Genomic DNA, 57,671 nt, shown 5'->3' with positions numbered 1-57,671 from the left:
TCCTCCGGGATGCCTTTTTTTCATGAGATAAAATCGGAAAAATTCGAAAATTGGTAAAAGTTATGAAACCTTTTCTCAGATGAAAGCGTATATAATAAAAGTAACAATGAGCCATGTTCAGAAAGATGAAACATGTTGTCGTCTGATTCTGATGAAAAAGGGGTGAACGAAGTAATGTCTTTTAGCTTAGGGATGATTTTAGCGGTCTTCATGATCGGTGTCCTCATGTTGCTGGTCGAAATATTCGTGACAGGGTTCGGCATATTCGGTGTCCTTGGCATCGGTGCAGTCCTTGCCAGTTTGATCATGGCAGGTGCGACGGTCGGTCAAGTCGGTCTAGCGGTCGGTTTGGCAGTCTTTTTATCACTCGCTGCCGGATTTTGGGCATATCGCCGGATCAAATCAAATCAATCATTATTATGGCGAGGTTTGATTTTGACAGATTCCACATCGTCGGAAAAAGGATATCTTTCTCATCAAGATAAAGAACAACTGCGTGGCAAGGTCGGAATCAGTTTAACGCAGCTTCGCCCGGCAGGAACGATTGAAATTGATGGGAATCGCGTCGATGCGGTCACGGAAGGCAATTTCATTAATTCCGGCGAGCAAGTCGTCGTGCAAGACGTCACACACGGACGAGTCATCGTCCGAGTCCAAAAAACGAAGGAGGAGTCACTCACATGACACCCGAACTATTGACCGTTCTACTCATAACGGGAGGAATACTTATTTTCCTCGCTATCTTCTTTACACTTGTCCCGATCCCGCTCTGGATCAGTTCACTTGCAGCCGGAGTCCGTGTCTCTATCTTTACATTGGTCGGAATGCGGCTTCGTCGTGTTACACCGTCAAAAATTGTTAATCCGTTGATTAAAGCAGTCAAAGCCGGCATCAACCTCAATACAAACCAATTGGAAAGTCACTATCTTGCCGGTGGTAACGTCGACCGTGTCGTTAACGCCTTGATTGCGGCACACCGTGCCAACATCGAACTCAGTTTCGAACGTGCGGCAGCCATTGATTTAGCAGGTCGGAACGTGCTTGAAGCCGTCCAGATGTCCGTTAATCCGAAAGTCATCGAAACCCCATTCATTGCCGGTGTTGCCATGAACGGGATTGAAGTGAAAGCAAAAGCACGGATTACCGTACGTGCCAACATCGACCGTCTTGTCGGTGGTGCAGGGGAAGAAACCGTCATCGCCCGTGTTGGTGAGGGTGTCATCTCGACGATCGGTTCATGTCAAGATCAAAAAGAAGTCCTTGAAAATCCGGAAATGATTTCCCGGACGGTCCTCGCAAAAGGACTTGATTCAGGAACAGCATTCGAAATCCTCTCGATCGATATCGCGGACGTCGATATCGGCAAAAATATCGGTGCCGTGCTTCAGACGGATCAGGCGGAAGCTGACAAAAACATCGCCCAAGCGAAAGCGGAAGAACGTCGGGCGATGGCGATTGCAAGCGAACAAGAGATGAAATCACGTGTCGAAGAAATGCGTGCGAAAGTCGTTGCGGCAGAAGCGGAAGTTCCACTTGCGATTGCCGAGGCATTACGTGACGGCAACTTCAGCGTAATGGATTACGCCAACTATTTGAACGTGACGGCTGATACGAAGATGCGTCAAGCGATTGGTGGTCAATCTTCGCCGAACGACACACAATAAAAGGGTGATTTAGATGGGGAGCTTAATTTGGGTCGGACTGATGGTTGCCTTTGGTGTGATTTCGGTTATCTCGAAGGCGTCTGATCAGAAAAAGTCCAGCTCGACGACACGTGTCCCTTCAAAAGAATTTGGGGACTATGTCAAGAAAATGGTTGACCAAGTGGAAACACGACTTCCGGAAGATCGGGATGTGCCACCTCCGATTAAACGGAAGCAGTCAAAGCCGGAGCAACCGGTTAAGCATCAACGAACCGAATTGCAACAGCGTTTGGATGAACGGGATCGTGTGAAAGCACAAAAACAGTCTAAATCAAACATTGGTCAGATAACAGGCAGTATTGCGAGCGGTGAAATTGGCAAACGACGTAACCGGAAAAAAGGAATGCAGACGTCACAAGAAGAAATTCGCCAGGCGATGATCTGGAGTGAAGTCCTGGGTCCGCCGGTTTCGAAACGGTCTTCAAAATCTCCACATCGTTAAAGTAAAGGTTGGCTCTCGTTTACAATGAGAGCTGACCTTTTTTTTAGATACGCAGCAGGAAAAAATCCGAAGCATGTTCGGTCAGGTAAAAGAAGCAGTTAAAATGAGGAAAACACGCTTAAAGGATGGGTTTTTCTTTCCATCTATTCTGCTTAAATGATAAAGTGGACTAGAACAGATTTGTAGAGATGACGTACTGTTATCCATCATTAGGAGGCCAATCATAACGTGATATTCAATGAAAGAATCCCATTCGTATTTTCGAATTCAGAACAGATTCAAGCATTCGTAGGACCGAACGATGCCGTACTAAAAACGATGGAAGCGGAGCTTGAAGTCCAACTCACCCACCGCGGTGATGAATTGTTGGCGCAGGCAGAAGAAGAACGGTCTGTCGTGTTAGCGAAACAGGTCGTCGGTGTCTTAAAACAACTGGTTGATCGGGGAGCCGTCTTGACGGAACGTGACGCAACAAGCGCCATTCAACTGGCACGACAAGACCGGGTCGATGAATTGCTCGAATTATACGATACGGTCATTCATACGAACCATAAAGGGAAACCGCTCCGGGCCAAAACACTGGGACAAGCCCGTTATGTCCGGGGAATTGAAAAGTGCGATTTGACGTTCGGGATCGGACCGGCCGGAACCGGCAAGACCTATTTGGCGGTCGTCATGGCGGCAAAGGCCTTAAAAGAAGGTTACGTCAAACGTTTGGTTTTAACACGACCTGCTGTTGAAGCAGGGGAGAATCTTGGGTTTTTGCCGGGAGACTTAAAGGAAAAAGTTGATCCGTATTTACGTCCGCTCTATGATGCACTACATGACGTGCTCGGCGTGGAACACACAGCCCGTTTGTTGGAGCGGGGCGTGATTGAAATTGCGCCGCTCGCTTATATGCGCGGACGGACGCTTGAACACGCGTTTGTCATTTTGGATGAAGCTCAAAATACGACAAGAGAACAAATGAAAATGTTTTTGACGCGACTCGGTTTTCACTCGAAGATGATTGTCACGGGTGATTTGACGCAGGTTGATTTACCGCGCGGAAAAGCGTCCGGTTTACAAGAAGCGCTGAATCTTCTTGGACATGTCCGGGGAATTCATTTTGAACACTTTAGCTCGGCTGATGTCGTCCGGCATCCACTTGTTCGGAAAATCATTGATGCGTACAGTCATGAACTCGATTAAAGCGCAACAGGTGAGTCTTGAAGTGGAAAGGAGACGAGCGGATGCGCAGAGTAGGTATGTGGATCAGTCTGCTGACACTGGCATTTTACATCATCGTGTCGACGATGATGTATGTCAGTGTCCGGCCTGAAGCCTTGGCAGTAGCTCCATTTTCGATTGCAGAAGAAGATATTCGATCGCCGTTGACGATGGAGGATCGAGAAGCAACCCGGTTACTAAAGGAAAACACGGTAGCCGCGATTGACAGTCAGTATACGATTAAGCAGGAATACGCGGCACAACAAATTGATAAAGTCGAACAGCTTTTTGCAAGTCTCAAAGGAATCAAAAAAGCAGAAGACATCGGTCAGATCAAACAACGTCTTCGCGGAACGGAAGCTGCAGATTTACTGCAAGACGATGAATTACGATTGCTTGCGACATCCTCTTCGTCTGTACGGACGACGACACGCGATGTCGTAATCACAGCGATTGAGGAAGCGATGCGTCAACGGATTTCTTCCGATGGCGGTGAAGTGGCGGAAGCACGGGAAAATGCGCGGCTCGATATTGAACGGTCTGCCTTGTCGTTTTCAATGAAGGCTGTCGGAAAAACATTGACGGATCAATTAATCGTGACGAATTATGTTTACGATCCAGCGAAAACAGAACAGTTGCGGAAGCAAACAAGTGATAAGGTGGAGCCGGTCTTGATTTCCGAAGGAGAAGTCATCGTCAAACGGGGGGAAGTCATTTCCCAGGATGCCTACCGCCAATTGCAACTCGTTGGTCTGATTTCTGATCGTCAATCACTGAAGCCTCTGTTCGGAACGTTGATTGTCAGTGCGCTGATGACGTTGCTGTTATTTGGATTCATCAGTCGCTCCAACTTACGTTATGCAAAGATGGGTAAAGTGAAATTATTCAGTTTGGTTTATTTAGTTGTTATTTTGCAACTCGTCGTGACGTACGGAATGGCCTTCTTGGCGGATGATATCAATCCGGCGCTTTATTTGCTTACGCCGACAGCATTTTCGGCATTAGTGTTACGCAACTTATTAAATGAGCGGATTGCATTATCGAGTACCCTGTTCATGGCACTGGCAGGAACTTTTTTCTACAGCACGAATCAGAATTTCAGTTTTAACATTGCGATTTACTTATTGGTCGGTGGACTGGTGGCGACCTACTTCCTGCGTTCGAGCTTGTCACGCCGGCGGATTTTCGTCAGCAGTTTGACGATTGCTTTAGCGAACGTAGCTGTTTTCCTCGCTTTTGTACTCATGCGCAGTGGACAGTTGGAAGTAAAAGAGACGTCGGTTTTAATAGGATTTGCCGTTGCCAGCGGTGTTTTCAGTGCCATCTTGGCAATCGGATTATTGCCGTTCCTTGAGATGACGTTCGGTATTTTAGCCCCGACACGTTTGTTGGAATTATTAAATCCGACCCATCCTCTGCTGAAAAAATTATTGGTCGAGGCTCCAGGAACCTATCATCACAGCATGATGGTCGCGAATCTTGCCGAGACGGCATGTGAAGCAATCGGCGCTGACGGCTTGCTCGCACGGGTCGGTGCATATTATCATGATTTAGGAAAAACGCGGCGTCCGCTCTATTTCATTGAAAATCAGCATGGTCTCAATCCGCATGACCGTCTGACGCCGCCCGAATCCGCCCGAGTCATTCTTGCCCATACCGATGACGGCGTGGAATTGCTTGAAGAAGCAAAAATACCGAGTGTTATTGTCGATATTTGCCGGGAACATCACGGAACGTCCTTACTCCGTTATTTTTACGTCAAGGCAACAGAACAAGGGGAAGTCAATGAAGCGGACTTCCGGTACTCAGGCCCGAAACCGCAAACACGTGAAGCGGCCGTGATCATGATTGTCGATTCCATCGAGGCGGCGGTCCGGTCCATGAAGTCTCCAACGGAATCAGGGATTCAGGAACTGGTCAAAAAAATCATCCGTGAAAAACTGCTCGATGATCAATTTTCGGACTGTGAAATGACGACACGTGATATTTACCGGGTCGGTGAGAGTGCCTGCCATACGTTATCCGGGTTATTCCATGAACGGATTGAATATCCTGAATTAAAGAAAGAGGAACTCAAATGAATATTTACATGACTGATGAAGGCAAATTGTTGACGGAAGAACAACTGAAATTAGTGGAAGCGATTTTAGTCTATACGGCAACAGAAGAAAAGATTGAAGCAAACAGTGAGCTATCCGTCACGTTCGTGACGAATGATGAGATTCAGCAAATCAATCGGGAATGGCGCGGGAAAGATCAAGCGACGGATGTCATCTCGTTTGCGATGGATGAGCTCGGAGAAGACGAGATTGATTTTGAATTGCTTGAAGATGAGCCTGTTGTTCTCGGCGATCTGATCATTTCAGTGGAACGCTGCCGTGAGCAGGCTGCGGAATACGGGAATCATTTTGAACGGGAACTTGGATTTCTCGCTGTTCACGGCTTCCTGCATCTTCTCGGTTACGACCATATCGAAAAAGCAGATGAAGACATCATGACGAAGCGTCAGGAGGAAATCCTGCATCACTTTGAACTGTACCGAGGAAAATTGTGAAGACGTGGTGGTTACCTTTCACCCATGCGATGAACGGGATTCGTCAGGCGGTGAAGGAAGAACGGCATATGAAAGTCCATTTTACGATTGGACTGATTGTCTTGGCGGTTGCCCTGTATTTACCGCTGACATGGATGGAACGGGCGATTTTATGTTTAACGATCGGTGCGGTTCTCAGTGCGGAAATGTTCAATACCGCCTTTGAGCGGACTGTCGATCTCGTTACGGAAGAATGGCACCCGCTTGCAAAAGCGGCAAAGGATATCGCAAGCGGAGCAGTTCTTGTGTTGGCGCTTACATCAGTTGCGATTGCACTATGCATCTTCGTTCCATATTTGGTACAATAAGAATCCGGCCTTTTTAGGCCAATACCGTTCCTAAAAGGGGAAAAATGACATGAAAACAGAACAATTACTCGAACAAGCTAAAATCGCACGCGAAAAAGCGTATGTTCCATATTCAAAGTTCCAAGTCGGAGCAGCTCTGCTCACGAAAGACGGACAGGTTTTCCATGGCTGTAATATCGAAAATGCAGCATATGGTCTTTGCAACTGTGCTGAGCGGACAGCAATCTTCTCAGCGTGGGCACAAGATGCACGGGAGTACGCAGCGATGGCTGTCGTAGCCGATACAGAAGGACCTGTCGCACCGTGCGGCCAATGCCGTCAAGTATTGTTTGAAATGTGTGACGCGGATATGCCGGTTTACTTGACGAACCTGACGGGTGACGTCACGGAAACGACGGTTGGTGCGCTCTTACCGGGTGCATTTACGAAGGGAGATCTTCATGTTTAAAGAAGGATTTAAATCAGGATTCGTTTCGATTATCGGTCGTCCAAACGTTGGGAAATCGACGTTCTTAAACCGAGTCATCGGACAAAAAATCGCCATCATGTCGGATAAGCCACAAACGACACGGAATAAGATTCAGGGTGTCTATACGACAGATGACGTGCAAACGATTTTCATCGATACACCGGGAATTCATAAACCGAAACATAAACTCGGAGACTTCATGATGAAAGTCGCGACGAATGCGTTACGCGAAGTCGACGCGATTCTCTTTATGATCAATGTGACGGAGCCGAAAGGAAAAGGCGACGAATTCATCATTGAGAAGTTAAAGGATTTGGATACACCGATCATCCTTGTCATGAACAAGGTTGACTTGATTCATCCGAATGATATTCCGCCGATCATCGAATCGTATCAAAATGAATTGAACTTCGCAGCAGTCGTTCCGATTTCTGCTCTTCAAGGTAATAACGTCGAACCATTGCTACAAGAAATCTCGAAGATTTTACCGGAAGGTCCGATGTATTATCCGGCGGATCAGATCACTGATCACCCGGAACGTTTCATCATTTCAGAAATGATTCGGGAGAAAGTCCTGCAAAAGACACGTGACGAAGTACCGCACTCGATTGCTGTCGCGATTGATCAAATCAAGACACGTGAAGATGGCAATATGGTCGATATTCACGCAACCATTTTGATCGAACGGGATTCACAAAAAGGAATCATCATCGGAAAACGCGGTGCCCTGTTAAAAGAAATCGGTTCAGAAGCCCGGACGGATATCGAGATGTTACTCGGAACGAAAGTTTACTTGAACCTGTGGGTGAAAGTTCAAAAAGACTGGCGCAATAAAGCCGGTCAATTGCGTGAACTTGGATTCCGCGACGACGAGTATTAAGCGATGATTGATAAGGCGGAAGGGCTTGTTTTACGGACGGTCGTGTATGGTGAATCGAATAAAATCATTACACTGTTAACGCGTGAATATGGCAAGCTCGCCGTCATGGCCCGTGGTGCTAAAAAACCCGGCAGCCGTTTTAACGCAGCGAGCCAGCCGTTCGTCCGAGCGATTTATGTCTACCCGCGTTCGCGGGGTCTCGGTCAATTGAAATCAGCAGATGTCATCACAGGGTATTCAAAGATTCGTCAGGACGTCTTTTTGATGGCTTATGCGATGTACCTCCTTGAACTGGCGGACAAAGCACTTGATGAACGGGTGCCGCAACCGGCACTGTATGATTTGTTCGTCGATGGTCTTGAGGCAATGGATGAAGGGCTCGATCCGGATGTCGTGTCCTTTATAGTGGAACTCCGCTTACTGAGTCATCTGGGAATCGCACCGCACTTAAACGGCTGTACGGTTTGCGGCAGTGTGGAAGCACCGTTCGCCTTCTCATTGAACCACGGTGGTTTGCTTTGCAGACGACACCGTCAGGAAGATGAACATGCTGTTTCTTTGACGGAATCCGTGGCCAAGATGCTGTATGTTTTTTCTGTGTATGATTTTTCCCGGATCGGGACAGTCGATGTGAAGCCGGAGACGAAACGTTTGTTGCGTCAAATCATGGATGCCTACATGGAACGGTACAGCGGACTCCGCCTCCGTTCAAAACGGGTTCTCGATCAATTGCTGAATCTTGGAGACGATTGACAGATACGCCGTACGTTCGGTAGAATAAGTGCGGAAGAACTAACTAAACGAACACGATGAGAAAAAGGAGTAACACCTGATGTTCAGTCAAGCGATTTCGGGATAGTGCGAGCCGGAAATGAAGCAGGTGTGAACGGCATTTTTGAGTGTTCCTGGTCAAAGAGTGGCATGCGGACGCATGCAAGTAGGGTGGAACCGCGGGCTCGTCTCGTCCCTATGTACAACCTTGTTGTACATAGGGACGTTTTTGCGTTCCCGCATAAATTTGGAGGTGGAAGTCTTGAAGATGACAGTACAGGAAATGATCTTAACACTGCAAAAATTTTGGGCTGAGCAAGGGTGCTTGACGATGCAGGCCTATGACGTCGAGAAAGGTGCCGGAACAATGAATCCGATGACATTTTTACGGAGTCTTGGACCAGAACCATGGAACGTCTGTTATACAGAACCATCACGGCGTCCGGCGGATGGACGTTACGGGGAAAATCCGAACCGTTTGTATCAACATCACCAGTTCCAAGTCATCATGAAGCCGTCGCCGGACAACATTCAGGAGCTGTACTTACAAAGTCTTGAACTGCTCGGGATTAATCCGCTTGAACATGATATTCGTTTCGTTGAAGACAACTGGGAAAACCCGACGTTCGGTGCAGCCGGACTCGGATGGGAAGTCTGGTTAAACGGAATGGAAATTACACAGTTCACATACTTCCAACAAGTCGGTGGGATTGAATGTAATCCGATTGCCGTTGAAATCACATACGGAATCGAACGCCTCGCGTCGTATATCCAGGATGTCGAAAGTGTCTTTGATTTGGTTTGGACAGACGGCTTTAAATACGGCGATATTTTCTATCAACCGGAATTCGAACATTCGAAGTACACGTTTGAGACATCGGATGTCGATCTCTTGTTCACATTGTTCGATCAGTATGAAAAAGAAGCGAACCGGGCACTCGATGAGAACCTGGTCTTCCCAGCGTATGACTACATCTTAAAATGTTCTCATACGTTTAATCTGCTGGATGCCAAAGGAGCGATTTCCGTTACGGAACGGACTGGGTTCATTCACCGCGTCCGGAACATGTCGCGCCGTTGTGCGCAAAGCTTCATCGAAGAACGGGAACGTCTAGGCTTCCCATTGATTAAATCGAAAGCTGGTGAATCGCATGCATGAGTTATTACTTGAAATCGGTCTTGAAGAAATGCCGGCCCGTTTTGTCTTACAATCCGAGACACAATTAAAAGAACGTGTGACGACATTTTTAAATGAAGCACGCATTACGTTCGATACGATTGAGTCGTTTTCAACTCCACGTCGTTTAGCCGTTCTCGTAACCGGAATGTCTGAACGTCAGACGGACTTAGAAGAGACGCTCAAAGGACCGGCGAAGCGGATTGCTCAGGATGAAGACGGCAACTGGACAAAAGCCGCACAAGGATTTGCGCGCGGTAAAGGTTTGACAACGGATGATCTGTTCCTTCAAGAAGAGAAGGGTGTCGAGTATATCTTCGCGACCCGCAAAGAGTCGGGACAAGAAACGGCAACACTTCTGCCGGGATTGAAACAAATCGTCGAAGCGATGTCGTTCCCGAAAAACATGCGTTGGAGCACACAATCGTTACGCTACATGCGTCCGATTCGTTGGATGATCGCCTTACTGGACGATCAAGTAATTCCGTTTGAAGTGGCAGATGTGGCAACCGGGCGGACGTCACGCGGACACCGTTTCCTCGGACAGGATATTACGATTTTACGACCGAACGCCTACGTCGAAGCGCTGGCGGGAGAACATGTTATCGCCAGTTATGAACAGCGTCGTCAGCTGATTGAAGAGCAAATTCAACAGCTCAGTGAACAAGAAGGCTTTGAAGTCCCGATTGATCCGGCGTTGCTTGAAGAAGTCACGAATCTCGTCGAATACCCGACAGCATTATTCGGAGCATTTGACGAAGCTTATCTCGAACTTCCGGAAGAAGTCCTCATTACGACGATGAAGGAACACCAGCGTTACTTCCCGGTTAAAAAAGACGGGACGTTACTCCATTATTTCGTTACGGTCCGTAACGGGAATGCGACACATATCGAGAATGTGGCCCGCGGAAATGAGAAAGTCATCCGGGCACGTCTTGCCGATGCCCAGTTCTTCTATGAAGAAGATAAAAAAGCCGACATCGATGCCCAGGCAGCGCGACTTGATAAAATCGTCTTCCATGAAAAACTTGGAACGACAGGTGAAAAAGTTCGTCGTGTGCGTGAGATGGCTTTACAGTTGGCGGAACGATTTAATGCCAATTCGACGAAAGTCGAGCGGGCGGGAACGATTTATAAATTCGATCTTGTCAGCCAGATGGTATATGAATTTACAGAACTGCAAGGGATGATGGGCGAACGTTACGCCAACATGAAAGGCGAAGACGTTGAAGTCGCGGCAGCAATCCGGGAACATTACTTACCGCGCTTTGCCGGAGATGAAAGTCCAAGCACACCAACCGGTACGGTATTAGCCGTTCTTGACAAAATGGACAGTGTGGCCGGCTTCTTCGGTGTCGGTATGATTCCAAGCGGTTCTGCTGATCCGTATGCCTTACGCCGCCAGGCACAAGGAATCGTTCAGATTCTTTCGGACCGTCAGATTGAGATGACGTTGTCGGAGCTGATTGATTTCGTCGTATCTGCTCAATTAAAAGCAGGTCTTTATCAAGCAGATGCAGAAACAGTTAAAGCAGCAATGGAAGACTTCTTTAATCAGCGTTTGAAGTTCCGCCTGTCGGAAAAAGGATATCGTCATGATGTCATCGAAGCGGCTCTTGATCCGAAGCTTACGGTCGAAGCCAATGAAAAACGGGCATCGATGCTTGAACAGGCCACACAACAACCAACCTTTAAGAAGACCGTGGAGCAACTCAGCCGTGTCTTAAACATCTCGAAAAAAGCCGAAACGGTTGTTGCAGTAAACCCGGCGCTCTTTGAAAATGATGCCGAACGTGACTTGCATGAACAAATCGAGCAACTGATTCCGAAAGTCGAAGCCGCTGTACAAGCTTCTGACTATGACCAGGCGATTCAAGTCCTTGAATCGAGTGTTCCGGCCATCACGGCTTATTTTGACGGAACGATGATCATGGCGGATGACGAAGCAGTTCGCACGAATCGTCTCAGCGAGATGAAACGATTTGCGACGGCAATCGAACAAGTCGCACGATTCAATGCACTCACTTTAGTGTGAATAAAGGACGGATGAGCCGATGAAGTTAAATGAACGGCAGAAAAAAATACTCCAAATCGTCAAAGAAAACGGTCCGATCACAGGAGAGCAGATTGCATCTGAACTCTCCTTGACACGGGCGACCCTGCGTCCGGACTTATCCATTTTGACGATGACTGGAATGCTGGAAGCACGTCCACGCGTCGGTTATATGTATGTCGGTAAAAAAAATACCTCCATGTTACATGAAAAATTGGATACGTTGACCGTTGGCGAATTCATGTCTTCTGCGAAAGTCATTCATGAAGGGATGACGGTTTATGATGCGATCGTCCATTTGTTCCTCGAAGACGTCGGTTCGTTGTTCGTCGTCGGAAAAGATCATGCGTTAGTCGGTGTCCTGTCACGTAAAGATTTTTTACGGGCGGCAATCGGGAATCAGGAGTTGGACTCGTTACCGGTTAACATCATCATGACACGGATGCCGAATCTGACGGTTTGTGAGAAATCAGAGACGTTGATTGGAGCAGGGATGAAACTCATCGAAAAACAGATCGATTCCATGCCGGTCGTCGAACAGGTCGACGGGATCTTAAAAGTCGTCGGACGGATGACAAAGACGAACATGACGAAAGTATTGGTCGCGTTGGCACGAGATGAAGAACTTTAAGAGGAGGTTCGCAGATGAGACAACGTATTTATGTAGTGAGTGACTCGGTCGGTGAGACGTGTGAACTGGTCGTGCGGGCAGCAGCGATCCAGTTTCCGGAGCAAGCGATTGAAACGGTCCGGATTCCATTCGTGGACGACGATCAGGTCATTTACGATTTAGTGTTACATGCAAAAGAAGAGCGGGCGACAATCGTCTACACGATCGTTCATGCCACCCATCGCCGGCTTCTTGCGGAAACAGCACAAGCGCATCAAGTTAAGGCAATCGATTTACTCGGACCGTTACTGGATACGATGGAGGGGCGTCTCGGGATGCAACCGAAAGAAGAACCAGGACTGATTTATCGGTTGGATGAAGAGTATTTCCGGAAAATTGAAGCCGTTGAATTTGCCGTGAAATATGATGACGGTCGCGATCCGCGCGGCATCAAACGGGCGGATATCGTTCTGATTGGTGTATCACGCACCTCGAAGACCCCGCTCTCTCAGTACTTGGCGCTGAAACGGTATAAAGTGGCGAATGTACCGCTCGTTCCGGAATCGATTCCACCGGAAGAACTGTTTGATATTCCAAAAGAAAAATGTTTTGGATTATTGATTTCTCCAGAGAAGTTGATTGATATCCGGATGGAACGGCTGCGGTCGCTTGGACTGAAACCGGAAGCGGCGTACGCACAGATGGATCGAATCAACCGTGAACTCGATTATGCGAAAAAACTGTATGACCGGATCGGCTGTCAAGTCATCGATGTGACGAACAAAGCGGTTGAGGAAACGGCGAATCTCATTTTGACAGGAATTTCCGGCAAATCACATGACTAGTAAAGTATGGTTTCACGTAGTATACTAATCTAGCTGCTTAATGAGATGATGCAAATTTTCTAATGAAACGGAACGAGTATTCGTTCCGTTTCATTGCGGGTATATGTATATAAACGTTCGAAAGGAGAGGTGACCAATTGAAACGGCTTCCTGACGAATTGGTTGACCAAGTCCGACAAGCAACGGATATCGTTGAATTGATATCAGAACGTGTAGAATTAAAAAAACAAGGGAATCGTTATTCAGGGTTATGTCCATTTCACTCTGAAAAATCCCCTTCTTTTTCTGTTTCTCCGGATAAAGGCATGTATTATTGTTTCGGATGTGGAGCGGGTGGAAACGCCATTACTTTTGTCATGGAGACGGAAGGGATGAGTTTTCCGGAAGCGGTCGTCAAGCTGGCGGATCGAACAGACATCAAGTTACCGGAATTTGAACGGTCTGATCAAACGGAGTCAACACCCGATCAGGAAAAGAAATACCGAATGCGGGAAGCGCACCGGATTGTGGCGGATCTGTACCATGAAGTCATGTTGCAGACAGCCGCTGGTGACGCCGGAAGAGAATACCTTGAACAGCGGGGCATCCAAGAATCCGCGATGCGGGAGTTTAAACTCGGTTACGCACCAGATCAAGGCCGGTTTACGGTGGATTCATTGGCACGGCGTAACTTCGACTTGGATGAGATGGTCGAAGCAGGACTGATTTCTATAGGCAGAGATGGCGATTACCGCGATCGATTCAACGGACGGGTCGTATTTCCAATTTCAGATCGTGATGGCACGATTGTTGGATTCAGTGGTCGCTCCATTGACGGAAGAGACCCGAAATATGTCAATACAGCGGAAACCCCTCTTTTTAATAAAAGCGAATTGCTGTTTGGTTTCGCACAGGCGCGTGGTGCCATGCGAAAAAATAAGCAAGTTGTGTTGGTGGAAGGGAATTTAGATGTTGTACGTGTCGCTCAAGCGGGTATACCCTATACGGTAGCTTCTCTCGGGACGGCACTGACTCCTGTACATGCTCAAAATTTAGGGAGAATCGTCGATGAAGTCATAGTTTGTTATGATGGAGACAAAGCGGGACGTGCCGCGACACTAAAAGCATTACGCTTATTAGAGGATGTTGCGGTCGATTGTTCTGTGATTCGTCTTCCGGATGGAGAAGACCCCGATTCTTTTATCGGCGCACAATCGGAAGAGACCTTTCTTCGTGTCATCGAGCAGGAACGGATTTCAAGCCTTGAATTCAAATCTTTTTATTTTCGCCAAGGAAAAAACCTTCGATTAGAAGGAGAACGGGTCCGTTATATTGAAACTATGCTTGAGGAGATTGGTCGAACGTCCAATCCATTGTTACGCGATATCTATTTAGGGAAACTGGCGGAAGAGTTTCACTTGTCGAAAGAATCCCTGTTGTCGCAAGTTAAGCCGTTGCAACTGCAACAAGCTAAACCGAAACAAGAGCGGCGGCAAGAGACGCAAGTCGTGACCTCTTCTCCTCAAGACCGGACCTTCTCGAATTGGAAACGAGCTGAACGTTTTCTGCTTGCTTATATGATTCGTTCCGAGGAAGTGGGTCTTGAGGTACGTGATCAGCTTGGTGTGGCGTTTAATGATCCGGCTCATCAGTTGATTGCAGGGAAACTATATGAATTTTACGGAACAAACACCCCAGCGGATCCCGATCGTTTCCTGACGATGCTCCACGATGCATCGCTTCAGCGGATCGTGGCGGATCTAGAGTTTATGTTAATGCCGGAATACGATCCGGATTTATTGAGTCATTATATTCGTGCCGTTCAAAATGAACGACAACGACGGACGCTGGACGAAGAAAAGTCACAGTTAAGTCAACAAACAGATATCCGTGCTCAAGCGGAGCTAATGCAGGCGATCATCGAACGGAAACGGCGTTTGAAAGATCGATGACCTGTTGCATGATGTGGAAGGAGTGTATGGTTCGATGGCAGAAAAAGCAAGATCAGAAGCAGAAATACTCCGTCTCGCGAAGGATGAACTAATCGCGCTCGGACACAAGAATGGTGAACTATCGCATCAAAAAATCGAGGATAAACTCAGTTCGTTTGAATCGATGGATGCACAACAATTCGAAGAATTCCTTCAACTGCTCGAAACTGAAGGCATCAAGGTCAACAATGACGGAACGGGTGATGACAAGGAAGAAGCGGATTTAAACGATCTTTCGGTCCCACCGGGCGTCAAAATTAATGACCCGGTCCGGATGTACTTGAAAGAAATCGGCCGTGTCGATCTGTTGAATGCAGAAGATGAAGTCGAACTCGCAAAACGAATCGAACAGAATGATGAAGAAGCCAAGAAGCGTTTAGCGGAAGCGAACTTACGCCTTGTCGTTTCGATTGCGAAGCGTTATGTCGGTCGCGGCATGCTGTTCCTTGATTTGATCCAAGAAGGAAACATGGGACTGATCAAAGCAGTTGAAAAGTTTGACTATACAAAAGGCTATAAATTCTCGACGTATGCGACCTGGTGGATTCGTCAGGCAATCACACGTGCAATTGCCGACCAAGCACGGACGATCCGGATTCCGGTTCATATGGTTGAAACGATCAACAAACTGATCCGTGTCCAACGTCAGTTACTTCAGGATTTAGGACGTGAACCGACTCCGGAAGAGATTTCGAAAGAAATGGAAATCACACCGGAAAAAGTACGCGAGATTTTGAAGATTGCACAAGAACCGGTATCGCTCGAGACACCAATCGGGGAAGAGGACGATTCACATCTCGGAGACTTCATCGAAGACCAAGATGCGACAGCTCCTCAAGATGCGGCTGCGTATGAGTTGTTAAAAGAACAGCTTGAAGATGTCCTCGATACGTTGACGGACCGTGAAGAAAATGTCTTGCGCCTTCGTTTTGGTCTAGACGATGGTCGGACGCGGACACTTGAAGAAGTCGGGAAAGTATTTGGCGTTACACGTGAACGGATTCGTCAGATTGAGGCGAAAGCGTTACGGAAATTACGTCATCCAAGTCGTTCAAAACGTCTAAAAGATTTCCTTGATTAATTCAAAGTGTGAAGAAAATATGAAATTTTAGTGAGAAGGGAGAAAAAGTTTTGTTTTTTTCTTCCTTCTCTGTTTTTTTTACAGTAGAATAGTAACGGGGAATACCATTCAGTCACCAACTTGGTTGGGTAGAGAATATGGGGGGGAATCCAAATGCGTAATCCGTTAGTACCGTTCGCATCGATTGCGATCATCGCCATCATCGCCATGATTTCATTGTCATACTTTGGGGTCGATCAGGTAAAACAAGCTGAAAAAGGTCCATCAACAGCTGAAATGAAGCCGGAAGATCTGTTTGCATCTAAAGGATGTACCGGATGCCACGGTGGAAATCTTGAAGGTGGAGTCGGTCCGAACTTAACAAAGATCGGTTCGAAGCTGAAAGAAGAAGAAATTAAAGAAATCGCTATGAACGGTAAAGGGCAAATGCCTGGCGGTCTTGCGAACGACGAAGAAGCCGCTGCTTTAGCAAAATGGCTTGCTGCAAAGAAATAAGCGAATCAACATCCGTCTCTTCTCCGAGATGGATGTTTTTTTGTGGTGATTTTAATCAAGTCGACGGTTTCTTTTTTTCGCCAAGTCCGCTATTTTTAAATGAGAACATGAATCAGGAAGGATGAAAGACATGCAAACGAACGTCATACTCGATCAACGTTTACAAAAGGTTGTATCTTATATTCCACAAGGGGCGGTACTCGCGGACATCGGATCCGATCATGCTTTTGTGCCTTGCTACTGTCTCCAACAAAACTTGATTGAACGCGCGATTGCCGGTGAAGTCAACGTCGGACCGATGGAAGCGGCGCAAGGACAGGTTGCGCTTGTCCAATTGGAAGATAAAATCGATGTCCGCCTTGGGAGTGGTCTGACGGTCTTGACACCGGGAGAAGTGACGGCGGTAACGATTGCCGGAATGGGCGGTACGTTGATTGCTTCGATTTTGGAAGAAGGTAAAAATCACTTATCCGGAGAAGAACGGCTGATTCTCCAACCGAATGTTGATGCGGTCGATGTACGGAAATGGTTGCTCGCGAACGGCTATGCTCTGCTTTCGGAAGCAATTGTTAAAGAAAATGAGAAAATTTATGAAATTCTTGTCGCAGAAAAAGGAGAAGAATCTTTATATTCGGACGATAGCAAACAGCGGGACTGGGAATTGTATTTTGGTCCGCAATTGACACGGGAAAAAGCACCAGCATTTATTGAAAAGTGGCAGACGGAACAGCAAAAGCGGCAATACATCTTGGAACAGATGCAACGCGGAAATGATTCGGACGTCTTACAGGAGAAAATGGCGAACATCGAACGGCTGATTGAAAAAATGAAAGAGGTGACGAACTGATGGCAAACGGTCAACAAGTCATCGAACAATTTGAGACATTTGCGCCGAAAAAATTTGCCTTTGAAGGCGATCCGATTGGCTTACAAATTGGAACACTTAACAAAAAGGTCAAGCGGGTCCTTGTTACGTTAGATGTGCTTGAATCTGTCGTGGACGAAGCAATTGAAAAACAAATCGATTTGATCATTGCCCATCATCCGCCGATTTTTAGCAAATTACCAAAAGTGACAGATCAATCAGCAGCGGGTCGTATCGTCATGAAATGTATCAAACACGACATCGCTGTCTACGCCGCCCATACAAACCTGGATGTCACACAAGGCGGCGTGAATGATCTGATGGCAACGGCATTAGGACTCACGGATACAACGGTTCTCGTTCCGTCATTCGAAAACACCCTCTATAAACTCGTTGTCTTCGTTCCTGAATCTGCCGTGGAAGAGGTCTCGAAAGCGTTAGGGCGAGCAGGAGCAGGCCATATCGGAGCATACAGCGATTGTCAGTTCCATACGACGGGAACCGGACAATTTAAAGCAACGGCGGAAGCGAATCCGTATGTAGGACAACCGGGCCAACTGGAACATGTCAAAGAAGTGCGGATTGAAACGATTGTCACGGAATTAAACCAAAAGCAGGTCATTCGGGCAATGAAACAAGCTCATCCGTACGAGGAAGTTGCGTATGACGTGATACGTCAAGAGCTTACAGCTCCGTCTCTCGGACTCGGACGGATTGGTCGGTTAGAAGAAGCTGTTCCGTTGAAGACGTTTGCCGAGCAGGTACGATCAGCTTTTGGCGTCGAGAACTTACGGTTTGTCGGGGATGAGAATCGATTGGTTCAAAAAGTGGCAGTATTAGGAGGAGACGGCAATAAATATGTTTCGACGGCAGCCTTTGCCGGAGCAGATGTATTGGTGACGGGTGATTTATATTTCCATGTCGCACACGATGCAATGGCACTCGGGCTTGCCGTAGTTGATCCCGGCCACCATGTCGAGTCGGTCATGAAACAGGGTGTCGTTGACCTGCTGACAGAACGGTTTGAAAAACAGAACATCAAAGGTGTCGAATTGTTTGTGTCAGAGACGAATACAAATCCGTTTCAATTCCTATGAAAAAAGATTCCCGACCGTCAAATACGGTCGGGAATCTTTTTTTAAAGAATTTTAACTTTTGGTAAGATACGGCGCAGTTCGAGGAATGGCGTCTTATCATGTGTGCTGATATCGGCAGGATCATACTGTTGTAAGAAGTCGATGACTTTTTTAGTGATCGGCGTCGGCGTTGAAGCACCAGACGTTACACCGACCTGGTTGACTCCGTCGAGCCACGATAGATCGAGTTCCGTTAAATCACCGATCCGGTGAGCCGGCGTTGCGGCAATATCGAATGAAACTTGTGCCAAGCGATTCGAGTTGTTGGAACGCGGATCGCCGACGACGATGACGAGATCGCAATCACCGGCTTGTTCGGCAACAGCTTCCTGCCGGACTTGCGTCGCATTACAAATTTCATTGTGTACTTCGACGTGCGGATACTTTTTACGGACGTGTTCCATTAATGCCTGAACGTCCCATTGGCTCATCGTCGTTTGGTTCGTCACGATGATTTTTTTGTCGGCCAGGTGAGCCGGCAACGCTTCGATGTCTTCGACTTTTTCAATCAAGTGAACATGTTCCGGTGCGACACCAACGGCGCCTTCCGGTTCCGGGTGACCGTGTTTGCCGACATAAATGACTTCATAATCATCCGCGACGACAGTGCGGATCAAGTCATGTGTCCGGGTGACGTCCGGACACGTCGCATCGACGACAGTCAGTTTTTTCTCGGCAGCGCGGGCATAGACAGCCGGCGAAATCCCGTGTGCTGTAAAGATGACGGTTCCTTCTTTGATGGTTTCGAGTGCTTCCAAGCGGTCGGGACCGTCTACGGTCAACACACCCATCCGTTCGAATTCACGCGTGACGTGTGCATTATGGACAATCATGCCCAGGATATGAATTGGTCGTGGCAAGTTATCGTTTAGTGCAGCTTGTTGAGCAAGCTTCATTGCATCAACAACACCGTAACAATAACCACGGGGACTGATTTTTTTAACAAGCATAGTCTAAATTCTCCTTTTGTATGGAAAGAATGATTATTTAGAGTGTACCATTGATTCAAGTTGAATGAAAATAGAGGAGTCTGCCGAAAGAGAATATCATGATATACTAATTGAGTTGTCTAGAAATAAGGGAGGGGTGAAAAGATGGAGACGAAAAAGATGATGCGGTCCTATTTTTTCCAAATCACGGCTGTTTTATTTATTCTTATTTGTCTTGTCATCTCGGCACTTGCCTTTACAGCAGACCGTGTCACGATTTCGCGAGTCGAACAGCAGACAGAAAAACAGAGTGAAAAAAGTGTCGAAGTCTCAAGTAATGCATTACGAGACAGCGTCGGGAACTTACATGAAAAAATTATGAGCCTTCAATTAAATGTCACGAATATGGACAATCTTGATCGAGCCATCCGTGATACGAATTTGCTGGATATCGATACCGGATTTAAGAGTTTCTTTTATTATGACCGTAAAACGGATAAAATCACCTGGTTTTCGAGTGAAGACCGGCGTATTCCGGATGCGGATATTCGCCGGGATGATTCTTTTTTACAAGCTTTGACGAGCACGGATTTTCATATGAGTCCGCGGTATGACATAGCGAACGATTCTCTGACGTATATGTATGTTTCTGTTCGAAACGGCAATGAGCGGGTCGGGGTCTTCGGCGGCGGACTCAGTCTCATGAATTCCATCGTTTTTCGCAACTCACTGGAATCATTTGATGATGATACGATGGCTTATTTATTCAACAGTCAGGGAGAGCCGCTCGCAACCTCGAAAAATCTTGTGACCGATCAAGAGCGTCTGTTGAGTCAAAGTGTGGTTGACCGGGCTTTTAAAAGTACAAAGCCATACGAAATCTTTAGTACGAATAAAGATATGTACTATTTCGCACGTGATTTGAAAGTGACGGATTGGAAGATATTAGTACGGACACCTCGGAGTGTCTTTTATGAACCGGTGTATACGACGCGGCAACAATATTTGGTCATTGCGGCACTCACGCTGGTCCTGAGTCTGATTGTCGGGTATTTGATATCCCGTCAACTGACCGCACCTCTATTGGAACTTGTTCAAAAAATCGAAAAAAGTACTACGCCTCAACCGATCACTTTGGAGCGATCCGGTTCCAATGAAATCAAGACGTTGGTTTCCGCCTACAACGAGTATGCGCAACGGATGGAACATGCGCGGGTTGAACAGTTGAGTCAGCAACAGGTTATCTTACATCAGGAGAAACTGGCCTCACTCGGACAACTGGCCGCAGGAATTGCGCATGAAATCCGCAACCCGTTGACACCGGTCAAGATGGCGTTGCAACTGCTGTCGGAAGAAAAACAAAATAATCCGGATATGATGGATATCGCCTTGTCCGAACTGGACCGGGCCAATCAGTTGATCCAGACGATGCTCGATTTATCCAAAAATGATAAAACGACGCTGGCGATGGCACAGATTGATATGAAAAAAATGATGGAAAAGTTAACGTTTATCCTCGAATCGAAATCGCACCCTTACGAAGCGGACTGTAAGATTTATACACCGGCACATATGCCGCCGTTGTATGCTTCGGAAAACGGATTGTTGCAAGTGTTATCGAATTGTATCGGAAACGCACTGGATGCCGTCGAATCAAAAGGAACGGACGGAATTTGTCACGTTCACCTTCATGTCTATCCGGATCAGTTTGTGTTTATCGTCCAGGATAATGGTGTCGGAATGGACGAATATCAGATTCAGATGCTCGGTCAGGCGTTCAATACGTCGAAGATTAATGGCAATGGGTTAGGGTTGTTCATGTCCAATCAAATCGTCCGTCAGCATAACGGGCGAATCGAAGTCGACAGCAAGATGGGCGTCGGTACGACCGTACAACTCTTTTTCCCGAGACGGGAGGAGCAGGCATGAGGTTCAATAAGTCCTGGTTGTTGGTCTTAATCATTTGGATTGCATCCGTCCTCGTCATTTCCAATCTATTTGTCCAAAAGGAAACCAGTCCTAAACGGAATATCGTCGGATTTACGATTGTTAACGACAAACATGAATTTGCACAGCGGTTGATCAATGCCTTTAAAGCGGAAGCGAAAGCAAATAAATATGAAGCACTAGTAGCGACGTCACAAAATTCCCGAATCAGTGAACGGGAACAGATTTTAGAGTTCGTTCATTTGAAGGTCGATGCCATCTTCATCACGACACTCGATGATGTTTATATCGGAAGTGCGATTGAAGAAGCCAAGAAAGCAGGGATTCCTGTATTTGCGATCGATCGCATGATTCGCTCGGATGCGGTCGTCAGTTCGATTACCTCCAATAATCAAATGATCGGAGAACAACTGGCTTCCTATATTAAGAATGAGTTGATTAAGCAGACCGGTCGATCAACGGGGCGTATCGTTGAAATTACAGGTACGGCAAATGTCTATACGACAAACGAACGACACCGGGGATTCTTGAAAGGAATCGAAAATGAGCCGACACTTTCCATCGTCGATTCGGTCAGCGGAAACTACGATCCGGTCACATCCGAACGTGTCATGCGGCAAGTAATTGACTCCGGAATTCCGTTTGATGCAGTCTACTGTCACAATGACGATATTGCGATGGGTGTCCTCGAAGCATTGAAAAAAGCAAAGATTTCCGGAAAAATAGTTGTCGGAATCGATGGGAATCGTGCTATATTAGAAGCTGTTGACATGAAATCGATGGACGCAACAGTCGTCCAGTCCGCTGAAGAGATGATGAAAGTCGCCTTCAGCGCGTTGAAGCTTCATACGAAAAACAAAAAAATTCCCGATCGTTTCTATACGTATTCATATTTGTATGACGGTAGTAGACCAATACCCATGTTGAACTAAAGAAATAGATGGTGAAGGCGGACGATTCGCCTTTAATTGTTAAAGAGTAGAGAAAGGATGGTGACAAATATGAATGGATTCAGCCATTTCGATTTGCACCCGTTCGTCGTCGAAGCACTCGAAGACGCACGTATTAAAAAACCAACCGATATTCAATCCCGGATCATTCCGGCAGCGCTCAAAGGGCGGGATATCATTGGACAATCACAGACAGGGACAGGGAAAACATTATCGTTCCTCTTGCCGATCGTCCAAAATGTCAATCCGGAGCTTCAGGAAATGCAAGCCATCATCGTTGCGCCAACGCGCGAACTGGCTTGGCAAATTCACGAGGAATTGAAATCGATCCTCGTCAAACAACCGGATTACATCAAGACAAGCCTGATCACAGGCGGCATGGACCGTGAACGTCAAATCGGGCGTGTCAAAGTCTCACCGCAAATCGTCATCGGAACACCGGGACGAATTTTGGATCTCTTTAAAGAGCAAGCTTTGAAACCACACTTCGTCAAACACTACATCATCGATGAAGCGGATCAGATGCTTGATATGGGATTCTTGCCGGAAGTCGACCGGATTGCTCAAGCACTTCCTGAGAAGTTACAGATGATGGTCTTCTCTGCGACGATTCCGGAAAAACTGCAACCGTTCCTGAAAAAGTACATGAACAATCCGCGTTATGCACACGTCGATCCAAAACAACAGACGGCGAAAAAAATCGTTCATCATACGGTTCCGGTCAAACACCGCGATCGTTCTGATTTGACGTTGAAACTGGCGAAAGCTCTTAATCCGTATATCTGTCTCGTCTTTACGAACACAAAAACGGAAGCAATCGAACTCGAAGCTCTCTTCCTTGAAGCGGGACTCAACGTCGGTTCGCTTCATGGTGACTTACCGGCCCGCCGTCGGAAACAAGCCATCAAAGAAATCAACGAAGCGAAATATCAGTACGTCATCGTAACGGATCTCGCTGCTCGTGGTATCGATATCTCAGGCGTTTCCCACGTCATCAACCACGGGATTCCGAAAGATCTCGACTTCTACGTTCACCGTGTCGGTCGGACGGGTCGTGTCGATCAGGACGGATTGGCTTACACTTTATTTGAAGATCACGAAAATGGTTCGATCAACCGTCTCGAAGACCGCGGCATCGAGTTCATCAACGTTGATGTCAAGAGTGGTCAAGTCAGCGAAGTGAAAGAACGCCGTCGTGCTAAACCACACATGAAGACAGCCGTTTCGAAAACAGCCCACAGCCGTTTATCCGGTGAAGCGGCAAAAGCGAAAAAACGTGTCAAACCAGGCTACAAAAAGAAACACCAATATAAACTGAAAGAAACAGCAAAACGCGAACGGATCAAGGAACAACGTGGAATCGGACGCGCTGAACGTAAAGCAAACGCAAGTAAAAACAAATAATCCGTTTTCGGCGTTCAAGTTGAAGCTGAACGGTTTGAACAAAGTCTGCGATGTCATTCGTGGACTTTGTTTTTTAGTATCGCTAAAGGTTCTTGTTTTTTTCGACATTTGGTACACTAGAAGCAGAAGAAGGGTGGAATTTTTAATGAAAATCGGTTCACATGTATCGCTTTCAGGCAAAAAAATGTTACTCGGTGCGAGTGAAGAAGCAGCCTCTTACGGCGCAACAACTATGATGGTCTATACAGGAGCACCTCAAAATACACGACGGAAACCTATCTCGGATTTGCGGATTCCGGAAGCCTTACTGCACATGGAAGAAAACGGGATTGAAGAAATCGTCGTCCATGCACCATATATCATCAATTTAGGTAATACGACGAAGCCGGAAACGTTTGAATTGGCCGTTTCGTTTTTAGGAGAAGAAATCCGACGGGCGGAAGCACTCGAAAAAGCAAAACATATCGTGTTGCACCCCGGCGCACACGTAGGTGCCGGAGAAGAAGTCGGAATCAAACGAATCATTGAAGGCCTCAATGAAGTATTAACGGGAGACGAAAAAGTCAAAATCGCTCTTGAGACGATGGCCGGAAAAGGTTCAGAAATCGGGAAGACGTTCGAAGAAATTGCAGCAATCATTGCGGGTGTCACGCACAACGACCGTCTGTCCGTCTGTCTCGATACGTGTCACGTCCATGATGCCGGTTATGACCTGATCCATGACCTCGACGGAGTCTTGGAATCATTTGACCGGATTGTTGGCATCAATCGTCTCGGTGTGATTCATGTCAACGACTCGAAAAATATCCGCGGCGCTAAAAAAGACCGCCACGAAAATATCGGGTTTGGTGAAATCGGTTTTGATCCGTTGCATCGGATTGTCCATCACCGAGATTTAGCACACTTACCAAAAATTCTCGAAACACCTTATATCGGACTGGATCCGAAAAAGAAAGTCGCACCGTATCGTGAAGAGATTGCCATGTTACGTTCCGGAAACTTTGATGCCGAGTGGCGTTTGCCGCTGATCGGTACATCCATTTAAACGAGAGAGGTGTCTGCCGCGTGTGCCATCTATTAGTCATTGAAGAATCTGAATTTGCCTTACGTCAAGCGGTCGTCTTATATTACGAAACGAAAGAACCGTTTTATTTACCGGCGGAGCTAGCAGAAGGGGAAGAAGTCTTTTTGGCGACGAAAAATGGAATCGTTGCGTATGCCGAAGTTTTGTTCAGTGAATACACAACACGACCGGCAGATCCTCATTGGTTAACAGAAGCGGATGAACAAGAACGCACGTATGCGTGCCTGGATTTAATCAGCGTGGATTTACGACATCCACTGTTAGGATCGCCTTTAGCGGGATTACAGGTAAATCCCGGACAAACGGACCTTAAAGTCAGACAACGGTTGGTGGAAGCCTGGCAAGCCGGTCATTTTGAATCAGATGTGACAACGATTGATCAAGCAAAAAATCGCCGGATGGAACGTTTTCGCGAGCGAAATCATCTTGAGCCGCTAAAGGCGTGTTGTGAGATGTGTGGAAACACACAACGATCGATTCTCGAATGGCATGAGTATCACGGACACTTCAAGACACTTTGCCCGACGTGTCATCGGCTCGCGCATCAAGGAATTGAAAAAAGGGAAGACGTTGCCGCAACGTCAGATCATGCCTTACCTGAACAGTAAGTGCCTCAGTGGGTTTTCCTGAGGTGCTTACTGTTTTTTAGAGAGCGTCTCCATGATATAATCAAGACTGATAATTATTATCAGTGAAAATGGAGTAACTGGGGGAAAAGGCATGACTGATTTAGCAATGATTCCGATTGGTAAACCTGTAGTGATGACAGATTTAAATAAAATAGAAGACCGACTCCGGAGACGACTGCTTGCTCTCGGATTTTATGAAGGATGTCCCGTCGTCATCAGAAGACGAGCTAGCTTTCAGGGTCCTTTGACAATAGAACAACGGGACCATCACCAAATGATTGCGATTCGCAAAAGTGATGCGAAAAACATCGGGGTGTTCTTACCATGACACAAAAAATCGCATTACTCGGAAATCCGAATACCGGTAAAACCTCCTTGTTTAACCGTTTGACCGGGTCATATGCCCATGTCGGAAACTGGTCCGGTGTGACGGTCGATAAAAAAGTCGGGAAATTACATGGAAACCGTGGACAATTGATTGATTTGCCCGGTGTCTATGACTTAGATCCGTTATCTGCAGATGAAGCCGTCGTGGCACGTTTCTTGATGGAAGAGTCGTTTGACGGCATGATCAACATCATTGATGCGTCACAGTTGGAACGGAATTTGCAATTGACGGCTCAACTTTTGGAAATTGGAAAGCCGATTCAAATCGGGCTGAATATGATGGATGTCGCCCGTACTCGCGGTACGACGATTGATGCTGAAGCACTAGCGAAGGAACTCGGTGTCGATGTGTTTCCGATTGTCGCGCGGACGGGAGACGGCTGTGAAGTTTTGCTGTCATCGATTCCTGAAGCGGCAAAAAAATATACGCCGTTACGAATTGATTACGGACAGAAAACGGAACAGGCGATTACGGCGATCATCGAAATCGCCGATTTACAAGAACAGGAACGCTGGATGGCTGTTCAGTATTTAGCGGGAAATCGTGTCTTCGTAGAATATTTGGAGAAGAAATCCCCTCGAATCATCGAAGTGCGAAAAGAACTGGAACGTCAGCTTGGGCGATTCATCCATGCTCATATTACAGAGTGTCGGCGAAACTGGGCCGTTGCGATTCGTGCCGGTTCGGTCGTCGAAGAGAAATCAGACCGTAAGACATGGACGGACCGGATTGACGCCGTCGTCACCCATCCGATTCTCGGATTGCCGATTTTCTTTGCTGTTCTATACGTGCTGTTTCATGTGACATTTAACTGGATGGGGGCCCCGCTCTCTGATTTATTGGGAGCGTTTATCGAAGGACCGATTTCGACGGGAGTCGTCTTTGTTCTGACACAACTTGGTGCATCCGGATTCATTCAGGACTTGTTGATTGATGGTGTCATCGCAGGTGTCGGGGGTGTCCTGGTCTTCGTTCCGCAAATCTTTGTTCTGTTTTTCTTTATCTCGTTTTTGGAAGACTCGGGCTACATGGCGCGTGTCGCCATCGTCATGGACCGTTTCATGCAGATGGTCGGATTGAACGGGAAAAGTTTTATCCCGATGATCATTGGATTCGGGTGTAATGTTCCCGGTATCATGGCAGCACGGTCTGTAGAAGAAGAACGTGAACGACTCGTGACGATATTCATTTCACCGTTCATGTCATGTTCGGCTCGTTTGCCGATTTATGCCGTGTTCGCCGGAAGTTTTTTTGCAAGTAATCAAGCGATGATTGTTTTGTCACTTTATATTCTGGGAATCGTTTTAGCCTTGCTTGCAGCAAAAGTATTTTCGAAGGTTCTGGCAGCTGAAGAAGCGACCAGCTTGTTTTTAGTGGAACAACCGCCGTACCGTGTGCCGCAAGGATTGACACTATGGCGCAGCACGTGGCAAAAAGGAAAAGGATTTGTCCGTAAAGCAGGAACATTCATTTTTGGAGGATCAGTCGTCATCTGGTTGCTCGCTTATACCGGTCCGGGTGGTTTTAACGTTAATATGAATGACAGCTTTCTTGCGATGATCGGTGGTCTGATTGCTATGTTACTGATTCCGCTTGGATTCGGAACATGGCAGGCAGGAGCTGCTTTGATTACAGGGTTCCTGGCAAAAGAAGTAGTGGTTTCGACGATGGCGATTATTTATGCCGTCAACGAATCGGAACTCGGCCGGCAGTTGGCCGGTCAGTTCACACCGCTCAGTGCCTATAGTTTTATGGCATTCGTTTTGCTTTATGTACCGTGTCTTGCGACGGTAGCCGTCATCCGTCGGGAAGTCGGCAGCGCAAAATGGACGTGGATTGCCAGTCTGTATGGCTTATTTGTTGCTTACGGTATTTCATTTTTGATTTATCAAACGGGGCACGCACTCGGGTTTTCATAAAGGGAGGAAAGCAGGATGCATGGAATTGATATTTTAATTGGTCTGCTTGTCTTTGGATATGCCGGTTTCTCATTAATCCGTTTCACGAAAAAAGCGAAAAAAGGCAAATGTGCGACGTGTGAAGTGGAACCGACGTGTCAAACCGCATGCGATGATGTCAATTGGGACAAAGTCATTGCCGAAGCATTAAAGAAATAAAAAAAGCGTTTTTCTTCTCTTGCCGAGAAGGAAAACGCTCTTTTTATAGATATCAGATAAATCCATTCATTAAAACGGCCAACGATCCGCAAGGAATAAAAATACCTTCATTCCGAGAAAGACACCAAAAATCCCGACGATCGCCGGAAAAACAGGTGGAGCGGGGATTGGTAATTTAAGAGCGGTAAAGACAACACCACAGATGATACCAGCTAGCAATGATAATAAAATTTGTTGAAGCATGAGGTCCAGTCCTTTCTTCATATGAAAAAACGCTTACAAGATTATTATATGAAGATGTCTGACGTTAAACAACGATTATTTTTTACTAGTAGTCGGGTCAAAGGTGATCTTTTCTTCCGCACGTTCGACCGGTGTCCATTTTTGCTCAAGCGGATGTTCAAAGGACGGTTTTGCTTTTAGCTTCCCATTCGTATAAAGCTGAATGAGAATTTGTGATTCACATTCCTGTTTACCTTTTGTTACGTAATGATAGTTACCGGAGTCGTCTTGTTCCCGTGCTTTGACGTTGTCCGCCATCGTTAATGCCAAACAATCCTTGATATAGTTTTTCTGTTCTTCATCCGCGATAGGGAAAAGGATTTCAATCCGTTTCCGCATATTGCGTGTCATCCAGTCGGCACTGGAACAATAAATCAAATCATCGCCGTTATGATGGAAGTAAAAGATACGGGAATGTTCCAAATAACGATCGACAACGGACGTGACCCGGATATTTTCCGAGACGCCTTTGATTTGAGGACGAAGGCAACAGACGCCACGTACAATCAATTCAATTCTGACCCCGGCCCGAGATGCTTGATACAGTTTCACGATAATGTCTTTTTCCGTCAAACTGTTCATTTTAGCAACGATTCGACCGTTACCGTGTTTTTTATGATATTTGATTTCTTCATCAATCAAGGATAAAAATTTCTCGAGCATCGAGTTCGGTGACGTATGAAGGGCATTCCATTCAGGTTGCTCCCCATAACCGGATAACCAGTTAAAGAAATTTGTCGCATCTTCTGCAATTTGTTCCTTTGCCGTCAAAAGACCGATATCAGTGTACAGTTTAGCCGTAGAGTCATTGTAATTACCTGTTCCGAGATGGACGAACCGCTGAATCCGGCCTTCCTGTAATCGGACGATTAATGTGATTTTGGAATGGGTCTTTAAATCGCTATAACCGTAAATGACGTGAGCACCTGCTTTTTCCAACTGTTTCGCCCACTCGATATTTTTGGCTTCGTCAAACCGTGCTTTCAATTCGACGAGGACAGTGACCTGTTTCCCGTTTTCTGCAGCAGTCTTCAATGCTTTAATAATCGGAGAATCTCCTGATACGCGGTACAGCGTTTGTTTGATTGCCAAGACATTGGGATCATTGGCGGCTTGAACAATCAGGCGGACGATTGGATCAAACGTATGGTAAGGGTGGTGCAACAAATAATCCTGTTGCAGAATTTGATCAAATAGGTTTTTGGACTTCTCCAGTGCCGGCGGTTCGACAGGCATGATTGTCTGATAAATCAAATGGTCATACTCGACACCGATCTGGCTGTAAAAAGCGAAAGCGAATGTCAAATCGATCGGACCATCGACAGCATAGATGTCCCGGTCCTGTAGGTCGAGGACATCACGTAACATATTGAGCAAGTTCGTATTGATGGCATTCTTCTGGATCTCAAGCCGGATTCCGACTCCCCAGCGCCGTTTCTTCAATTCTTTTTCAATCAACTTCAATAAATCATGCGTTCCTTCTTCATGGAATGGTAAATCCGCGTTCCGTGTAATTCGAAACGGCATCGCAGACAGGACGTGATATCCTTTGAACAAAGAATCGATAAAGGAAATGATGACATCTTCGAGTAAGATCACAGCGGTTGTTTCTTCATCATCGACGGGTAAATCGACGAAACGCGGGAGGACGGCCGGAACCTGAACAAGCGCCAGATTCCGTTTGGAACCGTCTTCCGCTTCGAGAGCCGTTGCGATATTCAATGATTTGGAAGACAGCATCGGGAATGGTCGATACGCATCGACGGCGACCGGCGTCAGAACCGGAAAAACCTGTTCTCTGAAAAAGGCTTTGACATATTCTGACTGCATTTCATTTAACTCGTCATGCTTCAGAAAAGAGATACCTTCGGCCTTTAATGCTTGAGTGACATCTTTAAAGGCTTCGTATTGTTGATCGACAAGCTCTTTTGTTTTCGTCGCGATGGCACGTAACTGTTGTTTCGGTGTCAGCTGTTGTTTATTTTCCGGTTTATTGAATCCTGCCAGTACCTCATCCTTTAATCCACCGACACGAACCATATAAAATTCATCCAAATTGGAACTGAAGATACCTAAAAACTTAAATCGTTCCATCAAGGGATTTCGTGTATCGGTCACTTCGCCTAAGACACGTTCATTAAATTGTAACCAGCTGATTTCCCGGTTGTTAAAAAACTCAGGGGAGTCTATCTTCACGTAAGGCCGCCTCCTTTATTGTCAAACTGAATGGACCGGTCAATGATACGCTCCAGATGTTTTTTTTGTTTTTCTGCTTTTTCGACTTCGAAACCATAATCATGATCACCGGTATCGAGAATGATCCGAAGAACTTTTTTGTCTTTTTCAAGTGCGATTTCAAGACTGTCGACGGCGCGGCGTTCTGTCACATCAAGTGCTTCTGTCAGTTTGAGAATTGATCCGAGTAAGTCAAACCGTTCGATTGATTTATCCGTAAACCAGTCCTTAAACGGTTTTAAGAGTTGCTGCATCCGTTTCGAAGAAGAATAGGAACTGACGAGTGCCAGAGCTAACCGGTCTTTATGCGTCATTCCTTTTAAATCGGTATTGGTCAAAAGGTAAAATGTTTGGTTGGAACGGGTATCCGGATTGATGTACTGTCCGCAGTAAAGTAAGCGGCTGGCGGAATCGAGTAATCGTAAGTCAGCCGCCCGGTTCGGAATGATATCGAGTGTGACCAGTTGCCGGTAAATTGATTTAGCGATCGTTCCGAGATAGTTCATCCGGTCACGGTTGACTTTGTAATCACTTTCCAGCTGGTACAGACTTTCTTCGCGTACATTCTCGATCCGCCGCTGTTCCTGTTCGTGTAAATCATATTCGTAGACAAGGCCTTCCCGTAACCCGTAATTACTCATCACGAACTGTTCTGCCTCGATATGTAGTGCCAGTTCATGAATTGCGATTAATGCAGGTAAGAAGATGTCAACCCGGTCCTTAGATAATCCTTCGACTTTCATTAACTGTTTAGGGGCTTTGTCTTTGAGCTCATCAATCAATTTCCCCAACTCTTTCGATCGGACTTGGTATTGGTGGATACCATGCAGAGGATAGTCGAGTGTAGATTGATGAATGCGGACAAAGTTTCGAGCCGATCCGCCGACACCGATTAAAGGAAGTTTTTTGTTTTTCAACCATGGAATTTCATCGAATTGTTCCCGCAAGAATTTAATCAGCTTCTTTTGTTCACCAAATGTCATGGTCTCTCCGGAAAGGAATTGCCGCGTCAGTGTGACCGCACCAAAAGGAAAACTGTGATAGGCAATCATTTCCCGGTTCTCAATTAACGTGACTTCCATGGAGCCGCCACCGATGTCGACAGAATACCCGTCGGTTAGGAAAGTAGAGTTGATGATGGCGAAATAGCCGTAATAAGCTTCCTGCTCATCGGACAGCACCCGCATCGTAAAGGGTGTCTCCTGTTCGACAGCATGAACGATGTCCTGCCGGTTACTTGCATTCCGGATCGCGGCTGTCGCCACACAAATCGTTTCTTCGACATGATGCGTAATACCGATTTCGTGAAAACGCTGCAGTGTTTCACAGAGCAAGCGGATTCCGACAGAATCGAGAGCACCTTCCGCATCAATATGAGCGGAGAGTCGAGCGACGACCTTGACGTTGATTTTTTCAATATATCGACCGGAATCGATTGGATGGAAAATGACATACCGGATCGAGTTGGAACCGATATCGATGACTGCTAACTCATTTTTCAAAACAAAACCGCCCCCTTTGAGTACTCAATCCATCTTTTCCCGAATCGGGGATTCTGAAAACGACAGCTTGTATCCTTTTATTGTACCTTGTGCATCTCCGGAAAACCGTCTATTCACAAAAAAGTTACATCGGTTGCAACGCAGGGGGGCTGGCGCTATAATAAGACAGTTGATAAGACGTAATTATTCCGTTTTAACACGAGACGGAAGGAGAGAATAGACATGACCGAACCAATTACAGAACCAATTATTGAAATCAAACAACTGACATATGATTATCCGGACCGGCGCGTTTTAAACGAAGTGACGTTTAATGTGCAACAAGGACAATTTCTCGCCATCGTCGGTGAAAATGGCTCCGGGAAATCGACGTTGATCAAGTGTATGCTCGGCTTATTAAAACCGAAGGGAACGATCCGGTTGTTTGGGCAAGATCAAGCGGCCTTCAGTGACTGGTGGCGCATCAGTTATGTTTCACAAAAAGCGGCATCGTTTAATTCAGGGTTTCCGGTCACGGTCGCTGAAGTCGTCGAGATGGGGCTGTATGCGAAAAAAGGATTATTTCGGCGCGTGACAAAACAGGATCGCCAAAAAGTAAGGACGGCGCTTGAAACCGTCGGTATGTGGGATCGGCGTGATTCGAAAGTCGGTGACTTATCCGGCGGTCAGCAACAGCGGGTCTTTATCGCCCGTGCGCTCGTTAATGATCCAGATCTGATGATACTGGATGAACCGACGGTCGGAGTCGATCAGCGGTACGTCAAAGAGTTTTATGAAATCCTGGAAGAACTGCGGCGTGATAACAAACGGACGTTTGTTCTTGTGACACATGATATCCACTTTGTCAGCAAGCTGGTGACGGATGTGATTCATCTCGTCGACGGACGGCTCGGTTGTAATTGTGGTATTAAAGAATACTGGGAACTGGATGAACAGACGATTCGGTCCTTGTATCCGGTTCCGGGGCGTGTACTGATACACGAAGGGGAGGTCGTCCAGTGATTGAAGCATTCATGACATTGAAGTTTCTGCAATATGCACTTGTCGCGGCTGTCCTGATCGGTTTTACGGCTCCGTTGATCGGTTCATTTGTCGTCGTCCGGCGGATGAGTTTAATTGCGGATGCGTTATCACACGTCACCCTGGCCGGAATTGCCCTCAGCCTGCTAATATCCGGGATGGTGGCGAGTCTTGCTGATTTGAATCCGCTTTACCTCGGGATCGTGACATCGGTCATCGCGGCGTTGACGATTGATTGGCTTCGCGCGAAGTATAAACATTTTCAAGAGCTTGCCATTCCGATCATCATGGCGACGGGGATGGGACTCGGTGCGATTTTTATCAGCCTGGCAAACGGCTTTTCGATGGACCTTGTGTCCTTTTTATTCGGAACGGTCTCCGCTGTCACCTTGACGGATGTCTATACGATTTTGATTGTCACAGGTGTCGTCATTTTATTTGTAATTGCCTTTTATAAAGAGTTATTATTCTTATCATTTGACGAGGAACAGGCACGCGTTTCCGGAATTCGTCTTCGGTTGGTGCATATTCTGTTTATGATCGTTGTTGCTTTGGTAATTGCGATTAGTATGCGGGTCGTCGGGATTTTGCTGGTATCCAGTTTGATCACCTTACCGGTTGCGGCAGCACTTCGACTTGCCAAAAGTTTTAAAGCGACGATTTTTTATGCCATCGTGTTTGGAGAAGTGGCAACAGTTGCCGGCTTGATTCTGGCGTATCAATTTGATTTAGCGCCGGGCGGTATGATTGTCATGCTGGCGGTCGCAGAACTTATTCTCATTATGGTGATTGAACGGTTTTGGATCGGAGGGAAATTGCATGAAAAAAAACATCGAACAAGCGCGTGAACGGATGAAGGCATCCGGTTTCAAAATGACGCCCAAACGTCTCGATTTATTGGCCTACCTGTTTGAAGCCAACCGTTATGTCAGTGCGCGGGAAGTGGCGGAGGAGTTGCGTGTATCGCATCCTTCACTCAGCTACGATACGATTTACCGGAATTTAAATGATTTTGCGGCAATCGATATTTTGGAGACGACGGAACTCGACGGGGAAATGAAATTTCGAGCCGCCTGTCAGTCGGGTCATCATCACCATCACCTGATCTGCCGGACATGCGGCAAGACGGAGACACTAGATGTCTGTCCGATGGAATGGGTTTCGCCGATTAAGGACTCTGGTTTTGAGGTCGAGGATCATAAGTTTGAAATTTACGGACGCTGTGCCGCTTGTCAGAAATAAGCGAGATGCGTTTGAAGAGTGTAACGAAAGCGACAACTGATAAAGGAGAGGGGCGGATCGCATCCGGCCCTCTCTTTTTGCTGAAAATCTCTTGATTCGTCCCGGCTTGAAATGAAACAAAACGGGAATAGGACGAACAGAGGTGATGAAAATGATTTATGATGCACAAGAAGCTCGCCAAATTGATGAATGGGCAAAGACATCCGGTTTACCGCTGGAAGTATTAATGGAACGAGCGGGTAGTGAAATCGCAAAGCGAATCAAGAACAGGCATACGAGGGAAGAGCGGATTCTGGTGATGTGCGGGACAGGAAATAATGGGGGAGACGGTTACGTGATTGGCCGTGAACTCGTCCGGGACGGGTACGACGTGACGATGCATGCGCCGTTCGGCGAGGTGAAAACCGCGACGGCTCATCTGCATCAGCACTATGCAGAAAACTTCGGTCTCGCAACGGAGGCAGTCTGCGGACAATACGACGTAATCGTCGATGGTATCTTTGGAACCGGATTTGACGGATCCCGACTGACGAAATCGATCCATGATGTATTTGACTGGGTCCGTGAACAAAAACAACAAGGAGCAAAATTATACGCGATCGATATACCGAGCGGCATTCCGTCCGATCAAACGAACGGGTTTTCCGGACAAGCGATCCGGGCTGATGTGACTTTTTCACTTCATGCCTTTAAGCGATCCGCCTTCTTGTTGAAGACGGCTCCGTTCTTTGGGAAGCTGGAGAAGATCGATTTGGGATTGCCGGCTTTTGGGGGATGGCAACTGATGTCCGAATCGATTGCGCCGTTATTGACCCGTGATCCGTACGGTCATAAAGGGACATACGGAACGGCACTGTTGATTGGCGGAAGCGAGACGATGCCCGGTTCGATTCAACTGGCTGCCCGCGCAGCATTACGATCTGGAGTCGGGAAATTACAAGTTGCAACGGTTCCGACAGCACAAGTCGGACTCATCATGAACGCACCGGAAGCGATGGTTCTCAATCAGACAACGACAGCCATTCAAGAGATGCTCGATCAGGTGAATGTCGCGGGAATCGGCCCCGGATTGACTTCAGATTCGATTTCCGATTGGATCGAGCTCTTATTTGCACAAGACATTCCGGTAGTTCTTGATGCCGGGGCATTGATTCGCGACAGCTATCCGGAACGGAAGGCGGAGATTGTCGTCACGCCACATATCGGAGAATTTGCACGGATGACGAAACGGACTGTCCGGGAAATCCAGGATGACTTATTCGGACAGGCAAGCGAATATGCGGTCTTGCATCAAGTGATCGTCGTCTTGAAAGCCCATGTGATTCTCATTGCAACACCAGAGGGCAGTGGTTACGTGATCAACGGAGCATCCAGCGGGTTGGCGAAAGGAGGCAGTGGCGATACGCTGTTTGGTATCCTCACAAGTCTGCTTGGTCAAAAAGAATACTTTAAACACATCCCGGTTGAACAGTTGATTGCACTTGGTGCATCCTGGTACGCCCAAGCATCCAAGCAGGTCGAACAACAGCTTCATCCAAGCAGTATCGTGGCGACAGATGTGATTGATCAACTTGGACGAGTAAAGAACTGAGCAAAGAGGTCTATTTCTTCAATTATAAAGAAGTAGATCTCTTTTGTTAAAAGAATAATTGCTGGCAGAGGAAGAGCAGGAGTATGATGAAGTGATGCCGAATGGCTAAACAGTCTAATCTTAAGAAAGGAGGAGACAGATGCCCGTTAAAACAGTAGATGAGATTGTCCGTAATCAACAGCGTTGGATCGGAAATTTTGCGTTGTTCTTAATGAGCGTCGGCGCCCTGATTTTTTTAGGGACGACGGATCATACCATTCGAAATGCCTATTTAAATCAGTTGACGACTGTGGCTGTTTTGCTTTCTATTGGAATCATAACCTTTTTGATCAGCCGCAGTCGGTTGACAGCTCATCATAAATCACACTTTCTGTCCGTCATGTTACTGAGTATTCCGTTCGCTTCCATCAGTATGTTACCTTATGCCTCAGTCACCGTCTGGGCCAGTTGTTTTTTATTTTTAATGATCGCCTTGATTGCCTATGACCGGATCATGATTTGGTATGCCGTTGTCCTCATCGTCGCGACGAACGTATTCATCATGGTGCGCTCAGATACGATTCTTGTGGAGATTGATCCGACAGATCATTACGCGAGGCTTGGGATGATCGGGATTGCCATCTGTATCGCTTTGATCATCAATCATCTGCATCTTCGTAATCTCAGTCGCCTGCAACAACTGGCAGATCAATTGCATGAGTCGGCCCGCCACGATTTACAGACGCAACTGCTTAATGTCCGCGGACTGGAAGAACGATTTCTGCATGTGGATCAGAAGAATCTGTTACTGGTCGGTGTTCATCTGGAAAACTACCATGAACTCGCACGATATTTTGGAGAGGAAATTCAGCAACAGGTCTTAATTGATTGTATCGAACGTCTGAAAACATTATTACCTCCTTATTTGACGATCGTGCGAGTTGAAGGCGGAACGCTGATGGTCGTCATGGAGAAACCGCCCGGCGTATCGTGTGAGGAGGAAATGACACGTCTCAGTCAGCGTATGTCTGCTCCGTACCAGGTCGAAAACCATCAAATTTATGTTAATCTCTATATTGTCATCGATGACGGGGAAGTCGATCAACTCAGTATGACAAAACGGATTCACCAGATCACCTCTGCCTTTCCGGAAAGTATCCGGGATTCGGCAAAAGTGATGTGCCTGAATCAAGAATGGCGCAAAGAACAATCGCTTCGCGTTGAAGCCGCCAAAGCATTGTCGCGAGCGGATGTAAATCATGATTTTTACCTGGTCTACCAATTGCAGTATGATTCCAATCAGGACCGTTTCATTGGATTAGAGGCCTTGATTCGCTGGAATACGACCATTCCGGGAGCAGAACGTCCGACGGTTTTCATTCCAATCGCAGAAAAGAGTGACTTGATCATCCGGTTGGGCGAGTGGGTTTTCGAAGAAGGATGTAAAACAAGAAAACGGCTGATTGGTCTCGTTCCGGAAGAGTTTAGTCTGTCGGTCAACGTATCTCCGCGGCAATTGACGGATGAGTCGTTTATGCCGTTTATTGAGCGGATGCTGCTGAAATACAGTTTGAAGCCGAAGCAGATTAAAATTGAAATTACTGAAAGCCAGTCTTTGGATTTTGAAAGCCAACCGATTCTCCGGGCATTACGCCGGATTAAGACATTGGATTTCCCGGTCTCATTGGATGATTTCGGGACAGGACATGCTTCGTATCATGTTCTGGAACGGTTATTGCCGCTTCGTCAGCTTAAAGTACCAAAACAATTCATTGAACAAGTCGAAGAGTCTGAAAAAAGACAGTCGATTTTAGAGTCGATTTTTCAGTTGAGTCAATCGATGCATGTGGAATGTATCGTCGAAGGGGTTGAGACGGGAGAAGAGGTACAAATTGCAAAAGACATCGGAATTCATTTATTCCAAGGTTATTTTTTTGCAAAACCGGTTCTGCTCGAAGAAATCATCTGTTTACTGGAAACTAAAAAAGCGGAAACGACAGAATAATGTCGTTTCCGCTTTTATTGTTTCAGCGAATTGGGGCAAATTTATGAATTTGTTGAACGGCCTCATTCCAGGAAGAGACACGGACGATATTTTCAGGGACGGGACGACGATTATAAGGCGCATCAAACAAAATGACGGGAATCGATGTGTCTTCTGCAATTTGAATCGCATTTTCGAGACGGTCCTCCATGAAGAGATCAAGTGACAAATCACGGACGACTTGGACTTTGTCGTGTGAGCCGGTCATGATCAGCGAATCGAGCGGTAACTCATGCTGTTTAATCCATTCTTCCGTTACGGGACGAACGATTTCTGACCGGGCCGTCACGTAATGGAGATCATATTGTTTTCTTAAATCCCACAGGTGCTGTTTGACAAGTTCTTGCGGGATGGATTCACGGTAGATGCCGAGTTCATGACCCGATTTGACCATGAATTCCCAAAACTCGATTTGCTGCATATCCGTATAGGTATGAAGTTCGTATTCAGAGGCCATCTCAAAATCAATCGATGTTCCGAGATATTTGTTCATATAGTTAAAGCACGAAGAAGGATGAGTGATTGTTCCATCAATATCAATTCCGATTTTCACTTACATCACCAACATTCTATAAATTTTCTGCCACTAGTATAACATAATCGAAATGCGGAGACGAAAAAAAGAGCCGCTCCGGGAAGAGGGCTCTTTTGACTTAAGCTTGGCTTGCTTTTGCGGCTTCTTTTTCCGCTTCTTTTTCAAGAACGATCGCATCGATTTCTTTTTTCAATTCTTCGACCATCGTTGCTTCCGGAACTTTACGAATGATTTCCCCGTGACGGAATAACAATCCTTCGTTACGGGCACCGGCAATTCCGATATCGGCTTCACGGGCTTCCCCGGGACCGTTGACGGCACAACCGAGAACTGCAACTTTAATGTTAACTTGAATTTTATCGATATAATCTTCGATTTCTGCTGCAATCGCCATTAAATCGATTTCAATCCGTCCGCATGTCGGGCACGAAATCAATGTTGCTGCGTTAGCAGCAAGACCAAATGATTTCAAGACTTCTTTTGCAACTTTGACTTCTTCGACCGGATCGGCAGAAAGAGAGACACGGACTGTATTCCCGATACCGCGTGATAGAATCGCTCCGAGACCGGCAGCTGATTTTAAAGAACCTGTCCGTAAAGGACCAGATTCCGTGATTCCGACGTGCAACGGATAATCAAACGACTCGGAAGCGAGTTGATATGCTTCAAGCGCTAATTGAACGTCAGATGCTTTCAAGGAAACGATGATATCGTGGAAATCGAGATCCTCAAGAATCTTAATGTGGTGCAAAGCACTTTCGACCATCCCACGAGCTGTCGGATAACCATATTTCTCAAGAATGTGTTTTTCAAGTGAACCGGCGTTAACACCAATTCGAATTGGAATGTTTTTCGCCTTTGCTGCGGTAACGACCGCTTCGACTTTCTCGCGGCGTCCGATGTTACCCGGGTTGATTCGGATTTTATCAACACCCGCCTCAATTGCCATGAGCGCAAGTTTATAGTTGAAATGAATATCTACGACAAGCGGGATGTTGATCCGGCTCTTGATTTCTGCAAGTGCTAGCGCATCACGTTCTTCTGGACAAGCAACGCGGACGATTTGGCATCCTGCTTCTTCAAGGCGTAAAATTTCAGCGACAGTCGCTTCGACGTCGTGTGTTTTTGTTGTCGTCATACTTTGGATGATGACTTCATTATTTCCACCAATGACAAGGTCCCCAACACGAACGGGACGAGTCTTAGAGCGATGGACCATTTTCGGCATATCGAAAATCTCCTTTTGTGGCATAACGCCAGATTGTTTGTGACTACTTGTACTATCATATCGAACTATTCCCTAAAAATCGAGAAACAAGAACGAAAATTGAACATTTACAATTGTTTAACACGAATAGTGGAAAGTCAATCCGTCGCCGGATGGACGTTTTTTTCCTTCAACAGATTCATCCATCTAGTTTCAAGAAGACGGACGGGATGATTTTTTCTTTAGTCGGGCAAGCAGGAGCGGGGTTAACGAATAAATCAAGTGCCCGGCAATGATGAAGACAACTCCTAAAGTCGGATAGCCGAACTGATACAGGAAAACACCGATTGGAAAGGTCCAGATGTTTGCGGCGACCGTATAAGGAAATACTTGGCGAAACGCCCATGGTCTTGGCAAAATCCACTGAATGAACCAGCGATTCAGATAGGAAACGGATAACAGGTACAACAAAATCGCGATTGCGATAAAAATGAAGTGCAGGATAAACCAAATGATGAACGGAATCGACTGCTGGAGAAAGATGCTGTCAATGATTGTTGACCACAAGGAAATCCATGCTAATCCACAAAAATAAAGGGAGACATCAGCGAGACGAGTCTTTAAAAAACCGCGATTTGGAACTAAGGTAGTTTGTAAGTAATTAAGTAGTTGACTTAAAAAATGCAATTCAATCACTCTTTCTTCTGTTTTATAACAAAAAATAAATTAGTTATAAACCCTTTTTTTAAAGGGTTTATCTGTTTTGGTACAGATTAATAAAACCTTAACAATCGAATGTGTGAAAAACTATTTACAAGTTCATCAGACCTTTACATAATAGGGGGGTTGAAACAATGAATTCTTAACAACAAATCAATTCCACTTTTTATATGAGGAGATGACAAGATGAACTATGATTTACAGGAAATGATTTTCACCTTTATCGGTGGACTCGGTATTTTCCTATTCGGTATTAAGTATATGGGAGATGGTCTTCAAAAAACAGCGGGAGACCGGTTACGGTACATTTTAGATAAATATACCTCCAACCCGTTTCTCGGGATTTTAGCGGGTATCGTCGTTACGGTCTTGATCCAGTCATCATCCGGAACAACTGTCATCGTCGTCGGTCTGGTCAGCGCCGGATTAATGAACCTGCGTCAAGCCATCGGTGTCGTCATGGGGGCGAACATCGGAACGACCATCACTGCCTTTATCATCGGCTTTAACGTGAAGGAAGCGGCACTCCCGGCGATTGCGCTCGGAGCGTTCTTGATTTTCTTCTTCAATAAAGAACGGATTCAATACATCGGTCAAATCTTCTTTGGTTTCGGGGCGCTCTTTTATGGATTGACGCTCATGGGAGACGGAATGGCACCGCTTGAATCAAGCGAATGGTTCCGTGATTTGACGGTATCGATGTCGGATAGCCCTTTGCTCGGTGTTTTTGTCGGAACGGTCTTTACTATGTTGGTCCAATCATCCTCTGCGACGATCGGGATATTACAAGAATTGTATGACGGCGGAATGATCGATATCAAAGCGGCATTGCCGGTCTTGTTCGGTGATAATATCGGGACGACAATCACAGCAGTCCTTGCGGCACTCGGGGCTTCGATTGCGGCAAAACGGACAGCCGCCGCACACGTCATCTTTAACATCGTCGGGACAGTCATCTTCTTGCTGGCTTTACCGCTGTTCTCAAGTTTCATAACGTGGATCACAGGTGCACTTGATTTGGAACCGAAAATGCAGATTGCCTTTGCCCACGGAACGTTTAACGTCGTCAATACGCTGATTCAATGCTGGTTCATCGCGCAAATCGCATGGCTCGTCCAAAAAGTCGTCCCTGGAACGGATACGACCGTCGATTCAAAACCGCGCCACCTCGATCAAAATATCCTGAACCAGTCGTCGTCACTTGCGTTAAGCCAGGCGAAACTGGAAGTGTTGCGGATGGGAGAATTCTCGAAAGACGCACTTGAAAAAGCACATCGTTATACGCAATCACACGATAAAAAGGATGTTTCGGATGCCGGTCAGATTGAGTATGCGATCAACCATCTGAATACGGAAGTGACAAGCTACCTTGTTAAAGTCGCCGCGCATGACTTGTCCGAGCGGGAATCGAATGATCATTCCCTGCTCATGCATGCCGTCAACGATTTTGAACGGATCGGGGATCATGTCGAAAACGTCATCGAGTTGGTCGATTTCCAGATCGTTAACCGGATTACGTTTACTGAAAAAGCGAAAAAAGAATTGGATGAAATGTATATCCTGACGCAAAAAATCGTTGAGACCGCCATTAAAGCAGTCGAACTGGATGATGTTTCATTGGCACGCCGAGTGCTTGAACTGGAAGGGAAACTCGATTCACTGGAACGTTCCTTCCGCAAGCATCATGTCTTACGGGTGAATGCAGGCGAATGTACAGGTCAAGCCGGTATGATTTTTGTTGACTTGCTGTCGAACCTGGAACGGATCGGGGATCATGCCGTTAACATTACGGATTTGGTGCTTGAACAACGTTCCGGAACGGCATGAAAGAAAATATGAGAGAAGAGGAATTTCTGAAAAGAAATTCCTCTTTGTTTTTTTAAGATAATTTATTGACATTTCAGATCGATTTTAGTAATCTGATATTAGTTGTTTTTAACCATCATGGCGGTGTAGCTCAGCTGGCTAGAGCGTACGGTTCATACCCGTGAGGTCGTGGGTTCGACTCCCTCCACCGCTACTATTACTTAAGGACCCTTAGCTCAGCTGGTTAGAGCTGACGGCTCATAACCGTCCGGTCGCAGGTTCGAGTCCTGCAGGGTCCATTGTATAAACGTACACTCTTTTTTTAGGGTGTGCGTTTATTTTTGGTTGCTTGGGGAATATTAAAGATATTGTAATAATGTTAATACAATAATATTCATACTATGGCAATTTAAGGGAGAGCGAAGAGAGATGGAACGTAACCATACGATGATGCAGTTTTTTGAGTGGCATGTAGAGAATGATGGGAAGCATTGGCAACGCTTGAAAGAGAGAGCGCCGGAACTGCGTGCTGCAGGCATCACATCTGTTTGGATTCCACCAGCGTCAAAGGGACAATCAGATGAAGATACAGGGTATGGCATTTACGATGTCTATGATTTAGGAGAGTTCGACCAAAAAGGAACAGTCCGCACGAAGTACGGAACAAAAGACGAGTTGATCGAAGCCATTCAAGTCGCACATGAAAATGATATCGCCGTTTACGCCGATGTCGTCATGAACCATAAAGCGGCAGCCGATGAGCTCGAAACGATTAACGTCGTGGAAGTACATCCGGAAGACCGTTCGAAAGAAATTTCAGAAGAGTTTGAAATCGAGGCCTGGACGAAGTTTACGTTCCCGGGACGAAACGGTAAATACTCGGATTTCATCTGGACACATGAATTCTTTAATGGAACAGATTTTGATGCACGGGAAGAAAAAACGGGTGTCTTTAAGATTTCCGGTAAAAATAAAGATTGGAACGATCAAGTCGACAACGAATTTGGGAACTATGATTATCTGATGTTCGCTAACATCGATTACAATCATCCGGAAGTCCGACAAGAAATGATCAACTGGGGAAACTGGTTTAAAGAAACAATCAATTGCCAAGGTTTCCGTTTGGATGCCATCAAACACATCAACTATGAATTCGTCAACGAGTTCGCGAAGTCGATGATCGGAGACGATCCGGACGGTTTTTATATGGTCGGCGAATTTTGGAAGTCGGACTTAGATGACTGCCGCCAGTTCTTAGACAGTGTCGATTATACGATTGATTTGTTTGATGTGCCGCTTCACTATAAATTCCATGAAGCGTCGCAACAAGGACAGGATTTTGATTTGACGACGTTGTTTGCGGATACACTCGTCGAATCCCACCCGACGAATGCCGTGACATTTGTTGATAATCATGATTCCCAACCGGGCGAATCGCTTGAGTCGTGGATCGATGACTGGTTCAAACAGCATGCATATGCCTCTGTTTTATTACGCAAAGACGGTTATCCATGTGTCTTCTACGGAGATTACTATGGTGTGCAAGGACCGCATCCGGTCGAAGGTAAAAAAGAGATGATCGATGCGTTGTTGTATACGCGTTACCATAAAGCATACGGTGAACAGGAAGACTATCTGGATGATGCACATTGCGTCGGCTGGGTGCGTCGCGGTGTCGAAGAATTCCCGAACTCAGGATGTGCCGTCTTGCTCTCAAATGCGGATATGTGTGAAAAACGGATGTTTGTCGGCGAAACACGTGCCGGAGAAGAGTGGTTCGATTATACAAATCACCAAGAAGAGCCTGTTGTGATTGATGAAGAAGGTTTCGGTGTTTTCCCGGTTCCAGGTGGCGGTGTCTCGGTATTCGCCCCGCGTGACGAACAGTAATTTCTGAGGGTCATTGCTTGCGCCTGACCAACTATTTTTGCTAGTCTTAAAGAGTACTGAAATTCCGAAAATAGGATAAAGGGGGACATGAAAATGTCAAAATTTGAATTACCAGAACTCGGCTACGCTTATGATGCGCTGGAGCCACATATCGATGCTCGTACGATGGAGATTCACCACTCTAAACACCACAATACGTATGTCACTAACGTGAATGCAGTACTTGAAGGGTCAGAGCACGAAGGGAAATCACTTGAAGAATTACTTCAAAACCTGGATTCACTTCCTGCAAACATTCAAACAGCTGTCCGTAACAATGGTGGCGGTCACTGGAACCACTCGTTCTTCTGGAAACTCTTGAAAAAGAACGATGGAGCAACTCCAACTGGAGAGCTTGCTTCAGCAATCGACGAATCATTCGGTTCGTTTGATACGTTCAAAGATGAGTTTACAAAAGCAGCAACAACACGTTTCGGTTCAGGCTGGGCGTGGCTTATCGTTGACGGCGGCAAATTAGCAGTCGTTTCAACACCAAACCAAGACACACCAGTCATGGAAGGGAAAACGCCGATTCTTGGACTTGATGTTTGGGAACATGCGTATTACCTCAACTATCAAAACCGTCGTCCGGATTACATCAACGCATTCTTCAACGTCGTTGACTGGGATCACGTGGCAAAACTTTACGCTGACGCAAAATAATCGTGAGATTAAACATCGGTTCCTGTTCTGGGAATCGATGTTTTTTTTAATGCGGAAAATGATGGGATAGGTTGTTATGGAAAGTTTCCTTCTATATAATGAAACAAGATGACTTTTTGAACGATAGGGGAGTACGCCATGGCGAAACGAATCACGGTGAAGGGAAAACGGCGGAATCATCTGCCGCTTCGCCTTAACTTAATGTTTTTTGTAGTATTTTTATTGTTTGCGATTTTAATCTTTCGCTTAGGTGTCGTCCAGATTGTGAATGGTGAAAAGATTTCACGGGAAGTCCAGAAGACGGAAATGATCGCATCGAAATATGAAGTTCCGCGCGGAAAGATTTATGACCGGGACGGAAGGTTGTTGGTCGATACGATTTCGAAATATTCAATTGTCTACCGTCGTTCCCAAAATACGAAAGTCGACGAACGGATTGAAATCGCCTCTCGTCTTGCGGCGATTATCAATCTTCCGAAAGACGATTGGAAAGTAACGGAACGCGACATGAAAGATTACTGGGTAGCCGTCAACGGTGAAGAATCAGATCGACGCTATAAGCAGGCGGTAGAAAAACGTTATCCAGATGCGGAAAAGCAGAACAAGCTGTCGATTTCGGAACAGGATCAAATCCGTCTCGATACGATTACGAAAAAAGATATCGACTTTGATGATAAGACGATGGAAATCATCGCTATCAAACACAACATGGAAGTCGGTTATGCGCTTGACCCGCAGCTCGTTAAATTAGGAGCGAGCGCCAAGGAAATGGCGATTATCGATGAGAACCTTGAAGATTTAAAGGGTGTATCGGTAGAGCCGTTTTATGAACGTTCTTATCCGTATGAAGGAACGCTGCGGAACATCTTCGGGAAGTACTCAAAAATTCCCGCTGAACAGCAGGCGGAGTTTAAAGCAAAAGGATACAGTTTAAATGACCGGGTCGGAACGTCATTCCTTGAACAGCAGTATGAAGACCTGCTCCGCGGGAAACCGGCATACGATGTCTATGAAACGTTTAACGGTGAACCGGTCGGTGAGCCGAACCGGGAAGAAGGCGAGTCCGGAAAAGACCTCGTCTTAACGGTTGATGCAGAATACAACAAACAAGTTGATCAAATCCTGCAGCAGGCGATCAAGATGGGCCGCGGCATGGGAAGCGGTTATCTGAAAGAAGGATATGCCGTTGTCATGAATCCGAAAACCGGTGAGATTTTGGCCATGTCCGGTCAAAAGCTCGATACGGCAACCAATAAATTCAGTGATGTTGCGATCAATAACGTGTTGACTTCCCTGCAAATCGGTTCGACGATTAAAGGGGCAACGGTCGCGATGGGACTTGAAGAAGGCGTTATCCGTCAAAACGAAGTCATCAATGATGCACCGATCACGATTGGTGGTACGAAAAAAGGATCGTATGTGAATATGGGACCGATTACGGACTTAACGGCACTAGAGCGTTCGTCAAACGTCTACATGTTTAACATTGCGATGCGGATGGCAAAATATCCGAGTAACGGTGTCGCCGGTGCAAGCGTCGATGCGGCGGCAGCGATTATGCAGAATTATTACAGTCAGTTTGGTCTCGGTGTGACGACAGGCATCGATTTGCCATACGAAGCCAAAGGGGTACAAGGGACGCCGGACCGTGTCACACTCTTGATGGACCGAGTGATTGGTCAGTATGATGCTTTTACACCGCTTCAAGTGGCGCAGTATGTTTCGACACTCGCAAACGGCGGATACCGGGTGCAACCGCACTTCTTAAAAGAAGTCTTGGCTTCGAACTCGATTGAAGACGAAACGAAAAAAGTCGATTACAGCTTTAAAACGAACTATTTAAACCGGATTGAAGTCAGTCAAGCGAACATTGATCATGTCCGCGAAGGATTCCACCGCGTTGTCAAAGGGGAACGCGGGACAGCCAAAATCATCGCCCAAACCGGCATTGATGCGGCAGCGAAAACGGGAACGGCTCAGGTCAGTGTATACGGCGAAGACGGCATTGCGCTTCGGGACGGCAGCGGACAACCGGTTCGTTCATTAAACTCGAACTTGGTCGGCTGGGCACCGTACGACAATCCGGAGATGGCATGGGCCGTGTTCCTTCCATATATGGAGCAGGAAACCGTCAACTCGAAAATTGGTCATGATTTAGTGAAAGCGTACTTTAATGTGAAAGACGTTCCATGGCAGACTAAGCCAAATTAACTAGTGAAGCGAAGGTGAGGAAACTCATCTTCGCTTTTTTTGTATGGATTGACCTGTTTTTCTAATGGAGTTGAGTTTGTAAACGCGGAAATACACGACTTTACAATTCTTTTACGTTGGATTCATTTTGGTTTAATAGTTCATCGGTAGTATAAGTCTTGTAAGGAAAACGGATATAAAGTCGTAGCGTGACCAGCGACATACTTCGAGGAGGAAAATTAATCATGTCTTGGATGAAAAAAACAGCACTTATCACAACGGTAGCTTCAATCGCAGTAGTCGGTGCGGCATGCGGTAATGACAAAGGCGGCTCTTCAAGTTCTTCAGATCTTTCAGGAAAGATCGCTATTGATGGATCTTCAACAGTCTTCCCAATCATGGAAGCTGTTGGTGAAGAATATTCGATCGAACAACCAGACGTTGATGTCACGGTCGGAGTATCCGGTACTGGCGGCGGATTCAAACGTTTTGTCGTTGGTGAAACAGACCTTTCAAACGCCTCGCGTGAAATTAAAGAAGAAGAAGCAGCAGAAGCTGAAAAAAATAGCATTGAATACACAAAATTAGCTCTTGCTTACGACGGATTAACAGTCGCAATCAGTAAAGAGAACACATGGGTCAAAGAAATGACACTCGACCAGTTAGAGAAAATCTGGTTGGATCCGAATGTGAAGACATGGAAAGATGTCGATTCTTCTTATCCAGCAGAACCAATCAAATTCTTCAGCCCGGGTAAAGATTCCGGAACATTTGATTTTTTCTCAGAAAAAGTTCTTGAGAAAAAAGATATGCGTAAAGATGTTCAGCTTTCAGAAGATGACAACGTCCTTGTCAAAGGAGTCGAAGGAACAAAAGGTGCGATTGGTTACTTCGGATACGCTTATTACGCGGAAAACAAAGATAAGTTAAAAGAAGTACCGCTTTCGGCTGAAGGAAAAGACGCAGTCGATCCAACACCGGAAACGATCAAAGATCTTTCTTACCCGCTGTCACGTGAAATTTATACGTACGTCAACAACAAGTCGTTGAAAGACAAAAAACAAGTCGCGGACTTCGTTAAATTCACAAATGAAAATGCTGGAGACTTATCAGAAGAAGTCGGTTATATCAAAATGCCGCAAGATCGTTACGATGAAAACACAAAAGCCATCGAAGATGCAATGAAATAACCATCATTACACGAGGACGGCCCGAAAAAAGGGGGATTTCCCTTTTTTGGGGCCACGTTCTTATGTAGGTATGATGAAGTAGGGAGCGAAGAAGGGTGAATCCATCATCAAACAAATCGGTTCGCGAGCTGATCCAAAAGAACCGACAACAAAAATTTAGTATGAAAAACATCATGGAACGTATTATGCCGATCGTATTGTTTCTCTGTGCGTTCGTATCCGTCGTTACGACCATCGGCATCATTCTCACGTTAGTTATTGAAACAGAACACTTCTTTGAAGTTGTTTCGTTTAAAGAATTCTTCGGCAGCACAAGCTGGTACCCGCTGAACTCTCAACCGGAGTACGGAATTTGGCCGCTTGTCGTCGGAACACTTGAAATTACCGTGATTGCGATGCTAGTTGCCGTGCCGATCGGACTCACTTCTGCGATTTATTTGAGTGAGTATGCATCAGAACGCGCCCGTCGTGTTCTTAAACCGATTCTTGAAGTCTTAGCAGGCGTTCCGACAATCGTTTTCGGATTCTTCGCCTTGACGTTTGTCACACCGTTACTCGTAAAACTTATTCCGGGTCTTGCGATTTATAACGCATTAAGTCCGGGAATCGTTGTCGGAATCATGATCATCCCGATGATTGCGTCGATTTCAGAGGATGCAATGAGTTCTGTTCCGAAAAAAATTCGTGACGGTGCGCTTGCACTCGGTTCCACACGTCTCGAAGTTGCTTTAAAAGTCGTAGTTCCGGCAGCACTTTCCGGAATCATTGCCTCAATCGTTCTCGGTATGTCCCGTGCAATCGGTGAAACGATGATCGTGACGATTGCAGGTGGATCAAACCCAACGGCTGCAGTAAATCCGTTAGAGCCGGTACAGACGATGACGGCTTATATCGTTCAAGTTGCACTCGGTGACGCCGGTTATGGCACGATTGAATATTACAGTATCTACGCTGTCGGTACGTTGTTGTTCGTCTTTACTCTATTGATGAACTTACTCGCGAACTGGATCACGCGTCGTTTCAGAGAGGAGTACTAAGATGGCCTTACCAGAAAAACAACCTGTACAGAAAAAGTTTATTGATCCTGCTGCTGTGAAAAAATCAATCAGCCAGCGTCTTGTCGTAAACAATGTCACGAAAGTCGTATTCTTAATTGGACTGTTATTCGGTTTAGTCGTACTTGGTATTCTGCTCTTTGGTGTCATTCGTGACGGAGCGGCCTGGTTATCACTCGACTTCCTACAAAATGCACCATCCCGCCGGCCGGATCGTGCCGGAATCTATCCTGCGCTGATGGGATCGATTTTCCTAATGCTCCTGATCATTCCGATGATTTTCATCTTGGGTGTCGGAGCAGCGATTTATTTGGAAGAATATGCGAAAAAAGGCCGCATGACATCGTTCATCGAAGTCAATATCTCAAACTTGGCGGGTGTTCCGTCGATTGTTTTCGGATTACTCGGCTTAACCTTTTTTGTCCGGAACATGGGCTTCGGCTCGACGTTGATCGCCGGAGCATTAACGCTTGCGCTGATGAGCTTGCCGGTCGTCATCGTTTCATCGCAAGAAGCAATTCGTGCGGTGCCGCAAGCGATGCGTCATGCGTCACTCGCCCTCGGAGCCTCGAAATGGCAAACGACGTTTAAAGTCGTTTTACCGGCGTCGCTTCCGGGCGTCATCACGGGAATCATCCTTGCCGTCTCGCGTGCCATCGGAGAAACGGCACCACTCATCATGGTCGGAGCTGCCATCTTCATCGCCCGTGCACCGGAAGGGATTTTCTCAGAGTTTACAGCGTTACCGATTCAAATCTACAACTGGACAAGCCGTCCGCAAGCTGACTTCCAAGGTCTGGCTGCTGCCGGAATCATCATCCTGATGGTCATCCTCTTGACGATGAATTCACTGGCGATTTGGATCCGCAACCGTTTTTCAAAACGATACTAATCACACCTATATAACGAATTACGTTCTGAATCATGAAGGAGGAACACAGATGATGGATACGAAGCTGACGACAAAACCAGCCAAAGAAGGGGCAAAAACAATGAATCAACCAGTAGCTGCGCGACAAAGTGTATACCGTGTCAATGATTTGAACCTATGGTACGGTGATGATCATGCTTTGAAAGATGTTAATCTGGACATTAAACAAAATGAAGTGACGGCCATCATCGGACCGTCAGGATGCGGGAAATCGACGTTCATCAAAACGTTGAACCGAATGGTCGAACTCGTTCCGATCGTACGGACGAACGGTGTCATCGAATACCACGGCCGTAATATCTTTGATAAGGATTACGAAGTCGAAGAATTGCGGACATCGGTCGGAATGGTCTTCCAGCAACCAAACCCGTTCCCAAAATCGATTTATGACAACATCGCATACGGACCGCGTGTCCACGGTGTCAAAAATAAAAAAATCCTGGATGAGATTGTTGAACGCAGTTTACGCGGGGCAGCGATTTGGGATGAGGTCAAAGACCGCTTGAACGAAAACGCCTATGGACTGTCAGGCGGACAACAACAACGTCTCTGTATCGCCCGTTGCCTGGCAATCGAACCCGATGTCATCTTGATGGATGAGCCGACATCTGCACTTGATCCGATCTCAACGTTGAAAGTCGAAGAATTGGTACAGGAATTGAAAAAAGATTATTCGATCATCATTGTGACGCATAACATGCAACAAGCAGCACGTGTCTCGGATAAAACAGCATTCTTCTTGAACGGTGAAGTCGTTGAATTTGACCAAACGGATCGTATTTTCTCAAATCCGAGTGACAAACGGACAGAAGACTATATTTCAGGACGATTCGGATAACAAGGAGGAACTTTTCAATGGCAGCGAACCGGACGATTTTTGGAGAAAACCTGGCAGTACTTGATCAAAAAGTATTTTTATTGGCCCGAAAGACAATGCAACAGATCGCAACGACGGCAGAAGCCCTCGAAAAATATGATCGTGAGATTGCGCTTAAAGTCATCGAAAATGATAATGAACTTGATGCACTCGAACTGGAGATCAACGATGATGCAATTTTACTGATTGCGAAACAACAGCCGGTCGCCACCGATTTACGACGGTTGGTCACAGCAATGAAAATCGCGAGCGACTTGGAGCGGATCGCGGATTACGCGGGTAACATTTCTAAAGCCGTCTTGCGTGTCGAGACGTTCCCTTACGTCATTGACATCTCGTTATTAAAAGAAGCGTTTGAAACGTTACTCGACATGACGGAAACCGCGATTGTCGCCTACCGTGACGGTGACATCGAAAAAGCAAAAGCCCTGTCCGATCTCGATAACATCATTGATGACACGACGTACAAAGCATTGCGGCAATATATGCGGCATATGTCCCTGCAACCGGTTGTCGTTGATGAAATCATGCAATTTACGAATATTTGCCGGTACATCGAACGGATGGGTGACCATTTAACGAACGTCGGCGAGCATTTGATTTACATGGCAAAAGGAAAGCACTATGATTTAAATAGCTAAGTACAGTAGGCTGGAGGGAAATCCTCGGCCTACTTTTTTTGTAAAGGATTTTGAAACAAGTTTGTAGAATAAGAAAGAAGTGAATAAAGAGAAAGAGGTGATAGGTAATGCTTGAAAAAATCATAAAATTAAAAGAACAAGGACTAACAATCAAACAAATTGCGGAAAAGATCGAATCGACAGAAGGTAAGGTCAAATATGCCTGGAGTAAATACCGGAAGTCATTAACGGAAAATAAAGCAGTTTCAACAGAGTCGACTCCGGTCGCTAAACCTAAAAAGAAGAAGGCAGGCGTAACCGTGAGTGCTCCGAAACAAAATGAAATCGTACCTGCATTAACAGCTGTCCCTTCATTAGAGCGGGATGCGTTTGGAATGGCGACTCATTATGAAGATGACATCATCCATGCAATCGTCCAATCTCCGACAGCGGTCTATGTCTACTGGGAATTGTCTGAATTGTCCCGAAAGATGCTTGAGACACATTACCATGCATCGTTCGACTCGTTCCGGAAAGAAATGCGCATCATTGATGTGACGTTGCGGGATTATGAAAAAGGTGAAGTCAACCGTTCTTATCAATTTGAACTGCCGGAAATGACGAATACATGGTTTGTCCGTCCGTTGATGCCAAATACTACATACATCATCGAATGGGGCATTCAAACAATCGACGGTGATTTTCTTCCTGTTCTCCGGTCAAAACCGGTCGAGACACCACGTGACGAGCCTGTCGTAGACGGACGTTTTTCAGAAGTCGTCGCGCGCTGGCAGTATGGAGAAGTCGAGCAGCCGGAATGGGTGGAAGTATTACGTCCATACTCCTATTTTGATCGGATTCGCTGAAGAAAATAGATAGACAGCAGAAGGAGAGGAAGAACAGACATGCGCAAAGGTTATTTTTCACTTGTTTTACATGCCCATTTACCATACATCCGACATCAGGAAGCCCATCGTCTAGAAGAGAGATGGATGTACGAAGCCATTTCAGAAACATATATTCCATTACTATGGGAAATTGACCGCTTGGAGCGTCCGCTTGGCTGGACGATCAGTATCTCTCCACCGGTCATCGAGATGTTGGCAGACTCGCTCATTCAAGATCGTTATGTGGAGCATCTGGACGATACGTTACGATTGATTGAACAGGAGTTACAACGCGAGTTGGTGAACGAGGAACGTGATGCCTTACTCTTTTACAAAGAACGCTATCATGATTTAAAAGTGACGTTCGAGCACTGGGGGCGTAACTTAAACCATGCTTTCCGCCATTACAAGGAACAAGGTTATCTCGAATTGATGACTTGTACCGCGACACACGGATTCAGTCCGCACATGCTGTCGGAACAAGCGGCACGTTCTGAAATTCAGACAGGGTTAAACTGTTTTGAACGCCATTACGGTTATCGTCCGACCGGTCTATGGATGCCGGAATGTGCATATACGCCGGGTCTTGATAAAATCATGTACGAAGAAGGTATCCGTTACACGTTCGTTGACGAACATTCGATCCTGAATGCCGATCCTACGCCGAAACACGGTATCGGAGCACCGGTTTATTCGCCGCATGGTGTCGCTTTATTCCCGCGTGATCAAATCATCTCGGGCCGGATCTGGAGTTCAGTCATCGGTTATCCGGGACACCCGGATTACCGTGAGTTTTATCGTGATCTCGCCTATGACCGGGAATGGGATCAAATTGCTGAATTCATGCATCCGGAAGGACTCCGTTACGACACGGGCTTAAAACTTCACCGGGTAACGGGCGAGTCGGACCAAAAAGAATATTATGTCCGTGATTGGGCCTGGAAACGGACGGATGTCCATGCGAACGATTTTGCGGAAGCACTTGCGAACCATTTAGATGAGCAGAGCGGACAAGATTTCCCGCCGTTCCTCGTCACGGCACCATTCGATGCCGAGTTATTCGGACATTGGTGGTTCGAGGGGCCGGACTTCCTCGGAAAAACGATGGAACGATTCGAAGACTACGGCATCGAGTCGATTTCTCCGGCGATGTTCTTAGAACGTCACTTCCAGGATATTGAAACGGTTCACATTGCCATGGGAACATGGGGACGTAAAGGTTATGCCGACGTCTGGATCAATGAGCGGAATGATTGGATGATCCGTCACCTGCATCAACTTGAAAAACGGTTGGCAGGTGTCGTTGCCCGTAATCGTCATCAAGATCAGCTGACGGTGAAAGCCAAACGCCAATTGATTCGGGAGTATCTGCTTGCCGTTTCGAGTGACTGGCCGTTTATTCTTGACGGACAGACGACAGCACAGTATGCAGCGAACCGCTTCCGTGAACACATCAAACGTTTTGAAGAGACGGAACGCCGCCTTGATGCACAAGAGCTGACACTGGATTGGTTGGAAGAACGGTATGCAGAATACCCGTTCCTCGCCGATACAGACATTGAACCGGATGTCTTCTTGACGCCGCACGATTACTACGTGGCGGTTCAACGGGAAGCATCATGGAACAGTGAGGCCGTTTTACTTGTGACCACTCAATATGATGATCCGAATCGTCCGGTTGCAGAATACGCAAAACGATTAGCTGCATCCGGTGAAAATGTGTACGTCATCACATCAGGCGCGACGGGCTATCGACATGAGGATGGTATCCATGTCTATTCTGTCGAAGTTAATGGTCTACCGCTCGTTCAGACGTATAATCAATTGGCCGGCTTAAATTTGGCAGTCTTGCGTCAAGCGCAGGCGTTGAATAAAATCGTCGAGTTCCGTCTTGTCCATAACTTTAATATGGAGACGGCTTCAGCAGCCCAATCGTTTGCGGAAATGAACGGATTGCCACTTGTAAGCAACGTGTATGACTTGGAAAGCGAACGTTCTCCGTCAGGAACAGGCGGACTGGTCGTAGCAATCAAACGACTGGAAGGCGAAGCATTACGTCATTCGGACGTCATTTATCTCGAACGAGAAGAAGCGAGAAACGGGATCGAACAGGATTATCATGTCGCAAAAGAACTGCGTACATTCCAGGTGGACCTTGAAAATCCATACCAGCATATAATGAATCCAAAAAAGAACGGATGAACAGTTGCAATTCACTTCCTTTCTTGGTACGATACTTGAGTATGCTTAACCTTATGTAAAGCAAAAATACTTGATACATCGAGAGCTAGATAGGAGGGAATCCCATGCGCGTTAAAATTACTTTGGCTTGCACTGAAACTGGTGACCGTACTTATATCACTAAGAAGAACAAGCGTAACAACCCAGAGCGTCTTGAGTTGAAGAAATACAACCCACGTCTCCGTAAGCACACACTTCACCGTGAAGTAAAATAATTGAGATGGAAGCCGTCACCTTGTGTGATGGCTTTTTTGTTGAATAAGGGGGATTGGCAGAATGGAAAAGCAGGAAATCCGGCGATGGATCACCGATCAGTTAAACCGGTTGGAAAACCGGGAACAAAAGCAACAGCAGATTTATGATCAGTTATTTGAATTACCGGAGTGGAAAAATGCTCAATCGATTGCTGTCACACTGTCGTTTCGTAATGAATGTGCGACGGATCCGATTGTTTTAAAAGCCTGGCAACTCGGAAAACAGGTAGTCATTCCGAAAGTCATACAACAGGAAATGAAATTTTTTGAATACGTACCGAACAGTCCGTTAATTGAAACGAAGATGGGTATTCGTGAACCGGATGACCAGGCGAACGAGCAATCTTTGCGTTCAGTCGATCTTTGTCTTGTTCCTGGACGGGCTTTCACACGTGCAGGATACCGCATCGGATGGGGCGGCGGTTTTTATGACCGGGCATTAACTGACTACCCGGGGCATACGGTAGCGGTTACGTTTGACTGTCAGCTCGTTTCTGATTTTGAGGTGGAACCGTTTGATCAACCGGTCCAAAAAATCGTAACCGAGTCTAAGGTCATCGTATGTCGGTAATATACGGTGTCGTATTTTGTTTGCTGCTCGGATATATCGGTTACCGGTTTCGTCTATTGACCGTCAGCGGCAGTCTCTTTACGGTGGTCGTCGGTTCGCTTGTCCTTGCTGGTTTCGGATACCCCGGACTTGTCATGTTAATGCTCTTTTTTGGCAGTTCCAGTTTGTTATCGAAACTCGGGAAACGAAGAAAACAATCAGTGGATCAAATTGTCGAAAAAGATGGACCGCGTGACGGCTGGCAGGTTCTTGCAAATGGAGGCATCGCAGCATTAGCTTCCATAGGATTCAGTTGGACAGAACACACGTCGTTTCTCGTCTTATTTTTGGTTGTCCTTGCAGCATCCAATGCGGACACATGGGCTTCTGAAATCGGTCCGTTATCAAAAAAAGATCCTTTCCTGTTTACGGGACGGCGTGTACCGGCCGGGACGAGCGGTGCCGTTTCGTTTCTTGGGACATCGGCAACGATCGTCGGCGCCCTATTTATTGCGACAGCGGGAGACCTGTTGTTTGATTTACCAACGGGGACGTGGCTATTGATCGCAGCAGGCGGCATCATAGGTAGTCTGCTTGATACCGTATTCGGGGGGACGGTCCAGCGGAAATTCCGGTGTGTCGTCTGTTCGAAAGAAACGGAGAAACGCCGGCACCACAACCAACCGACCCTTTATTTAAAAGGGTGGAAATGGCTCGGGAATGACGCCGTCAACTTTTTATCGAGTACGTTAGCCGGAATGATTGGTTTTATAGGGCATCGAATGTGGTAACTTGAAATGGAAGATGTCACTTTTCCTTATGTTAGGATATTATTGACACAATTTAGACAAGATGTGAACGATTTCATTAATTCCTAAACTTTGTGAAAGATGTTACAATCTAATTGTGAGGTAGTTAACAAACTTTTAAATTACCTATCAGAAAGGTGGATATAAAGGATGGAATTACATGCGAAAGTGACACGTGTAGCGTTAATTGGGGCGGGGGCTGTCGGTTCAAGCTTTGCTTATCAGATGTCAACGGCAGGATTGTGTGAAGAATTGGTTATCATCGACGTAAATAAAGCCAAAGCGGAAGGCGAAGCGATGGATTTAAATCACGGAACACCATTCAGCTCTTCTCCGATGCGGATCTGGGCAGGGGATTATTCAGACTGCAAAGAAGCGGAAGTGATCGTCATCACAGCAGGCGCGCCACAAAAACCGGGTGAAACCCGACTCGATCTTGTTGCTAAAAATGCGTTAATCATGAAAGAAATGGTGCGTCAAATCATGGAGTCCGGTTTTGATGGCATCATCGTCGTTGCCTCTAATCCGGTTGACATCATGGCCCACTTAGCTTGGAAATATTCCGGTCTTCCGAAATCCCGTGTCTTTGGCTCAGGAACGGTTCTGGATACGGCACGTTTACGCCAAATGCTCGGTGAATACTTCCACATCGATTCCCGTAATGCCCATGCGTATATTCTCGGTGAGCACGGGGACACCGAATTTGCAGCCTGGAGCAATTCCCGGATCTATGGTAAAACGATTGATGAATTGTTAGCGGAAGATGACCGATACTCGCAAGCGGATCTTGATCAGATTTATATCAATGTCCGCGATGCAGCCTATCATATCATCGAACGAAAAGGTGCGACGTATTATGCAATCGGACTTGGACTCGTTCGAATCGTCCGGGCGATTCTTGGAAATGAGAACTGTCTTTTGACGGTCGGTGCGCACGTCGACGGTCAGTATGGAATTTCCGGGATTCATATCGGCGTCCCGGCAATCATCAACCGGCAAGGGGTCCGGGAAATCATTGAAGTTTCTTTAACGGAAGAAGAATTGAAAAAATTCCATCACTCAGCAGAAGTGTTACGGCAAACGATGGAACCTGTCCTTCACTGAGGTGAAGACGCCATCTGCTGCGATCCATCTGCTTGAAGTAAAAAGACCATTCCTTTTTAATCAGTGAACTGCTCCCCGTCAAGTAGACAGGCGAAATAATAAAAATCTTTTAAACGGCTTGAGCTCTGAATTCCAGCGGACTCAAGCCGTTTA

54 protein-coding genes and 2 tRNA genes are annotated in these 57,671 nt (G+C 46.3%); 49 read left to right on the top strand and 7 right to left on the bottom strand.

The genetic code is table 11. The features are described 5' to 3' along the window. Positions 1 to 174 precede the first annotated feature (174 nt). From KNQ07_RS07925 to KNQ07_RS07835, 19 genes are all read left to right on the top strand, one after another. Positions 175 to 684: an NfeD family protein gene (locus KNQ07_RS07925; protein WP_012369721.1), complete on the top strand. Its 510-nt coding sequence runs from the start codon at positions 175 to 177 to the stop codon at positions 682 to 684. After that, the gene (gene floA / locus KNQ07_RS07920; RefSeq protein WP_012369722.1) at positions 681 to 1,664 is read left to right on the top strand and encodes a flotillin-like protein FloA; all 984 of its coding nucleotides are present in this window, start codon (positions 681 to 683) and stop codon (positions 1,662 to 1,664) included. Before KNQ07_RS07925 ends, floA begins: the two co-directional genes overlap by 4 nt. 13 nt (positions 1,665 to 1,677) lie before the next feature. Beyond that, positions 1,678 to 2,145, top strand: a complete 468-nt coding sequence (locus KNQ07_RS07915) for a hypothetical protein (protein ID WP_214765957.1) — start codon at positions 1,678 to 1,680, stop codon at positions 2,143 to 2,145. A gap of 228 nt (positions 2,146 to 2,373) precedes the next feature. After that, complete coding sequence (locus tag KNQ07_RS07910; RefSeq protein ID WP_214765955.1) at positions 2,374 to 3,336, top strand: PhoH family protein; 963 nt, start codon at positions 2,374 to 2,376, stop codon at positions 3,334 to 3,336. 41 nt (positions 3,337 to 3,377) lie between these two features. Continuing rightward, positions 3,378 to 5,435 (top strand): HD family phosphohydrolase, encoded by a 2,058-nt coding sequence (locus KNQ07_RS07905; RefSeq protein WP_214765953.1) that lies wholly within the window; start codon positions 3,378 to 3,380, stop codon positions 5,433 to 5,435. Then, positions 5,432 to 5,908: an rRNA maturation RNase YbeY gene (gene ybeY / locus KNQ07_RS07900; RefSeq protein ID WP_012369726.1), complete on the top strand. Its 477-nt coding sequence runs from the start codon at positions 5,432 to 5,434 to the stop codon at positions 5,906 to 5,908. Before KNQ07_RS07905 ends, ybeY begins: the two co-directional genes overlap by 4 nt. Further along, a complete protein-coding gene (locus tag KNQ07_RS07895; RefSeq protein ID WP_012369727.1) occupies positions 5,905 to 6,255 on the top strand; it encodes a diacylglycerol kinase family protein in 351 nt (116 codons plus the stop codon). The genes ybeY and KNQ07_RS07895 overlap by 4 nt, the downstream gene beginning before the upstream one ends. A gap of 49 nt (positions 6,256 to 6,304) precedes the next feature. Next, complete coding sequence (locus KNQ07_RS07890) at positions 6,305 to 6,703, top strand: cytidine deaminase (protein WP_012369728.1); 399 nt, start codon at positions 6,305 to 6,307, stop codon at positions 6,701 to 6,703. Further along, positions 6,696 to 7,604 carry a GTPase Era gene (gene era, locus KNQ07_RS07885; protein WP_012369729.1) on the top strand — a complete coding sequence of 303 codons (909 nt, stop codon included), beginning with the start codon at positions 6,696 to 6,698 and terminating at the stop codon, positions 7,602 to 7,604. The genes KNQ07_RS07890 and era overlap by 8 nt, the downstream gene beginning before the upstream one ends. A 3-nt stretch (positions 7,605 to 7,607) precedes the next feature. Continuing rightward, complete coding sequence (gene recO / locus KNQ07_RS07880; RefSeq protein WP_214765951.1) at positions 7,608 to 8,357, top strand: DNA repair protein RecO; 750 nt, start codon at positions 7,608 to 7,610, stop codon at positions 8,355 to 8,357. Positions 8,358 to 8,643: 286 nt separating this feature from the next. Next, on the top strand, positions 8,644 to 9,534 hold the full coding sequence (glyQ, locus tag KNQ07_RS07875; RefSeq protein ID WP_012369731.1) for a glycine--tRNA ligase subunit alpha: 891 nt from the start codon (positions 8,644 to 8,646) through the stop codon (positions 9,532 to 9,534). Then, positions 9,527 to 11,587 (top strand): glycine--tRNA ligase subunit beta, encoded by a 2,061-nt coding sequence (glyS, locus tag KNQ07_RS07870; RefSeq protein ID WP_214765948.1) that lies wholly within the window; start codon positions 9,527 to 9,529, stop codon positions 11,585 to 11,587. The genes glyQ and glyS overlap by 8 nt, the downstream gene beginning before the upstream one ends. A gap of 19 nt (positions 11,588 to 11,606) precedes the next feature. Beyond that, on the top strand, positions 11,607 to 12,236 hold the full coding sequence (ccpN, locus tag KNQ07_RS07865; RefSeq protein ID WP_026828978.1) for a transcriptional regulator CcpN: 630 nt from the start codon (positions 11,607 to 11,609) through the stop codon (positions 12,234 to 12,236). Between the two features lie 14 nt (positions 12,237 to 12,250). Further along, on the top strand, positions 12,251 to 13,060 hold the full coding sequence (locus KNQ07_RS07860) for a pyruvate, water dikinase regulatory protein (protein ID WP_214765946.1): 810 nt from the start codon (positions 12,251 to 12,253) through the stop codon (positions 13,058 to 13,060). A gap of 137 nt (positions 13,061 to 13,197) precedes the next feature. Then, positions 13,198 to 14,991 (top strand): DNA primase, encoded by a 1,794-nt coding sequence (gene dnaG, locus KNQ07_RS07855; RefSeq protein ID WP_214765944.1) that lies wholly within the window; start codon positions 13,198 to 13,200, stop codon positions 14,989 to 14,991. Positions 14,992 to 15,025: 34 nt separating this feature from the next. After that, positions 15,026 to 16,111: an RNA polymerase sigma factor RpoD gene (gene rpoD, locus KNQ07_RS07850; protein ID WP_012369736.1), complete on the top strand. Its 1,086-nt coding sequence runs from the start codon at positions 15,026 to 15,028 to the stop codon at positions 16,109 to 16,111. Between the two features lie 153 nt (positions 16,112 to 16,264). Beyond that, a complete protein-coding gene (gene cccA / locus KNQ07_RS07845) occupies positions 16,265 to 16,606 on the top strand; it encodes a cytochrome c550 (RefSeq protein WP_012369737.1) in 342 nt (113 codons plus the stop codon). Between the two features lie 130 nt (positions 16,607 to 16,736). Then, positions 16,737 to 17,453, top strand: coding sequence for a tRNA (adenine(22)-N(1))-methyltransferase (locus KNQ07_RS07840; RefSeq protein WP_214765942.1), 717 nt, complete (start codon positions 16,737 to 16,739; stop codon positions 17,451 to 17,453). Next, positions 17,453 to 18,568, top strand: coding sequence for a Nif3-like dinuclear metal center hexameric protein (locus tag KNQ07_RS07835; protein ID WP_214765940.1), 1,116 nt, complete (start codon positions 17,453 to 17,455; stop codon positions 18,566 to 18,568). Before KNQ07_RS07840 ends, KNQ07_RS07835 begins: the two co-directional genes overlap by 1 nt. 41 nt (positions 18,569 to 18,609) lie before the next feature. On the opposite strand, the gene KNQ07_RS07830 is transcribed toward KNQ07_RS07835, so the two are convergent. Then, positions 18,610 to 19,557: a 4-hydroxy-3-methylbut-2-enyl diphosphate reductase gene (locus KNQ07_RS07830; RefSeq protein ID WP_131503963.1), complete on the bottom strand. Its 948-nt coding sequence runs from the start codon at positions 19,555 to 19,557 to the stop codon at positions 18,610 to 18,612. 144 nt (positions 19,558 to 19,701) lie between these two features. On the opposite strand from KNQ07_RS07830, the gene KNQ07_RS07825 reads away from it, so the two are divergent. From KNQ07_RS07825 to KNQ07_RS07790, 8 genes are all read left to right on the top strand, one after another. Continuing rightward, a complete protein-coding gene (locus KNQ07_RS07825; protein ID WP_214765938.1) occupies positions 19,702 to 21,465 on the top strand; it encodes a sensor histidine kinase in 1,764 nt (587 codons plus the stop codon). After that, positions 21,462 to 22,415 carry a sugar ABC transporter substrate-binding protein gene (locus KNQ07_RS07820; protein ID WP_012369742.1) on the top strand — a complete coding sequence of 318 codons (954 nt, stop codon included), beginning with the start codon at positions 21,462 to 21,464 and terminating at the stop codon, positions 22,413 to 22,415. The genes KNQ07_RS07825 and KNQ07_RS07820 overlap by 4 nt, the downstream gene beginning before the upstream one ends. 69 nt (positions 22,416 to 22,484) lie before the next feature. Next, positions 22,485 to 23,837, top strand: a complete 1,353-nt coding sequence (locus tag KNQ07_RS07815) for a DEAD/DEAH box helicase (RefSeq protein ID WP_012369743.1) — start codon at positions 22,485 to 22,487, stop codon at positions 23,835 to 23,837. Between the two features lie 145 nt (positions 23,838 to 23,982). Continuing rightward, the gene (locus tag KNQ07_RS07810) at positions 23,983 to 24,882 is read left to right on the top strand and encodes a deoxyribonuclease IV (RefSeq protein ID WP_131503965.1); all 900 of its coding nucleotides are present in this window, start codon (positions 23,983 to 23,985) and stop codon (positions 24,880 to 24,882) included. A gap of 20 nt (positions 24,883 to 24,902) precedes the next feature. Beyond that, on the top strand, positions 24,903 to 25,529 hold the full coding sequence (locus KNQ07_RS07805) for a hypothetical protein (RefSeq protein WP_012369745.1): 627 nt from the start codon (positions 24,903 to 24,905) through the stop codon (positions 25,527 to 25,529). 112 nt (positions 25,530 to 25,641) lie between these two features. Further along, a complete protein-coding gene (locus tag KNQ07_RS07800) occupies positions 25,642 to 25,878 on the top strand; it encodes a FeoA family protein (RefSeq protein WP_214765936.1) in 237 nt (78 codons plus the stop codon). Next, positions 25,875 to 27,857, top strand: a complete 1,983-nt coding sequence (feoB, locus tag KNQ07_RS07795; protein WP_214765934.1) for a ferrous iron transport protein B — start codon at positions 25,875 to 25,877, stop codon at positions 27,855 to 27,857. Before KNQ07_RS07800 ends, feoB begins: the two co-directional genes overlap by 4 nt. Positions 27,858 to 27,872: 15 nt before the next feature. After that, positions 27,873 to 28,055 (top strand): FeoB-associated Cys-rich membrane protein, encoded by a 183-nt coding sequence (locus KNQ07_RS07790; RefSeq protein WP_012369748.1) that lies wholly within the window; start codon positions 27,873 to 27,875, stop codon positions 28,053 to 28,055. A 69-nt stretch (positions 28,056 to 28,124) separates the two neighbouring features. On the opposite strand, the gene KNQ07_RS07785 is transcribed toward KNQ07_RS07790, so the two are convergent. The 3 genes from KNQ07_RS07785 to KNQ07_RS07775 form a co-directional block, all read right to left on the bottom strand. After that, entirely contained in the window at positions 28,125 to 28,298 is a 174-nt protein-coding gene (locus KNQ07_RS07785; RefSeq protein ID WP_012369749.1) for a XapX domain-containing protein, read from the bottom strand. A gap of 75 nt (positions 28,299 to 28,373) precedes the next feature. After that, positions 28,374 to 30,533, bottom strand: a complete 2,160-nt coding sequence (locus KNQ07_RS07780; protein ID WP_214765932.1) for an RNA degradosome polyphosphate kinase — start codon at positions 30,531 to 30,533, stop codon at positions 28,374 to 28,376. Beyond that, positions 30,530 to 32,074: a Ppx/GppA family phosphatase gene (locus tag KNQ07_RS07775; RefSeq protein WP_214765930.1), complete on the bottom strand. Its 1,545-nt coding sequence runs from the start codon at positions 32,072 to 32,074 to the stop codon at positions 30,530 to 30,532. Before KNQ07_RS07775 ends, KNQ07_RS07780 begins: the two co-directional genes overlap by 4 nt. A 222-nt stretch (positions 32,075 to 32,296) precedes the next feature. Between KNQ07_RS07775 and KNQ07_RS07770 the strand changes: the two genes are divergently transcribed. The 5 genes from KNQ07_RS07770 (at position 32,297) to KNQ07_RS07750 (ending at position 37,911) form a co-directional block, all read left to right on the top strand. Then, entirely contained in the window at positions 32,297 to 33,076 is a 780-nt protein-coding gene (locus tag KNQ07_RS07770; protein ID WP_012369752.1) for a metal ABC transporter ATP-binding protein, read from the top strand. Continuing rightward, positions 33,073 to 33,942, top strand: coding sequence for a metal ABC transporter permease (locus KNQ07_RS07765; RefSeq protein WP_012369753.1), 870 nt, complete (start codon positions 33,073 to 33,075; stop codon positions 33,940 to 33,942). The genes KNQ07_RS07770 and KNQ07_RS07765 overlap by 4 nt, the downstream gene beginning before the upstream one ends. Continuing rightward, on the top strand, positions 33,914 to 34,336 hold the full coding sequence (locus KNQ07_RS07760; protein WP_012369754.1) for a Fur family transcriptional regulator: 423 nt from the start codon (positions 33,914 to 33,916) through the stop codon (positions 34,334 to 34,336). Before KNQ07_RS07765 ends, KNQ07_RS07760 begins: the two co-directional genes overlap by 29 nt. A 145-nt stretch (positions 34,337 to 34,481) precedes the next feature. Then, positions 34,482 to 35,927, top strand: a complete 1,446-nt coding sequence (locus KNQ07_RS07755) for an NAD(P)H-hydrate dehydratase (RefSeq protein WP_251139504.1) — start codon at positions 34,482 to 34,484, stop codon at positions 35,925 to 35,927. Between the two features lie 139 nt (positions 35,928 to 36,066). Continuing rightward, positions 36,067 to 37,911, top strand: coding sequence for a GGDEF domain-containing phosphodiesterase (locus tag KNQ07_RS07750; protein ID WP_214765929.1), 1,845 nt, complete (start codon positions 36,067 to 36,069; stop codon positions 37,909 to 37,911). A 22-nt stretch (positions 37,912 to 37,933) separates the two neighbouring features. Here KNQ07_RS07750 and KNQ07_RS07745 read toward each other — a convergent pair whose 3' ends face one another. The 3 genes from KNQ07_RS07745 to KNQ07_RS07735 all read right to left on the bottom strand — a co-directional run bounded on the left by KNQ07_RS07745 (position 37,934) and on the right by KNQ07_RS07735 (position 40,259). Continuing rightward, positions 37,934 to 38,503 (bottom strand): 5' nucleotidase, NT5C type, encoded by a 570-nt coding sequence (locus KNQ07_RS07745; protein ID WP_081432737.1) that lies wholly within the window; start codon positions 38,501 to 38,503, stop codon positions 37,934 to 37,936. Between the two features lie 100 nt (positions 38,504 to 38,603). Next, positions 38,604 to 39,713 carry a flavodoxin-dependent (E)-4-hydroxy-3-methylbut-2-enyl-diphosphate synthase gene (ispG, locus tag KNQ07_RS07740; RefSeq protein ID WP_012369758.1) on the bottom strand — a complete coding sequence of 370 codons (1,110 nt, stop codon included), beginning with the start codon at positions 39,711 to 39,713 and terminating at the stop codon, positions 38,604 to 38,606. Positions 39,714 to 39,905: 192 nt separating this feature from the next. Beyond that, complete coding sequence (locus KNQ07_RS07735; protein WP_234944576.1) at positions 39,906 to 40,259, bottom strand: hypothetical protein; 354 nt, start codon at positions 40,257 to 40,259, stop codon at positions 39,906 to 39,908. Between the two features lie 339 nt (positions 40,260 to 40,598). Here KNQ07_RS07735 and KNQ07_RS07730 point away from each other — a divergent pair, with 339 nt between their 5' ends. The 17 genes from KNQ07_RS07730 to KNQ07_RS07650 all read left to right on the top strand — a co-directional run bounded on the left by KNQ07_RS07730 (position 40,599) and on the right by KNQ07_RS07650 (position 57,518). After that, positions 40,599 to 42,239 (top strand): Na/Pi cotransporter family protein, encoded by a 1,641-nt coding sequence (locus tag KNQ07_RS07730; protein WP_012369760.1) that lies wholly within the window; start codon positions 40,599 to 40,601, stop codon positions 42,237 to 42,239. Positions 42,240 to 42,358: 119 nt separating this feature from the next. After that, positions 42,359 to 42,432, top strand: a tRNA-Met gene (locus KNQ07_RS07725). Between the two features lie 11 nt (positions 42,433 to 42,443). After that, positions 42,444 to 42,517: transfer RNA gene (locus KNQ07_RS07720), tRNA-Ile, on the top strand. 130 nt (positions 42,518 to 42,647) lie between these two features. Further along, the gene (locus KNQ07_RS07715; protein ID WP_214765927.1) at positions 42,648 to 44,108 is read left to right on the top strand and encodes an alpha-amylase; all 1,461 of its coding nucleotides are present in this window, start codon (positions 42,648 to 42,650) and stop codon (positions 44,106 to 44,108) included. 93 nt (positions 44,109 to 44,201) lie between these two features. Continuing rightward, on the top strand, positions 44,202 to 44,810 hold the full coding sequence (locus tag KNQ07_RS07710; RefSeq protein ID WP_214765925.1) for a superoxide dismutase: 609 nt from the start codon (positions 44,202 to 44,204) through the stop codon (positions 44,808 to 44,810). A gap of 138 nt (positions 44,811 to 44,948) precedes the next feature. Then, positions 44,949 to 47,021 carry a peptidoglycan D,D-transpeptidase FtsI family protein gene (locus KNQ07_RS07705; protein ID WP_012369763.1) on the top strand — a complete coding sequence of 691 codons (2,073 nt, stop codon included), beginning with the start codon at positions 44,949 to 44,951 and terminating at the stop codon, positions 47,019 to 47,021. A 224-nt stretch (positions 47,022 to 47,245) separates the two neighbouring features. Further along, on the top strand, positions 47,246 to 48,190 hold the full coding sequence (locus KNQ07_RS07700) for a PstS family phosphate ABC transporter substrate-binding protein (RefSeq protein ID WP_214765923.1): 945 nt from the start codon (positions 47,246 to 47,248) through the stop codon (positions 48,188 to 48,190). A 95-nt stretch (positions 48,191 to 48,285) separates the two neighbouring features. After that, positions 48,286 to 49,227 carry a phosphate ABC transporter permease subunit PstC gene (gene pstC, locus KNQ07_RS07695; RefSeq protein ID WP_012369765.1) on the top strand — a complete coding sequence of 314 codons (942 nt, stop codon included), beginning with the start codon at positions 48,286 to 48,288 and terminating at the stop codon, positions 49,225 to 49,227. Position 49,228: 1 nt separating this feature from the next. Further along, a complete protein-coding gene (gene pstA, locus KNQ07_RS07690) occupies positions 49,229 to 50,137 on the top strand; it encodes a phosphate ABC transporter permease PstA (protein WP_012369766.1) in 909 nt (302 codons plus the stop codon). 100 nt (positions 50,138 to 50,237) lie between these two features. After that, positions 50,238 to 51,014, top strand: a complete 777-nt coding sequence (pstB, locus tag KNQ07_RS07685) for a phosphate ABC transporter ATP-binding protein PstB (protein ID WP_051524104.1) — start codon at positions 50,238 to 50,240, stop codon at positions 51,012 to 51,014. A 17-nt stretch (positions 51,015 to 51,031) separates the two neighbouring features. Beyond that, positions 51,032 to 51,694 (top strand): phosphate signaling complex protein PhoU, encoded by a 663-nt coding sequence (gene phoU, locus KNQ07_RS07680; protein ID WP_012369768.1) that lies wholly within the window; start codon positions 51,032 to 51,034, stop codon positions 51,692 to 51,694. A 107-nt stretch (positions 51,695 to 51,801) separates the two neighbouring features. Beyond that, the gene (locus KNQ07_RS07675) at positions 51,802 to 52,539 is read left to right on the top strand and encodes a DUF4912 domain-containing protein (protein ID WP_214765921.1); all 738 of its coding nucleotides are present in this window, start codon (positions 51,802 to 51,804) and stop codon (positions 52,537 to 52,539) included. A gap of 39 nt (positions 52,540 to 52,578) precedes the next feature. After that, the gene (locus KNQ07_RS07670; protein WP_214765919.1) at positions 52,579 to 54,762 is read left to right on the top strand and encodes a 1,4-alpha-glucan branching protein domain-containing protein; all 2,184 of its coding nucleotides are present in this window, start codon (positions 52,579 to 52,581) and stop codon (positions 54,760 to 54,762) included. Between the two features lie 104 nt (positions 54,763 to 54,866). Next, positions 54,867 to 55,016 carry a 50S ribosomal protein L33 gene (rpmG, locus tag KNQ07_RS07665; RefSeq protein ID WP_012369771.1) on the top strand — a complete coding sequence of 50 codons (150 nt, stop codon included), beginning with the start codon at positions 54,867 to 54,869 and terminating at the stop codon, positions 55,014 to 55,016. A 61-nt stretch (positions 55,017 to 55,077) separates the two neighbouring features. After that, positions 55,078 to 55,626 carry a 5-formyltetrahydrofolate cyclo-ligase gene (locus KNQ07_RS07660; protein WP_214765917.1) on the top strand — a complete coding sequence of 183 codons (549 nt, stop codon included), beginning with the start codon at positions 55,078 to 55,080 and terminating at the stop codon, positions 55,624 to 55,626. Then, the gene (locus KNQ07_RS07655) at positions 55,617 to 56,396 is read left to right on the top strand and encodes a DUF92 domain-containing protein (RefSeq protein ID WP_012369773.1); all 780 of its coding nucleotides are present in this window, start codon (positions 55,617 to 55,619) and stop codon (positions 56,394 to 56,396) included. The genes KNQ07_RS07660 and KNQ07_RS07655 overlap by 10 nt, the downstream gene beginning before the upstream one ends. A 168-nt stretch (positions 56,397 to 56,564) precedes the next feature. Further along, positions 56,565 to 57,518 (top strand): L-lactate dehydrogenase, encoded by a 954-nt coding sequence (locus tag KNQ07_RS07650; protein WP_214765915.1) that lies wholly within the window; start codon positions 56,565 to 56,567, stop codon positions 57,516 to 57,518. Positions 57,519 to 57,671 lie beyond the last annotated feature (153 nt).

It is taken from the genome of Exiguobacterium sp. s145, assembly GCF_018618835.1.
GTDB lineage: Bacteria > Bacillota > Bacilli > Exiguobacteriales > Exiguobacteriaceae > Exiguobacterium_A > Exiguobacterium_A artemiae.
Note: the sequence above shows the minus strand (reverse complement) of the source record. Positions and strands in the feature narration are given on the sequence as shown.

Excerpts from the sequence above, each read along its gene's own strand:
- KNQ07_RS07750 (WP_214765929.1), top strand. The coding sequence starts at position 36,067 with ATGCCCGTTAAAACAGTAGATGAGATTGTCCGTAATCAACAGCGTTGG.
- pstB (WP_051524104.1), top strand. The coding sequence starts at position 50,238 with ATGAATCAACCAGTAGCTGCGCGACAAAGTGTATACCGTGTCAATGAT.
- KNQ07_RS07925 (WP_012369721.1), top strand. The coding sequence starts at position 175 with ATGTCTTTTAGCTTAGGGATGATTTTAGCGGTCTTCATGATCGGTGTC.
- KNQ07_RS07650 (WP_214765915.1), top strand. The coding sequence starts at position 56,565 with ATGGAATTACATGCGAAAGTGACACGTGTAGCGTTAATTGGGGCGGGG.
- ccpN (WP_026828978.1), top strand. The coding sequence starts at position 11,607 with ATGAAGTTAAATGAACGGCAGAAAAAAATACTCCAAATCGTCAAAGAA.
- KNQ07_RS07790 (WP_012369748.1), top strand. The coding sequence starts at position 27,873 with ATGCATGGAATTGATATTTTAATTGGTCTGCTTGTCTTTGGATATGCC.
- KNQ07_RS07655 (WP_012369773.1), top strand. The coding sequence starts at position 55,617 with ATGTCGGTAATATACGGTGTCGTATTTTGTTTGCTGCTCGGATATATC.
- recO (WP_214765951.1), top strand. The coding sequence starts at position 7,608 with ATGATTGATAAGGCGGAAGGGCTTGTTTTACGGACGGTCGTGTATGGT.
- KNQ07_RS07760 (WP_012369754.1), top strand. The coding sequence starts at position 33,914 with ATGAAAAAAAACATCGAACAAGCGCGTGAACGGATGAAGGCATCCGGT.
- era (WP_012369729.1), top strand. The coding sequence starts at position 6,696 with ATGTTTAAAGAAGGATTTAAATCAGGATTCGTTTCGATTATCGGTCGT.
- KNQ07_RS07715 (WP_214765927.1), top strand. The coding sequence starts at position 42,648 with ATGGAACGTAACCATACGATGATGCAGTTTTTTGAGTGGCATGTAGAG.
- KNQ07_RS07670 (WP_214765919.1), top strand. The coding sequence starts at position 52,579 with ATGCGCAAAGGTTATTTTTCACTTGTTTTACATGCCCATTTACCATAC.
- rpmG (WP_012369771.1), top strand. The coding sequence starts at position 54,867 with ATGCGCGTTAAAATTACTTTGGCTTGCACTGAAACTGGTGACCGTACT.
- KNQ07_RS07810 (WP_131503965.1), top strand. The coding sequence starts at position 23,983 with ATGAAAATCGGTTCACATGTATCGCTTTCAGGCAAAAAAATGTTACTC.
- cccA (WP_012369737.1), top strand. The coding sequence starts at position 16,265 with ATGCGTAATCCGTTAGTACCGTTCGCATCGATTGCGATCATCGCCATC.
- KNQ07_RS07675 (WP_214765921.1), top strand. The coding sequence starts at position 51,802 with ATGCTTGAAAAAATCATAAAATTAAAAGAACAAGGACTAACAATCAAA.
- KNQ07_RS07755 (WP_251139504.1), top strand. The coding sequence starts at position 34,482 with ATGAAAATGATTTATGATGCACAAGAAGCTCGCCAAATTGATGAATGG.
- KNQ07_RS07860 (WP_214765946.1), top strand. The coding sequence starts at position 12,251 with ATGAGACAACGTATTTATGTAGTGAGTGACTCGGTCGGTGAGACGTGT.
- pstA (WP_012369766.1), top strand. The coding sequence starts at position 49,229 with ATGGCCTTACCAGAAAAACAACCTGTACAGAAAAAGTTTATTGATCCT.
- KNQ07_RS07840 (WP_214765942.1), top strand. The coding sequence starts at position 16,737 with ATGCAAACGAACGTCATACTCGATCAACGTTTACAAAAGGTTGTATCT.
- KNQ07_RS07660 (WP_214765917.1), top strand. The coding sequence starts at position 55,078 with ATGGAAAAGCAGGAAATCCGGCGATGGATCACCGATCAGTTAAACCGG.
- KNQ07_RS07705 (WP_012369763.1), top strand. The coding sequence starts at position 44,949 with ATGGCGAAACGAATCACGGTGAAGGGAAAACGGCGGAATCATCTGCCG.
- KNQ07_RS07800 (WP_214765936.1), top strand. The coding sequence starts at position 25,642 with ATGACTGATTTAGCAATGATTCCGATTGGTAAACCTGTAGTGATGACA.
- ybeY (WP_012369726.1), top strand. The coding sequence starts at position 5,432 with ATGAATATTTACATGACTGATGAAGGCAAATTGTTGACGGAAGAACAA.
- KNQ07_RS07835 (WP_214765940.1), top strand. The coding sequence starts at position 17,453 with ATGGCAAACGGTCAACAAGTCATCGAACAATTTGAGACATTTGCGCCG.
- phoU (WP_012369768.1), top strand. The coding sequence starts at position 51,032 with ATGGCAGCGAACCGGACGATTTTTGGAGAAAACCTGGCAGTACTTGAT.
- KNQ07_RS07915 (WP_214765957.1), top strand. The coding sequence starts at position 1,678 with ATGGGGAGCTTAATTTGGGTCGGACTGATGGTTGCCTTTGGTGTGATT.
- KNQ07_RS07730 (WP_012369760.1), top strand. The coding sequence starts at position 40,599 with ATGAACTATGATTTACAGGAAATGATTTTCACCTTTATCGGTGGACTC.
- KNQ07_RS07785 (WP_012369749.1), bottom strand. The coding sequence starts at position 28,298 with ATGCTTCAACAAATTTTATTATCATTGCTAGCTGGTATCATCTGTGGT.
- glyS (WP_214765948.1), top strand. The coding sequence starts at position 9,527 with ATGCATGAGTTATTACTTGAAATCGGTCTTGAAGAAATGCCGGCCCGT.
- feoB (WP_214765934.1), top strand. The coding sequence starts at position 25,875 with ATGACACAAAAAATCGCATTACTCGGAAATCCGAATACCGGTAAAACC.
- glyQ (WP_012369731.1), top strand. The coding sequence starts at position 8,644 with ATGACAGTACAGGAAATGATCTTAACACTGCAAAAATTTTGGGCTGAG.
- KNQ07_RS07710 (WP_214765925.1), top strand. The coding sequence starts at position 44,202 with ATGTCAAAATTTGAATTACCAGAACTCGGCTACGCTTATGATGCGCTG.
- KNQ07_RS07815 (WP_012369743.1), top strand. The coding sequence starts at position 22,485 with ATGAATGGATTCAGCCATTTCGATTTGCACCCGTTCGTCGTCGAAGCA.
- KNQ07_RS07825 (WP_214765938.1), top strand. The coding sequence starts at position 19,702 with ATGGAGACGAAAAAGATGATGCGGTCCTATTTTTTCCAAATCACGGCT.
- rpoD (WP_012369736.1), top strand. The coding sequence starts at position 15,026 with ATGGCAGAAAAAGCAAGATCAGAAGCAGAAATACTCCGTCTCGCGAAG.
- ispG (WP_012369758.1), bottom strand. The coding sequence starts at position 39,713 with ATGCCGAAAATGGTCCATCGCTCTAAGACTCGTCCCGTTCGTGTTGGG.
- KNQ07_RS07820 (WP_012369742.1), top strand. The coding sequence starts at position 21,462 with ATGAGGTTCAATAAGTCCTGGTTGTTGGTCTTAATCATTTGGATTGCA.
- KNQ07_RS07905 (WP_214765953.1), top strand. The coding sequence starts at position 3,378 with ATGCGCAGAGTAGGTATGTGGATCAGTCTGCTGACACTGGCATTTTAC.
- floA (WP_012369722.1), top strand. The coding sequence starts at position 681 with ATGACACCCGAACTATTGACCGTTCTACTCATAACGGGAGGAATACTT.
- KNQ07_RS07890 (WP_012369728.1), top strand. The coding sequence starts at position 6,305 with ATGAAAACAGAACAATTACTCGAACAAGCTAAAATCGCACGCGAAAAA.
- KNQ07_RS07700 (WP_214765923.1), top strand. The coding sequence starts at position 47,246 with ATGTCTTGGATGAAAAAAACAGCACTTATCACAACGGTAGCTTCAATC.
- KNQ07_RS07770 (WP_012369752.1), top strand. The coding sequence starts at position 32,297 with ATGACCGAACCAATTACAGAACCAATTATTGAAATCAAACAACTGACA.
- KNQ07_RS07830 (WP_131503963.1), bottom strand. The coding sequence starts at position 19,557 with ATGCTTGTTAAAAAAATCAGTCCCCGTGGTTATTGTTACGGTGTTGTT.